The sequence below is a fragment of the Shinella sp. AETb1-6 genome (assembly GCF_009826875.1).
Classification (GTDB): domain Bacteria; phylum Pseudomonadota; class Alphaproteobacteria; order Rhizobiales; family Rhizobiaceae; genus Shinella; species Shinella sumterensis.
Genome location: NZ_WUMM01000001.1, coordinates 615963 through 672191, shown reverse-complemented (window position 1 = coordinate 672191; position 56229 = coordinate 615963). Strand labels below are relative to the sequence as shown.

Here is a 56229-nt window from a genome sequence, read left to right as displayed (position 1 = left end):
TCGAGATCGCGGCCGTGCCGATTCCGGAGATCAAGCCGGAAATCGAGCCCGAGCGCGAGATCAAGCCGGTTCCCGAGGTTAAGAAGGAAAAGCCGGCCAAGAAGGTGGAGCGCAAGAAGCCCAAGCAGAAGGTCGTGCGCAAGGCCGGCGAGGACGGCAAGGCCCGGGAAAATGCGACCCGCGGCGAGGTGGATGGTTCCGCCGATGTGACGGCGGGCGCTGTCGGCGGCCAGAAGAAGGGCAACTCGTCGATGGCCGGCAACGCCGCCGTCAGCAACTACCCCGGCAAGGTGCGCAGCAAGATCAACCGCGCCAAGCGACGCGTGTCGGGCGGCGATCGCGGCAGCGTCGTGGTGAGCTTCACCGTGGGGGCCGGCGGTCAGGCGAGCGGCGTCAGGGTTGCGCGCAGTTCCGGCAGCGGCGCGCTGGACAATGCGGCCGTGGAGGCCGTGATGCGTGCTGCTCCCTTCGCGAAGATTCCCGAGGCGGCCGGGCGTTCGTCCTGGGCGTTTACGGTCCCGATCGTCTTCAACTGACGCTGTTATTCCGCCGTCCTGCGACAGGCGGGATTCTTTTGCCATAAAATATGAGTTTTATGGTCATGTTTATACTTTACTATGAAAATCAAGTTTTGTAGGTTGCGTCCGACTGAGGCTCTGCAGCGGCAGAGTACCAAAGGGGATGTTGCATGAACGGAATGACTGCGGGGCGTATGGAATCGATCCTGAAGGCGAAGATTGCCGAGCGTGACCGGCGTATCGCCGACCTGGAACGCCAGCTGGCCGCGCTCAGGAAGCAGATGGCGGCAGCAGGGGACGCGGTTGCCCCGGCAGTGGTGGATGCCACGGTGCAGGCCGAGGTGAAGGCGCCGCATAGCGTGGAAGTGACCACCATCAAGCGCAGGACGGGTGAAGCGGAGAGGAAAGCCATGCGTGAGAAGAACAGGCAGAAGCATCAGGCCCGCCGGGACGTCGAGACCGACCAGAAGTCCGACGGCAAGGCCGAACTGAAGGGGCGCAGTTTCCTGTATGTCGGCGGCCGCGATTGCCAGGTCGCGCATCTCAGACAGATCGCAAGCTCCTACGGCGCCAACCTCATCCATCATGACGGCGGTCTGCGCGAGGCGGTTTCCCGCATCGACAATGTACTGCCCTCGGTCGACTGCGTGTTCTGCCCCATCGACTGTATCAGCCACGATGCCTGCATCCGCGTGAAGACGGGCTGCAAGAAGTGGGAGAAGGCCTTCGTGCCGCTGCGCAACGGCAGCAAATCCTCCTTCGAGCGCGCCTTGCAGAGCATGAGCCAGGGAGACAACGTGCAGTGAGTGACGAGAGACCCGAGCCCTTCATGATGATCGGCCTTCACAAGCTCGCTGCCCAGAATGGCGACGGCCTCGTGCCGGAACTCTACGAATGGATGGCGAACCGGGCGGAGATGCTTGAGAGCGACAATGTGACGGCGTTCCCCTTCCGGAATGTCCGTCCCGTCCGCGCAGCCGGTTTCGAGGGCCAACCTGGTCTTGATGCGCGCAACGACAATGTCGTAGCTTTCCCCGTGCCGCATCGCCTGCGGCTGGAAAAGCACTGAGAGGTCCCGCATGTTCGTCGCCATGAACCGCTTTCGCATCGCCGTCGGCCACGAGGAGGCTTTCGAGACTATCTGGAAGGGCCGAGAATCCAGCCTTGCCGAAATGCCCGGCTTCAAGACCTTTCACCTGTTGCGCGGCGATACCGATGCGGAGGAAGGTTATACGCTGTTTGCCTCTCATACCGTGTGGGCGAGCAAGGACGACTTTGTTGCCTGGACGAAATCGGAGAATTTCCGGCAGGCCCACAAGAACGCCGGTGACAACAGGGCCATGTATCTCGGCCCGCCGAAATTTGAAGGTTTCACCGCCGTCGTCGGCGCCTGAGGTGACCTTTATCAGCGTCAATTCACGATGGCCCGGTGTTACGACGCCGGGCCTTTCTCCTTGGCGGACGAGTGCTATCAGGCGTTGTTGTGCGGCAGGAAGGCGCCCAGCGCCACGGCGAGCCACCCCGCCATCATGATGACGCCACCGGTGGGCGCGGACATCGGAAACAGCCCGTGGCCTGCGAAATGGCGCATGACGAGATCGCCCGCGAAAAGCGCGGTCCCGACAATCATCAGAAGGGCGGCAACCGGCGCGGTGCGCACGGACCCCCAGGCGCCGTAGAGCGCGATCAGTGCGGGCGCATGCGCGAGACACATGGCCGACGCGCCCGCCATCAGGCGCGGATCGCTGCCATGGGAGGCGGCGGCCGCCGCCACGATGCCGGTGAGGCCCATGAGGCCGGCGATCAGAAGACTCGTCGAGCGAAACGAAAACGACATTGGTTCAATCCCGGGTTCAATCCTGGTTCTGCATGTGGTGGGCGAGGCGCGTTACCGGTTCGAGAATGATTTTCCGCAGGCCCTCGCTCGGCACTGTTTCCTCCAGCGCCTGCACGAAACAGAGCAGCCATTCGTCGCGCTCCGCCGGGCCGATCGCCGCATCGAAATGCCGGCGGCGCAGCATCGGATGCCCGCGCTTTTCGGTATAGAGCGGCGGGCCGCCAAGCCAGCCCGTCAGGTATTCGTAGAGCTTTTCCTCGCTGCCGGTGAGGTCCGCCGGGTGGATGGCCCTGCACCGCGCAGCTTCCGGCAAGGTATCCATCAACTGGTAGAAACGACGCGTCAGCGCGCGCACGCCGCCGTCACCGCCGACCGCCTCGTAAAGGGTGATCGTCTCTCGTCCCTGACCGTCGGGTTCGTCCGTCATGGTGCTCTTCCGTTTGGTCGGTCTTAGCGCCTGCTCGCGGGGCTGACAATGGCGGCGCGATGCCTGCGACGAAGCGCGCGTCAGCGCGACCGTACAGGCTTTATTGACAAAAAACCGTCCAGACGGTATGTTTTCTCATGAGCAAGGCACATCATCGAAAGAAGCATCCCGAGGCCGTCCGCCGGCAGGTGCTGGCGGTGGCGGCGCGTCTGTCGCTGGAAAAGGGGCCGGCGAGCGTGACGCTCGATGCAGTCTCCCAGGCCGCAGGCGTCAGCAAGGGCGGCCTGCTGCATCATTTCCCCAACAAGCTTTCGCTGCTCGATGGCCTGTTCGACGATGTGACACAGAACCTCGATCGGGTCCTGGCCGAGCGGATGAAGGTCGATCCGGAGCCGAAGGGCCGGTTCACGCGCGCCTATATCGCCGCCTTCTTCCAGCCGGAAGGGCTGGAGGATGGCGAGAGGTGGAAGGTGCTGACCGTTGCGCTGATTTCCGAGCCGCATCTGCGCGACCGTTGGCGGGAATGGTTCGACCGGCATCTTGTCGAGAATGTCGGTACGGACTCGTCACTCGATGCCACGCTTGCCCGCTACGCGGTGGACGGCCTGTGGCTCGACGACCTGCTCGGCGTGTCGGTCATAGACACTGCGATGCGGGCGACCCTGTTGAAGCGGCTGCTGGATATGTCCCGCCTCTGATCTTCTGTTGGCGCCTGCGCGCCGGAGCAAAGCCATGAACCCCGCCATCGTCTACGCCGTCCTCGTGGTCGCCATCGTTTTCGAGGTGCTCGGCACCTCCGCCATGCAGGCCGCGCAGCATTTCACCCGCCTCGTTCCCACCATGGCGATGGTCGTCTGCTACGCCATCGCCTTCTTCTTCCTGTCCTGGAGCCTGCGCTATGTGCCCGTGGGTATCGCCTACGCAATCTGGAGCGGTCTCGGCATCGTTCTGATCTCGCTCGTCGGCTATTTTTTCTTCGGCCAGAAGCTCGATCCGGCGGCCCTTGTCGGCCTCAGTCTGATCATTGCCGGCGTTCTTGTGCTGAACCTTTTCTCCAAGTCGACATTCCACTGAAGGATACCGGAATCCGCAGGGCATCCCGCTTGCAAAGAATCGGGACTGGTTCTAACGATTCGGGAAAATTGAAAGCGGTTTCAATTTTGGCTTCAGAGGAACGACACATGGCGATACGCACCATTGTATGGGGTGAAAACATCCACGAGCAGACGAACGAGATCGTACGCTCGATCTATCCCGACGGCATGCACAACACGATCGCCGACGCGCTCAACAGGGATGCCGCCATTGAAGCCACGACGGCCACGCTTCAGGAGTCGGAACACGGCCTCAGCGAACAGCGCCTTGCCGAGACGGACGTGCTTCTTTGGTGGGGCCACAAGGACCACGGTGCCGTCGATGATGCGGTGGTGGAGCGTGTGGCCAGGCGCGTCTGGGAGGGCATGGGGCTGCTCGTCCTTCACTCCGGCCATTTTTCGAAGATCTTCAAGCGGCTGATGGGCACGCCCTGCGCGCTGAAATGGCGCGAGGCGGGCGAGCGCGAGCGCCTGTGGGTGATCAATCCGCGTCACCCTATCGCCGAGGGGCTGGGCGAAAACTTCGTCCTGGAAAACGAGGAGATGTATGGCGAGCAGTTTTCGGTGCCGGAACCGCTCGAAACGGTCTTCATCTCGTGGTTTGCTGGCGGGGAGGTCTTCCGCTCGGGCATGACCTGGCGGCGCGGCGCCGGCAACATCTTCTACTTCCGCCCCGGCCACGAGACCTATCCGACCTATCACGACGCCACCGTGCAGAAGGTGCTCGTCAACGGCGTCAAGTGGGCCTTCAATCCGCAAGGCACCTATGCGGCCATCCACGATGCGCCGAACGTGCCGGTCGAACAGGCGCTGGAGCCGATCGAGGAACGCGGACCCAAACTGCATGAAGCCGGCGAAGCCGGATATCGTTGAGGTTTCCATGCGTCTTCTCATTCTCGGAACCGGCGGCATGGCAAAGGCCCATGCCCAGCATTTCGCCGCAATCCCAGGCGTCACCCTCGTCGGTGCCGTCGATGTGGATCCCTCGCGGGCAAAAGCGTTTGCCGATATGCACGACATTCCCAATGTCTTTACTTCGCTGGACGATGCCATCGCATGGAACGGCTTCGATGCCGCAACCAATGTGACGCCGGACCGGGCGCACCACCCGACCACCCTGGCGCTGCTGGCCGCCGGCAAGCATGTCATGTGCGAAAAGCCGCTGGCCGAGACCTACGCCAAGGCCGACGAGATGGCGCGTGTCGCCGAGGCATCGGGCCTCGTCACCATGGTCAACCTCACCTACCGCAACGTCGCGCCGCTCCAGGTGGCGCGGACGATGGTTCTGGCCGGCGAGATCGGCCATGTCCGCCATGTCGAGGCCTCCTATCTTCAGAGCTGGCTGGTCTCGAAGGCCTGGGGCAACTGGGCCACGGAGAGCCAGTGGCTCTGGCGCCTTTCCACGCGCCACGGTTCCAACGGCGTGCTCGGCGATGTCGGCATCCACATTCTCGACTTCGCGAGCTACGGTGCCGCGAGCGATGTGGAGCATGTGTTTGCCCGGATGAAGGCTTTCGACAAGGCGCCGGACAACCGCATCGGCGAATATGATCTCGATGCCAATGACAGCTTCACCATGACCGTCGATTTCGCGAACGGTGCGCTCGGCGTCATCCATGCCAGCCGCTGGGCGACGGGCCACCTCAACGAGTTGCGCCTGCGCATGCATGGCGACAGGGGCGCGCTCGAGGTGGTGCACTCGACGGAAGGATCAAGGTTGCGCGGCTGCCTGGGCGAGGATGTCGAGAAGGCCATCTGGCGCGATATCGATGCGGGCACCGTCCTCACCAACTATCAGCGCTTTGCCGCCGCGGTTGAAGCGCGCACCATGATCGAGCCGGGTTTCCGCCACGCCGCGGACCTCCAGAAAGTGCTCGATCTTGCCATGGAAACCGAGAGGGAGCGGCGCGAACTCGCGGTGTGATCTCAGGCCGGGGTAGGGCGCGTGGAGTCGCGCACGATAAGCTCGACCGGCCAGACCTCCTGCAACGCCTCCGGTGGTTCACCTTGCAGCAGCCGCAGCGCCATGTCGCCGATACGCTCGCCGGCCGCACGCATCGGCGATTGCGTGGTCGTGACGGCCGGCACGAGGTTATCGGGGCTGAGATAGGGAAAGACGTCGTCATGGGCGATGATCGCGATATCGGTTCCGGGCGAGAGCCCCGCGATGCGTATGGCCCGCATGGCACCGAGCGCCGACATCATGGAGCCCGCAATGACCGCGGTCGGCGGGGCGGACAGGGCGAGAAAGCCCTGCGTGAGGCGGAAGCCGGTTTCGTCGGTGAACTCGCCACGGCTCATCAGCGCGGGGTCGGGCGTCAGGCCATGCTCTTCCAGCGCCGTGCGATAGCCGTCCTCCCGGTCGCGGGCGTAGGTGCTTGCCGTATTGCCGTTGATGAGAGCGATGCGGCGATGGCCAAGCCCGGCAAGATACCGCGTCGCCTCTGCGATAGCCCCGAAATTGTCTATGTCGAGAAAGGCAAAGGGCTTTTCCGCCTCGCTTCTCCCGTGCACGACGAAGGGAAGACCGAGCGCCTGGAGCAGCGCGATGCGCTCGTCTTTGCAGGCCGGCGTATGGAGGATCACCGCGTCGACCCGCTTGCTGGCGGCAAGCCGCCGGTAGGCCGCCATTTCCTCTTCTTCCGTCTCGACGGTCGAGACGAGGATATCGATGCCGTCCCGTTGCAGGCGCGTCGACAGCCCGCCCATGAGTTCGCTTGAATGCGGGCCGAAGCGTCCGCCGCCCTGGAACACGATGCCGATGGCGCCGGCCCGGCCCGTCGCAAGGCGTTGCGCGCTGATGTTCGGCCGGTAGCCCAGCTTCTCGGCGGCCTCCAGCACGCGCGCGCGCGTTTCGGGCCGCACTTCCGGATAGCCGCTCATCGCCCGGCTTATCGTCGTCGCTGACAGTCCGATGCGGCTGGCGAATTCCTTGAGGTTCATGCGGATCTCGGTTGCTTGGGTGAGGGGTCTTTATGGACGCTGCGGCGGCGCGCGACAAGCATGCAACCCGATCCAACGGCGTGCCTTTCCAGGTTGTGGAACGCGCTTGATCTTTGTTAAAAACAGGTTAAAATCTCAGTATTAGCGAGAAAGTTGCATTCCAAGGTGTCTCGCCTTCGGATGAATTGATTTAGACGGCAGGCCGGGGGCGCGGCGTGCCGAGCGGTTTTCGTGTGCGCCGAAAAGCATGCTGCGATACATGCGGGGGACAGGCATGCAGGCTGACGCAGGACAGCCGGCGGCGTCGGGTACGCTTGCGCGGTCGGACAGTATGGGGGCGTGGGGCGCCTGGTTGGGGGGTCGGCAACGGACCGGCGGGAGGGCTGACTGTCCCGCCGGTCCTGTCGTTTACATGCACAGCGAGACGGGGCGACGCCCGGCCTATCTGCACGTGCTGGAACGGCTTTTCGGTGCGCGTCGCGGGCATGTGCGCGATCTCTTCCTGTCACGGGCGGCGGTGATTTTCCTCGCGGTCGAGGAGACATTCCTTCTCTATGTCCTGGTCGCCCTTGTTCGCGCCCTGGCCGGCCGGCGGACCGTTGGGCTGTTGTTGCGGCCCATGCCGATTGCCGTTTCCCCGCGCCTGCGCTGTCGCTTTCGGCGCATGGTGCTGCGCGCGATGAAGCGCTGTCGAACGGTGCGCACGCTCACGATCGTGCCGTTCAATGTCTTTCCGGCCTTCTCGACGATCGCAGACGACTGGATATACGACTTCCAGCTCTGGGATGTGACGGAAGAGGAGCGTGAGGCGGTGGAGCAGCTGCGTCGGGAACGCCGGCCAGGAAACCGCTTCGTGATGACGGCGCTAGGCACACAAAGCCGGGGCAAGGGTTTCGATCTCTTTTCAGACGCCATCGCGCGCTTTTCCGTCCTGCGGAAGCGCTTCACCTTTCTGGCCTGTGGCAAAGTCTCGCCTGATATCGCCGAATACGCCCTGGTGTTGGAAGAGGCCGGCGGTGTCGCGGTGGATCGTGCGCTGTCGCATGCCGAACTGCTGGGCGCCTACGCGGCGAGCGATGCGATCTGGTGCTTCTATCCGCGCGCCGGCGATCATGCCAGCGGCATCCTGGGACGGGCCGTGCAGCTCGGCATACCCGTGGTGGTGCGGCAGGGTTCGCTTGCCCACCGTCTGTGCACGGTGGAAAACCTTCTGCACATCGCCGTCGCGCCGGAACAGATCATCGAACGCCTGACCGGTCCCCTGCCACCGCAAAATATTGCCTGGGGGCGTTACGCGGCGCGACGGTTCGCCCAAAGAAGCGAGGCGACGCTCAGAGAAGCATTCGGCATGGCACCGGAGCCGGCGGCAAAAACTGCCGATGCCAGCCAAGGAGCCTCTCCGGCAATATCTTCGTCACGAGATCCGACGACCACCACCGCCGCGTTTCAAGAGCCGCCCTGACAAACGGCCGGTTGATCAGGGCCGGCCGGCAATCATCCGCTCAAGCAAGGCGTCGTCGCTCAGCATCGGTCGTCGGGTGCGATGTTCGGCATAGGCTGTCCCCTTCTGGCAGATGGTGTTGTGTACTGTCGGTCCGCATCGGCAATCAGCGACCGCGGTCCGCCATCGACGGCGTTCAGGCGAAATAATCGACGATGCTCTATGCCGGCGGCGCGTATCAGCGCAAGTGGGGCAAGGGCCGTGCTACATTTCGCGTTGCGATAGATAATCGCGCTCATCGTTCTCTCCCAACGCTATAAGCACACCACATACTCGGCGCGTGCCGACGGTCAGGCCAAAAGCCCCCTTCGATCTGTGCCGTCTTGCATGTTCAGCCCCCTGTCAGTTGTTTGTCCGATCCTACTGTGACGATCAGCGGGAAGAAAGTCATGCACGCTTTTTTCAAATGGACTGGGATTTCCGTTTCCGTCGTGGTTTCGGCACTGGGTATCTACCTTCTGGCGATCCAGCTGACGGGCAACTTCGCTGTTGTCGTGCCGGGCGAGCTCTATCGGTCGAACCAGCCGACCTCCGCCCGGCTGCAAGACTACGCGATACGTTACGAGATCCGCACGGTTGTTAATCTGCGCGGCCGTGACGATAGGGCAGGGTGGTACAGGGAGGAAGCCGCAGCCGCCCGGCGGCTCGGGATCGAGCTCATCGACTTTCCTATGCAGGCCGACCGCCGCATCGATGCCAAAACAGCCACCGAACTCGCCGCCATCCTGCGCGATGCGCCACGCCCGATCCTCATCCATTGCCGCTCCGGCGCGGACCGGACAGGCCTCGCATCCGTCATCTATCTTTCGCGTGTAGCCCGAGCAGACGAGGAAACCGCCGAACGCCAACTGTCCCTCCGTTACGGCCACATCGCCATCCCCTTCCTGTCGCCGACTTATGCAATGGACGAAAGCTGGGAAGACTTCGAGCGAACGTTCTGACCGGCCCCGGCGGCGCAAACGGCGGCATTTGAGAGCGGAGTTTTCCGCTGAAATCTTTGGAAATATTGGCGCACCCGACAGGATTCGAACCTGTGACCTTTGGAATCGGAATTGGTTATCCATGGTTCTAAGCTGTTGTTTTATATGATGCGGGCTTAAAACTGGACTAGAACTGCGCTACCTTGCGCTCCTCTGCGGTCGCGGGGAAATTAGCTCAGTGGAGAAAATTTTAGCACGGCAAATCCGCGTCATCGGAATTGGTTATCTATGGTTTTAAGTTGTTGTTTTATATGAAGTGCGCTCAAAACTGGACTAGAACTGCGCTACCTTGCGCTCCTCTGCGGCCGAGGGGAAATTAGCTCAGTGCAGAAAATTTTAGCACGGCAAATCCGCGTTATCGGAATTGGGAGACTGGAGTTATAAGCTATCGTAGTAGTAGCAGTGGTAAACGCAATGTGCTGGTATTGTGCTGATCCTGAAATGCCGCTGGTCAATTCAACATTGTTAAAGCCGAAATTTATCCGGATCGTTGGCTGGCGCTTTTGCTCCCGCAAAAAATTATTCTATCGTATTTGCGCTAAAAGCGTTCTTTCTATTGGAAATTTGAATGAAACGTGAGGCCGAGAATTGGGAACACTACGAACGTATGATTGCTCGCCTCATGGCAGATCAGATCGACACGTCGTTGTGCGTTACACCTAATGCCCGAGTTATTGGTAAGATTAGCGGGCGCAGCCGGCAGATCGACGTGTTGATTGATGCTCGGCATGATACGGATGACAGCCGTAGGATCATCGTGGACGCCAAGCGACGAAAGCGCAAAATTGATGTTACTGATGTCGAGGCATTCCGCGGCATGATGGATGACGTAGGCGCGACGCACGGCTATCTAGTCTGCCCCACAGGGTATACCGCCGCCGCGGAAAAGCGGGCGCAAATGGCGGTCACGATCTGCTTAGTTCCACTCGATCATATCAAAAATTTCAATCCGTCCACCTGGCCAGCTTGCCAAAATCCGGCCTGCGAGCGAGGGCGTATTTTTTGGGACGGATATCCCGAGTTATCAATGGTACTCCAGCCCATCACTGCAGAGACAAACTCATCTCCTATCGTTAAGCGGTTTGTGCATCATGTTGGCAAATGCGACCGCTGCGGCAGATTTCACGTACAATGCAACACGTGTGGAGATATATTATCGACTCCAGAAGATGATGAAAACGACATCGGACATCAATGCAGTTGCCGCATGCCTTGGTTTTGGCTGGCTTCGGTAGAGGAGGGCGATGATGGCGCGAAGTCAGCAGAGTTGCATTGGTGCCAACTCAGAGGGGTTGTTACGGTTGATAGAAGGCCGTACCGCCGCTGATGCAAGAGAACCTAAGGGTACCCAGCTCTGTTTACCGCCCTCGCTCAAATTACGTAAGCAGCTTAGAACGGATAATTTCCCTAATATCGCTATATTCGCGATCTTCCCTCTTCATATAGATGTGGACTGCTCGATGACAGTTCGGGCAGAGAAGCGCAAAATCCGCCGCTGTTACGGTCCGTTTTGCGGTAAATGTCGAGATCGGCGTCTTATGGTGAGCCTCGATATAGCTTACGCCGTAGCGAGATGAGAAATCCTCATCGCAAATTTCACAAACAGACGGCGTTTTTCTTTTCAGTGTGCTGACAATCGCCCTGTTTCTTTCTGCCATGAGATGCGTGACGTATCTAAGGCCACCCTCAACAAATTCGCTACGCTCAGCTGCAGCTTCAAGTCTTACGTAAGTGTCTTGTCGTTGCAGCGTGACATGCATCTCATCGATTTCAGTTACCGAAAATTGTCCTTCAAAACGCCATCCCTCCTTTGCCTCTGTGAAAAGCAAAATCGGGTAGGCGAACTCAGGCTGTGATATGAGTACTCTATTCGCCAATTCGAAATGGGAAATAGCCGAGTTTCTGGCCTTAAATGAATAACGATACGTATTCAGATCATCGTCAAGCCAGCCGTCATGCTGATATGATCCAGGTCTTGTCTTAATGATAACGCCTTGAATATGGGGCGCCGCGCCAATCCAATTTATACCTTGCTGCGGCGTGTTGCCTATAGCAAAATTGGCGCCCGCCCAGAAAGGCGAGCCTTCGACTTTCGAATATTGGATAAGGTCGAAAAGGTTGCGCTTTGAGACTGTTTCCCCAACCGAGATTCGGAAAACGTCTTTCGGTTTCTGCAGCAGCATCATGTCTTCGCGCCAATCACCATTCGATGGCATCTAACTGAGATGTTCCGGCTGACGAGCCGACGGCCATCCGTACAATCTGGCCGCTATCTCAAACCGCATAGTCCAGGCCAACCCTAGTGAGATTCGCGCCCAGTTTTTGTATCAGATTTAGGGCGTATTCGTATCTAAGCTGAGAAACGATTTTCGCTTCTTCCGGTTGATGAATTATGCCGTCCTTGCTTGTCTTGAGGCGTGCTATCTGCGCCTTGAAAACATCCCCATCCTTGGTGATCTTACCTTTGTCCATGGAAAGGAAGAATCTCCATGTGGGAGCGACGGTTTTCTCTCCATCTTTGTCATCTCCACTATAAATGCTAAAAGGCGTAACCTTCCCATCTATGTTGATAAACAACAAATTGTTGGAGTTGATCTGCGGTCCAGTGGGATGCCCGTTTCTCTTGTAAAGCTTCATCGCGACAAAGGATCGTACCGCGCGCTCTTCGTCGGATTCTATTCCCACCACGTTGTTGTCTGGGTACATATCGCAAGCGGGTGATGCACAAACCCAATAATCACCGTCAAGCTGCAAGACATGCCCGCAGGTCAGATGCCAGCCGCCCGTCTTCTTCGTTGAAACGTACCCGTTATAGTGCCTTATCGCCAATTCGTTCTCGGCCTTATTATTAAGATCGATACCGTAGTGCTTTAAATAGGTCCCATCATCAGAATCCACTATCGAAATCCCAAATGCTCGGATTTCGTCTTTAATCTCCGTCGTCAATTGCTCAATGTGCCTATCAACGTGCTCGTCGATAAGGCTCATTCTCTCTTCCTGTGTGCCCTTGGAGATTCTTTCGTAAAACTTCGCATAGACATGGCGATTTGAGAGCGCTCTATCCTCAACAATGACACCGTGCTCATCGATTTGGCTTCGGAACTTGGCGGAGAGGAGGCGAGAAGGCGAAGGCTGCCAGGCCACAAGCGCCTGCTTCAATACGCCAATAAGGTCCGGCTCGTCTTTCTTCGCAAATGACATAAAGCCGCTATCAGTTCGCACCCACAAGCAGTTGTGGTCACTCGACCAGGAAAGCTCGCGATGTTGTTGTTCCGCAAGTTGTCCCGCGTGGCGCGTCTCAAAATTTCTCATAGCCCATAGCAAAAGCTTAGGAATATCGCCTTTATTGCAACCAAGCTTGTCTAAGGCTTCTTTGAACCCAACGAACGGAGCGGTGCCATTCATAACGAGGCCGAGCGCCTTCATGCCGGTCTTGGCGTGCCGCGTATAGAAATACTGTTCTATTCCGAATGCATCCTCTAGTGCCTTAAGGATATTCTCTTCCGGGTTTTCTCCGTCATAAGCTTTGATTCTCGCCGCGGATTCATCAATCTGGGGCTGTTTGTCTTTGAGGTGAGCGCATGGCGCGAGTAATGACAGAACCATCTCATTGAATGGCACTGCGAGATCATCTGCCTTTGTATGTATTACTACGAGATTAAAGTGGCGATTTTCAAGTAAAGCATGAGCTATCGACCGAGATTTCTTTCCGTCTCCCTTGTCGCCATTCAGCTGGTAATCCAGGATAAGCATATCCGATTGGTGAAGATGCGATGCTAGAACGTCCTCATCCGTGTCAGATGCTTTCGCCCCATCATATATGTCGATCATAAGCCCAGGCTTTTTCTGCCTGAACTTTTTGATAAGCTCCAAAACAGGACCTGGCTCCTTAAGCCAAGACTTTGATTCCGGGTTGGGCGTTGCTACAGTCTCACAAATTCCTACCAAGCTCTTGCGATCAAGGATTTCTTCCCAAGTAGGGTAGTCGTCATCAATGATTAGAACTGACCTGATCGGATCGATGAAAGCTTCTTGAACGAGCGCGGTATACGCAGCTTCAGTTGTCATATTCCGCACCTTTGAAGTCGATCACAAAATTTGCCCCACTCTGAAGCTGATACCGTTTCTCGTCGGCATACTGGATTTGGTGCCCTCCAGCCGCCAAATTCATTCTGCAGAGATATAAGCCGATTCCATTCCCGCCGCCCAAACGCCTTGTGAAAAATAACCGGAAAAGTTGCGCAGAATCTACCGAGTCAACGCCAGGACCATTATCCGAAACGACAACCCGCTTATTTTCTACGCCGAGCTGAACGCGACCGGCCGAAGTTCTGGCAGATGCAACCCAATAGAGACTGTTGTTCACGAGGTTGATAAAGACCGGAAGAATTCGTGAGGGCTGCTCAAATATTTTAAATTTTCGAAAGGCGTCAGTTGCTTCTAACGTAATTGAATCACGACTAAGTGTCTTCCGGAAAAACTCTATCAGATAGTCTTCTATCTCGGCCCCGCTGATGAACCGCTGCGTCTTTTTCCCCGAAACTTTCAAAGGGGAAAGAAAGTCTAAATGCCTAGCGAGCCCTTCAAGTCCTGTGCGCATGCCTTGAGTGACTTGAGGTTCGATTTTGTGCGCCTCGAGAAAATTTATCCCTTGCCGAATCATTTGATCGTAGGATTTCAGCTCGTGACCAAGGATCTCTACCGTGATGCCAAGTTGGGCCAACTGATTGACTCTGTTCAACTCTTCTCTCAAGTCATAGTTGTCATTTATTCCCTGAGTGGCAATTAGGTGCAAATCCACGTTGTCACGCAGAAGCTCCAGCGCCGCAATGTATCCCTCAAATATATCCGAATTTTCATCCGCGATCTGCTGCCGCCAAGTCTCCAGTAGGTTGCTAGAGTAGTTTAAATCTACTTCTCCGCTTTTCAGTCTCTCCACGAGAGGCATTGCCATAGAGTGAAATTGTTTGCTTCGTTCCGCGAAAATAGCATCAATTCTCTCTTTCTCGCCACTCTGCAGCTTCTCTATTTCTGCCTTCCATCGACGGAGAGCGGCCTGCAACTGTCCTGCATTTCGCTGCATCTGCTGCGTAAGGATTTCTTCCGGACGGGGAGGTTTGATCGTAGTTATTGCTTCAGCGATGCGATTGTTCATTTCCGACAACCGGCTTTGGCTTCGCTCCATATAAGATCGGAAAAGCCGATAGTCTTCTTCCAAAGTCCCAAGAGGGCTTGGTGCTCCAGGCAAACGAAAGCTAGTCAAGGTTTCCCTGAGGCTCTCCAGCCTTTTTTGAGCGGAGACAAGTTCTTCGCCATTTCTGATACTTAGGTTTCCTAACTCCGATGCAACCTCGCTTTCGAATTCGGGGATTGATTTAAGATGACGCTCCAGCAGCCCGCCAAATTTCTTGCGGTTTAGCTTGCTTAGATTTTTACGCTCTTGCTCAGCTCGAGTTTTAAGGTTTTTGCTTTTTATCTCTTCTAGCTCTTGAGCGCGGATATCCGACGCCTGACCAAAGAACTGGTATGCACTGGTTCGCAGCACGTTAATGATGATCGTTTTTACGGCTTTGGCGGCGCGATTATCGATGAAGCCTTCTCGGCCTGCTTTGTCTTTTAAGTTCGGATTATTTTCGCGAGTAATAGCGATCCGACCGAACATGCGTCGCGCGTTCCAAAACTCGCGGCCCGCGCTGATGCTGCGCCTTTGCTCGATTTCGAAGAAATCATTATCGACGCGGCCGTATGGTAGAACGCGCAAGCCGTTCCTAAACACCATAAAGCCTCCATAGCGATCTGCCAGACTTTCGTAATGCGCCCATTGATCATCAGTATGGGTGCTGTTTAATCTGGTCCTCTCATATGTCGCTACATAAATGTCGACGGGGCCGATGCGGGTATTCGGCCCGTTCGGAACTGTAAAATCCTTAGGCGGCGGAACGACGTAGTCCTGACCGATTTTGCGCCATTCTCCGAACGCCTTGATCTGACCTCTGAAGAAGCCATCGTCATCGACCGTGCCTTCGATGACGTGTTCCATCACATCCGTATCTGCACGGCTGTAAATTTCGTTTCCGTTGACAATACTTCTGACGCCCGTCTCGTCCCAAACTTTCACGGCATATGTGAAGTCAGGGGCTACAGCATTCACCTCATGGCCACTCGAATCTGCCAGAGGGTCTACAAATGCCGAAAGTGTCCGAAAGAATTGGTTGCGTATCCCCGGTATTGCGCCGTCTGAAGGGACACTGGGAAGCTGCGCTTTCAAATCGAAATTTATATTCGACATGAACATTGCGGTCCCGTGATCAGATGTCCCCGACCAAACCTGCCACTGCCTGAAATGTTCGGTGCTGAACCTAGTGTTTATAATCGTTTCTGCAATTGTTTTGGATGGAGCTACCGCATCCTTATCTTCTGAGATGACAAGGTCATCATAGGCAGCCCAAGCTTGCTCAAGGCGCAGTCTCCGACGATCATCGCTTCCGCCCCAAACATTTTCAACAAGCCTGTCGAAAAGTGCCGGCAGCAAGTCGACAAGATCTTCCTTTGCCACGAAAGAAGTGACCGGGACCTCAATATCATTTAGAACTAAGAAGGGATTTTCGAAAATTCGCCAATCGATTAGAGCGGCAACAAAATCTTGGTCTTTTCGTTTAGAGACAAGCAGAAGTAGCGGGCCGAGATTGGCCGACGACAATCTGCCAATACCTTTCTGCCCCTGTTTCGTTCGTTCCGGAAGTCCATCCCTATCTGCTTCTACGTTCCGGCGGGGATCGTATTTCGACTCGGTTCCGACCACTAACCAACGGTCTAGAAATTCATCGTAATTCATGCCGTGACCATCGTCATAGATGGCGGCAACCGGTTCACTGGAATCGAAAATATGTAATTCTACCGAACGAGCATATGCATCATAAGCGTTTTTCCATAGCTCAGAGACTGCTGTGGGGCAGTCGGCAATTTGCTCACGTCCAAGATGGTCGACAGTACGAGCTTGAGTGCGGAACGCGACAGCTTCAATCATGCAGGTATCAATTCGGCTTTTCGCTGATCCACCGGACGTTCTTCGTCAGTTGGGCTGAGCAGTTTTGAAATATGTCTTAGAAGCGTTTCGCCCATTTTCACCGGCACGGCGTTGCCTATTTGCTTTCCCGCAGCCATCAGTCCACCGACAAAAATAAAACTATCCGGAAACGTTTGAATTCTCGCCGCTTGTCTCGCAGTTATGCCGTGATCTTGATTCGGATGTACGAAGCGCCCCTTCGACGGATTGATGCAAGCAGTTGTCATCGTAGGAGCTGGGAATGCCGGATCAATTCGCCCATAAACATCGCGGTGACCGTTATGCTCCATATGGCATGGTAAGATCCGTCCCGAATCCTTGCGGCTGCCGCCGTTGTGAGGGGTCTTCGCAAAGACATCTACCATCGCTTGCGAATGTTGCATGTGCACATCATTGATGTCACCCGGTTCGGCTGGTAGGAAAACGCTCGCACAGGAAACCCAAGGCCTAAGCGTTGGGTTCACAAGGCGTTCTTTTTCCGACCCATGAGAGGGTGCGGGCGGCCATTGGAAATTCGAGCGATCCACGTTTTTGTCGACACCGAGTACAAACACACGCCTACGTCTCTGTGGCAATCCGTAGTCCCTTGCGTCCAATACAATCGGATCAAACAGATGATAGCCTGCATCTCGGCCTTCCTGGTAAAATTGTTCCAGGTATTCCCGATGTCTGTCCCATAGAATTCCTGGGACATTCTCCATTAGAAATACACGCGGTCGAAATTCTCGGACGTAGTCGAAATAACGGTGTATTAGCTTATTTCGCGGATCATTTACCCCGGCGTCGTTTATGCGATGAGCAGAAAAGCCCTGGCAAGGTGGACCTCCAAGCAACACATCACAACCACTCTGCCCCGAGAAATGCTTTTCACGAAGTTCCTTTGGGCACAGGTGCGATATGTCTTTTTCGTATAGCGTTGGTGGATTTATAGCTTCCGCTTTACAGAAGTTCGTGCGATAGGTTTCGGCCGCCCACTTGTCGAATTCCACGGCAACGATTACGGACATTTCTGCCTGCTGAGCGGCGAGGGAAAGCCCTCCTGCTCCCGCGAAGAGATCTGCGACTCGATGGCGTTTGGCTATGTTATTGTTCATAAATGATTTTCGCTGTTGACAGCCTACCTTATCGTTCACCCGTTGACTATACGTAAAATGACCCTTGGTTGAATACAGAAACCGATTTGTCTACAAAAAAGAACGCTACTTTGCCGGTTTTTGTGACTGTAGCGACATTATGAGATTTTCAGTGGCGGACTTGAGTTCGCATTGCCAAACAACGAAAACCGTCCAACCTCTCTCTCTAAGCAAATTGATGTTCCTCGCGTCGCGATCGACATTGTTTTGCAATTTTGCATCCCAAAATTGTTGATTACTTGTCGGCGGTCTTCCACGCGAGCAGTCGTGCCCGTGCCAGAAACACCCATGCACGAAAACGACGGTTTGAAATTTCCTTAGGACGATGTCGGGTTTGCCCGGCAGTTCTCGGCTATGTAAACGAAAGCGAAAACCGCACCGATGGAGTGACGAGCGGACATAGAGCTCGGGTGCAGTGTTTTTGCTATCGATCCGAGACATGACGTCCGAACGCTTTTCTTTGGAAAACTTATCCGCCATTCAAGTGCCTCCGAGGTTATGAAATGCCGACGGAACATCGGATATTCAAGAAGGCGGACGAGGAACGGCGCATAGTTGTTGCGATTCCAGCATTGGAATCGCCGGACGCCATGCGAGCCTCATTCCTAAGAAAACACACATTCTCTTAGGTTCACGGCTCCACACGCCGTAATGCTTTGCGCCCGTTGAGCAAGCGCCCGCCCTTTTTGACCGCCTGCACCGCTATATGGAGACACTCTAGAATGTCGGCGCGGGAATTGAACAGGCGCCTCATGTTTTTAAAGGGCAGAACCGAAATTAGTGGGGTTTAGCTTGACATGCGTCGGATAAACAATATCTGGGCGGATATTATTCTCGCTCTGCATGTCTACTTCTGAACCGAATACCATCGATGACCGAGAGAAGTTTGATACCAATAGTGTTTCCGTCGTCGGTGGTTACGATTTCACCGTAGCCGATCAGGCGGTCCCCGACTCTGATTTCGAGACTTTCGCCAAAACTCTTATCAAGTTTGATGACCTCGCCAGGCGGAAACTTCAGCATCCTTGCGACGGGAACGTGCGCTCTTCCAAGTAAAACTTCAATTGGAATTGGTATGTCGGCAACTCGTTCATGCCACTCGCTTTCCGTAAATTCCGATGAATCAATATTATTCATTTTTCTTCCCGCAGCATGCGTTATTTTCCAAAGGCTATAATATATTTGAATCTATATTATCTTGTTGCGTTTGAGTCCGATACACATTTCCATTTGGAAGCATATCTCCGCTTGTTATGTAGTAGATATATTGATCGTATATCATCAAGCCACGCCCATGTTTCTCAAAAACAATCCGGAAATCGGTCGTGTCCGATTCCCTAGGCGCTCATCGGTAACATAAAGAACGGCACGGAAACGCTGCCTTTCGTGAGGTTCTGATGAAGCAAGCTCGGGTTTTGACGCACGCCGAATTCAAGCGGCTGCTGGCTGTGGTCGCGCAGACGAAGCATGCAGGCAGGAACAGGCTGGCGCTCATGCTGTCGCATCTGGCAGGCCTGCGCGTTGGCGAGATCGCCGCGCTGACCGTGCGCGATGTCATCGATAATGAAGGCAAGGCACGCGAGCAGCTACGCTTGAGTGCGGAAGTAACCAAGGGCGGGCATGCGCGTGTCGTATTCCTGAACGACAAGCTGCGCCGGGAAATCGAAAGGCATCGGGGCGAATGGCCGGAGGAACGGCATGCCGATACACCGTTGCTGCTGACACAGAAGCGAACGGCGTTTTCCGCGAACACACTCTGCCAATTGATGGGACAGCTTTACAGGAGCGCTGGCCTCGACGGAGCGACCTCCCATAGCGGTCGCCGCTGGTTCATCACCCGGCTCGCCCATTCCGGCGTCAGCCCGAAGGTCATCATGACGCTGGCCGGTCATCGCAACCTGACGACCACCCAACGCTATATCGACGTGCGCGACGAGATGATGAAAGCTGCCGTCGAGCTGTTGTAGCCGAGTTGTCGTGAAACACGACAAGTCAATAATTACGGCATTGCCACGCGGCGGCGTGACAGCCAGCCGGCGAGCTTCTGCCGGATTGTGGGACCGGACGCGGACCTTTCCGGCTGCGCAAGTATCTTGATCGTGTCATCCATCGACAATGCCCGGTGGTGTGCAATCCAGTCGACGAGATCATTGCGGTGATCCTGATCGCGTCGGCGCTGGTCGCATTGTTCGGATAGAATGAAGATTGCGACAATGTCGGCCTCGATATCTGCCGTCAGTTGGCCGCTAAGAAACGACATGACCTCCTCCGGCACCTGCCGGTCTCGGGCGCTCATTGATGTGAGATAGCTTGGCCCCTTGCCGAGCATCCGCGTGGAGAATTCGGCTTTGCTCTGCACAAGCCCGACCTGCTGCATCCGCTCACAGACTGCTTCTAGAAACTCGATATCGCTGACCATCGTTGCCCTCTTTCAAAACCTGCGGTTCCAACCCGTTTGATGCGGGGTTCTGCTGCTGACCGCTAAATAGCTGAGATATTTATAAGAATGGCGCTGCTGATGGAGCAGCGAGGAGGACGGCATGGAACATAACAATAAAGAACAACGTCTGCGTCTCCGGGACGCATACCTGAAACTCGGACTGCAAATGCAGCCGAATGCCTTTGTGACCCTGACGACGAACGACACCGCGAAGACCGATCCCCGCGAGAAGAAGGATCAGGAGAAGGGGCCGCCCAAGGTGCTGACGTGGAGATATCAGGGCGAACCGAAGATTTCGGAGATGTCGAAGACATTGGATATGACGCGCCTGATCGGCGAATACCTTGCCATGATGGACAGGGCGTTGCTCGGCCGGAAGTGGAGCCAGGTTTCACCTGATCAGCGCACGGACGGTCTTTTCATTATCGAGCATACGAAGACGAATATTCACGCTCACGGGCTTCTGCGCTTTCCGGCTGCGAAGAGCCACGATCTTGAAGTCCTGACGTTGCTGAAGTGGAACCGATTGACGCGATCCGGTGACACGAATTTTCAATCGATCTACGATTTGGATCGTGTGGCCGAGTACTGCACGAAAGAAATGAACAGCGTGCAGTTCAGCCCGGATCAGGTCGTGCTCGCCCGGCAGTTCATGGCTGCCTGACAAATACGGTCGCAATGACATCACCCTGGCCTCGCCGGTGATCACTCGTGCGCACGGATTGACATAGCGATTGCTGCTCTCCCAGAGAGCGGCAGTTGAAAACCATGAGTACACGACAAGGTTCAAGAGAACCAAGAACGTCTTCGCAATGACTGTGCAGAGCCTGATACGATCGAAGACGACAACAGATGCTCAGACATCGACACCATCAAACATCCCACCGAATGATCCGTCCGGATCGAAACTCTCCCCGAACATCGCATATGGCTTTGCCAATGACGCAGAGCGAAACTATCGACTACAATGGATTAGCAAGAAATTCATCGCAATCTCGGCCATGACCAGCATTTCCCCTCACAACGGCAACTCTCTTTTCCCCGCTCATACACAGGTTCCCGCCGTTCAGCGCCTACGCGCCGTTTTTCGCGACGATGTCGTTCCGCTGAGCACCGTCGCGGCCATCGATCTGTTCGAGCGGTTATGGGCGCTGCACGAAACCGCCCGCCTCGATCATTTTCTGCGTCAGAAAGCCCCGATGCGCCGGTATGGAAAGGGACGCGGGCCTTTCCGCAAGGTGCTGCCTGCGCATATACCGTTGTGCGGCTTCAGCTTGCAGCAATTGGCCCTTATCAAGCTCTATTGGCCCGAACCCTGGCCGATCCCTGACCGGATCGAACGATCTCCTGCGCGGTTGGTCAGAGGCGCCGCCATCATCCGCAAAGCCCTCTATGATTTCCTCGACGATGGAATGTTTCCACGCGAGCGCGCCATCAAACAGGAACTGGAACGACGGTTCGGTGCGCCAGTTGCCAGCCCGGTGGAGCCGGATGCGTTCGCGTTGATGATGCGCGGGTCGGCACAGGAGCGGTTTGAGGGGATCAACCACTATTATGAGCAGAAGCGCAAGAAGGGGCCCGCATTTGCTGCGGGGCCGTTTCAGCAACGGTTCAAGGAGTGGCGTGCGACACCGTCTTACGATGCCTGCGCCGTCCTGAGAAACGTCGAACGCGAATTGGCGAACCCACGATACTTTTCGCCTGTCGATATTCAGAAGCTCGAACAGCGGTATAGCGTGGCATCTTTGCCAGCTTTTTCCACCTTGAAGGCAATCCAGTCACGCACCGCCAGACTGGCCGTTTGCATCGAGGCCGCCGTGCAGATTGGGACGAACAGTAAGCACCTTCGCCTGGATCTGAATTTGGCGCAGCAGGTTGCGCGCAAATACAACGCGTTTCTCATGTCCGAAACCGGGCCTCAAAAATCCACATCATCTAAGGAGTTGAAAATAAAGACATATCTCCGATACCTCCCAAAATAATACTCGATGATGATTTTGCGGGTCCAGGCGATCTTCTGGCTGTCAATCAAGACATACAGGAGAAACAAATGTCTGAAACTACACAGGAAAACATTGCGGCTGAAACCTCGGCGGCTCCGTGCAGCCTGGCCGAACAGATGCGGGCTGAAACGAGCCTGAAGTCCAAGGTCACCACGCTTCGCACCGCCCGTCAGGCGTGGGAGGCTGGCGAGGTTGCAGCGAGCAACCGCCGCAAATACGAAATCCTTGCCGAGACCTACCGGCTGTTGCTGTCCTCGACGCCAGATGAGCTGCGCGAGGTTGCGACCCTTTTCGACATCAGCATGAATGCGGCCACGCCCGCCGCCTCGATTGCCGTCAAGATCGTTTTCGGTGATACGGATCGCCGCCGCGCAAGTTCGCTCGGCAAGGTTCTCGAAGCTGCGCAGGCGAAGAAGAAGACGCCCGAAGACCTGGTCCAGTGGATCAAGGATGAAGGCGGCGTCGAGAACATCCGTCTCCAGAAGGCGAAGTCGTCGGACAAGAAGCCGGCCGAAATCGGCAAGGCGAAACTGCGCAAGCAGCTTAAGCCGGCTTTCGTCATCCCGGCTGCTCAGGCTGCCGAAATGAAGGATGGCGCCGATGGCTTCCTCGTCCATATCAGCCGGCGCAACCCGGATAGCGGCCACGATGTTCTGTTCACGCTGAACACGGATGCGGTTCTCAACGCTGTTTTCGCTGCCATCGCGAAGACCAGCGAGAGCGAAGACGCCGAGGCACCGGAAAGCGAGAGCAAGACGCGATCCATCGAGGTCAGCGGCGTTACGGCGACCGGCCTCAAGGCTGCGATGGAAGACGCCGTCCAGGCGTGACCTTACGGGGGTGGCTCAGGGCCACCCCACAATTCCCGAACATGGAGATTACGATGAATTATGCCGATACCTACGGACCGAAAGTGCTGTCCGACTTCCACCACTACGATCAGAAGCTTGCTGCCATGAACTATGTCGGCGGTAACAACACGCGACCCCTGCTGCTCTACGGTCCGGCTGGAACGGGCAAGACCGCTTTTGCGCGGGCGCTCGCCGAAAACCTCTGCGCAGATGTGTCGCAGCACGATATCCTGTTCATCAACGGCAGCATGGAGAATTCCATCGATACCGTACGCGAGAAAATTGCGACCTTCGCCTCGGTGACGAAGTTCAACGAGAAGCAGTTGAGCATCATCATCATCGATGAGGCGGATGGGTTTTCCGGTTCGGCGCAAAATGCACTCAAGGCCGAAATCGACAGGCTGATGCCCTATACGCTGTTCATCCTGACGACGAACCATCTTGAGAAACTGGCCGCGCCTATTCGCGACCGTTGCAAGGTCGCCCATTGTCCTTGGCCGATGCCTGGTGAGCTTCTGCCGCTGGCGCAGACGATTTTGACTGCGGAAGGCGAGGCGATTTCCGACGAGAAGCTTTTGCATGTGCTGGGTGCAGACTATGCCTATATCCGAGGGCTGAGCTATCGGCAGATGTTCCAGCGCCTTGAAGACCTAGTCGGCCTTCGCAGGATGCGCGGTATCAGCAAGGCCACCGCAGGGGCCTAATTGTCGTGGAACACGACAAATCCGGGGTGAGCCGGCCCCGGATTTGTCCTCATCAACGTCCATCCAGCGAATTCCAGTCGTAGTCGTCGTAGATCGTCCTGCCTCGCAGGTCCACCATTGCTGGGTTCTCCCGGCAGGCCTGATCGAAGACACTGGCAACCGCCTTCGATGACGGCGATATCGCGAGCCGGGGCACATGGCCGGTCAGCGGCAATTCGGCAAGCTCCGGCTCCTCGACAATCCGGGCCGTCATCGCGGCGGCTTCCAGATACGCGCTTATCGGCATAGTGGCTGAAAACGCCTCGTCGCGGACAAGCTCGGTGCCGAGCATCGGACGCAACGCCATGATGTCGGAAATCCACAAAGGCTGAAACACCGGGCCAGCATCGGTGAGATTGTGCAGGGCATCGACGGCGTGACCACAAACGCGGCTCCGGGTCAGCAGCATGACGGTCTTACCAAGTGGATCGTAGAGCCGAGCGACCGGCGGAAAATTCGCATCGGGCCGCGCATGCCATTGAAGACGGCGCAGCAGCGTATGTGGGAACAGCCGCCGATATCGGCAGGGCTGATCCATCTCGTGGATGGTTACGGATTTCCCTTCGGTCAGCGCAAACAGCAGGATTGCCCGCCATGACAACGCCGACAGATAACTGCGCTGGTGTAGTTCGCCATCGACCTCGTATCGCAGGTTCAGCGACGTGCCTTTGCGCTTGATCCTGTAGAGACGTTCGGACCCCACATGCAGGTCGGTCGAAAACAACATGGCGAGGTCGATTTGCGCTTGCTCGATCCATCCGCGATTGTCGGCGTCTCCGTCATATTGCTGGCTGTGCATTCTGTCCTCGCTTCGGTCTCGGCGGGAACAAAGTTCCAGATGATGCAAAGGTCGAGCGAAGAGTGCTGTCGGCGGGGTATTGGCCGGACACGCGCTGATCGACGCTGCTCCCAGCGGCAACGCGCATCGCGCAGATGCACAGGAGCGTCAAGGAACGCGGCGAAGAACAAATATGTATGCGACAGCGCGGAGACCCATACACGCGTCCGTGGCGCTCTTTGACAGCGTTCCGGCCCTGCCGGCACGCACGAAGGCCATGGGATCATATGATCCCATGGCCTTCGGATGCTTGTCCCGCGAAAACTGCGCGGTTTACTTCGACTTGCGCAGCGCCTGGCCGCGTTCGGCGGCAGCAGCGGTCAGTTGCGTGTCGAGTTCGCCAGCCCGGACAGCTTCGACCAGCGTGTCGATGACCTTCGGCAGTGCTGAAAGCTCGCCGGCCTCGATGGCGTTCTTGTCCTTTGCGAATTCGATAGCCTTGCCCGCATAGCGCAGTGCGAAAAACACCTTGCCGTTGCCATCGGTGAACCAGCCCTGACGCACGCGCTTAGGCGCTTCGACCTCGACGCGAACACCTTCCGCGTTCTTCCTGCGCACGACATGCGTCGGCGTGAACGCCTGACCGCCGATCTTCGCCTCGGCCATCTGCTTCTGCTCGATCAGCGCCGCGATCATCTTTTCCCGCGAACGCTGTACCGGATCGACGGCGGCGCGAACAGGAACTGCGGAGGTGAGCTTGAGAGCCTTGAGGTGGGACATGCTGTGATCCTTTCCGAAACCGTTGAACGTGTTTCCCGGATACAGCCGTCTGCCAAAAGGGCGAGTATTGATTTCTACCGACCCGAAACTGAATGCGTCACTCTAACGGTTCCCGGCCGAGCACGTCGGTACAACGGCATTAGCGCTTCAGGTTGACCAGCACTTCCATAAGCTCCGAACCTGTCTGAAACACCTTGGAGTTGGCCGTATAGTTCCGCTGCGCTTCGATCATGCTCGTCAGTTCCTCGGCGATATCGACGTTCGAATCCTCCAGCGCGCCGGAAAGGATCGCGCCGAAACCGCCGTTGCCGGCATAACCCATGACGACGACGCCCGACGCGTTGCTCTGGGTGTAGATGTTGCCGGGTAGCGTATTCAGCTTGTCGGGGCTTTGAACCGATGCCATGGCGATGCGGTACTTTGCCGAGAGCTCGCCATTGTCGTATTTGAGGAAAATAACGCCTTCATCGCTGATCTCGTAGCCGACGACCTTGCTGGCTCCATTCCCGTCGATCCTGCCGTTGGAAACGCCGAAATCAGCGGCAAGCTGCGTGGAACCGGATATGTCGATGTCGAGCGGATTGAGCACCGCGCCGTTATCCGTCAGCCCCAGGAGCGATAACGATGCGGGTGTGACGAGCTTGCCGCTTGCATCGAACTGCAACTCGATCCCACCCGGCATCGCCGGACTGCCGTTGAACGTCTGGCTGATGGTGGACGGTGCGGGAAGCGATGTCAGGCCGACCTGTGAAATCGTTATCGGGCCGAACAAGACGCCGCCGCCGAGGTCCATTTGAGGCAGCACGATATCCTCCGGATCGAGGTAGTCGCCGGCGGCGTCGAATTCGTCCGCATGCAGTTGATCCGAAAATAACACGTCTCCGGCATAGCTGACCGTGAACTCCCAGCCATCGGTGGTCATCACATAGTCGCAGTCGAGCACCTGCAACGCGCCATTCTGGTCGTAGAAGGTCGAAGGGGCCGAATAGGTCGTTCCGACGGGTGCGGAGGCATCCAGATTGCCGGAAACCACGGCAGTGCTCGATGGGACGACCGGTACGCCGCTGAGCGGGACGCCGGCATAGTAGACATCGACCGACCATGTGTTGTCGGCAATCTTCGTGTACGTGAAATCCAGCAGGCGCGTGTTACCCAAACTGTCGAAGGCCGTTAGCGACGTCGATTTCGAATAGCCGATTTCGGCATTCGCAGGCAGGTTCGCATCCAAGACGCCGCTTGTGGAGCCCGTTGCACTCAACGCCTGTTGCGCAAGGTTGATCTCCGACAGACCGGCAAAACCGTTGATGACGATGGTCGGGTCCTCGGTGGAGGAATATTCGTAGCCCATCAATGTGAACCCGGCGGAGTTCCGCAGCGTACCATCATCCATCGCGGTGAAGGCGCCGGCACGGGTCATGTATTCCATACCGTCGGTTCCCCTGACGATGAAAAAGCCTTGCCCGTTGATGGCGAGATCCGTTGCCGACGTCGTGTACGTGAAGGTGCCTTGCGCGGAAATCGAATAGCGTACGTCTGTTGTTACGCCACCGGAATTGTAGGCGCCGCCGGTCGTAGGCAGGATCAGCGAGGAAAACTGGGTAGAGGCCTTCTTGTAGCCTGTCGTGTTTGCGTTGGCGATGTTGTCGGCGACAGTGCTCAGGCGGTTCGCCTGTGCGTTCATGCCGGAAACGCCGGTGCGCATGGTTCCGTATAAGCTCATTCTGGTAGCCCCGCCAAGTCTTGCTTGCTTCCATCCGATAGTCCGCAAGCCACGCCTGTGTGCGTATGGCAGCCTTTGCGCTCGTGGAATTTAGCGGTTCTTTAATCGCTGGGGTTGCGCTAGTATTCGCTCGAATCGATGGCGATTTCTGCCATTTTTCCATGCAAGCCGCAGCCTTACACCGGTGCAGCCATTTGCACCCGGCACTCCCTCATGCTCGCCCGCCCGACAACCCCATGTTAGCGGATCGCAACACGAGGAGGCCGTCATGAGCACCGAAGATAGTAACAGCACCTTTCCGATCCGTGCTTATTCCTATGTCCGTATGAGCACCCGCAAGCAGCTTCGCGGGGACAGCCTGCGCCGACAGCTTGAGCGGTCGAAGGCGTTTGCGGACGAACACTCTCTGCTTCTGGACGACAGCTTGCAGGACTTGGGCGTCAGCGCATGGAAGGGCAGGAACTTCAAGACCGGCGCGCTCGGCCGGTTCCTTGCGATGGTCGAGAGCGGGCAGATCCCCAAGGGCAGCTATCTGCTGATCGAAAGCCTCGACCGGCTGTCGCGCGAAGCCGTGCCGGATGCGTTGACGCTGTTCATGGCGATCATCAATGCCGGCATCGTCATCGTGACATTGGGCGAGGATCGGCAGATTTACAGCCGTGACCGGCTCAACGGCGACTGGACCAAGCTCATCATTGGGCTTGCGGTGATGTCGCGGGGGCATGAGGAGAGCCAGACGAAGAGCGAACGCATCAGCGCGGTCGCGAAACGCAAGCGGGAACAGGCACGCGAAGGCAAAGGGCATATCACCAGCATCACGCCCGCCTGGATCGACGCCAAGCGGATCGATGCGAACCGCTACGAGTTCACGTTGAACCACCACGCGGAGACGGTAAAGGCCATTTACGAGATGGCGACGCGTGGGCTTGGCGCGACGGTGATCGCGCGCAAGCTCAATGCTGCCGGGGTGCCAGCGTTCAAGAGCAAGGATGGATGGTATCAGAGCGTCATCAAGGCGTTGCTCACCCGCCAAGATGTCATCGGCATGTTCCAGCCGCATCGGATAGCTGATGGCAAGCGCGTGCCGGATGGCGATCCGATTGCCGACTATTTCCCCGCTGCCATCGACAAGGATTTGTTTCTTCGCGTGCAGGCCCTACGGAGCAATCCGGGCAAGTCCGGCCGCAAGGGGAATACCTTCGCCAATCTCTTCACCGGGCTTTGCCACTGCGCGCATTGCGGCGGACCGATGACGATGAAGATAAGCCGGGTCAAAGGCAATGAAAACAGTCGCTATCTCGTCTGCGCGAACTATGTGCGGGGGCATCGCTGCGCCGATGGCAACCGGCATTTCCGGTATGAACCGCTTGAGGCCGCGATCCTCGACCACGTCAGGGAAATCAATCTGGCGGAGACCCTGCAAGCGGCAAGGTTTGACGGTGCTCGCCGGGAGCTTGATGAGACGGTTGCCGTGTTGACGCTGCAACTGGAGGAGCTTCGCAGAAAGGAGCAACGGCTTGCACAGGCCATCGAGGGCGACGGCCAGCCACTGGACGCGATCCTCGGGTTGCTCAAGACCCGGCAAGCGGAACGGCAAGCCATTGAGGCCGAGCTACGGCACCAGCAGGCAGAACGTCTGCGCCGGTCAATTCGGCACAATAGTCCCACGGCAACATGCGACCGCATCGGCAGGCTGCGTGCCGCGTGGGAGAAAGCCGACGACGCTGCCCGCTATGATCTTCGCTCGGAGGCACATGCTGCGATAAGGGAAATCATCACGGAAATCAGCTTTGACAGCGGCGATTGCTCAACCACGCTGATCGTAGAAAACGGCATCGTCGTGCATCGACTTTCCGGTGGTCGAGTCTCCTGCCGACATCAAATGTGGTCCGCAATGCCGGTCACGAAGACGCAAGCCGCCTGAAGCGCGTTAGATTATGCACGCCGCGCACCGTATCTTTGCGAAAGCTTGTCAGCGGTGCGCTCCGTTGTCGATCCGGCCTTCAACTCGGCCAATCGCTTCTCCAGGAGAGCGATTTCGTCGTAGGTCTCGTCATCGAGTAGCTTCGGTTCCTTCATCAAGTCTTCCTCGCCAGGACGGAGGAAGTCCTTGATCTGTTCGGTATTGACCTGAGCGTAGTGCTTGTCGATCATCGCGATCGAGGTGCGGGTATTACGGGCGACATGATGGATCGAGACATTGTTCGCGAGCATCTGTGAGATATAGAAATGCCGAAATGAATAGGCGGTTCGCTTGACGCCCCGCTGATCGCGTTCCAAGTCTGCCGCCTTGAGCAAAGCGTTCAAGCTACGCTGGAACGAAAGAATAGGCTTGCCGCTTGCATCCGCAAAGACAGGGTCGTCATCGGTGGGTTCTCGGCCGACTTCGCTGACGAAGACGTTCCACAACATATGAAGCGCCTGGATCGCGCCATGCAGTGGCACGGCGTCGCCATGTTTGCTCTTTCCGTGAACCTGCAGCCGTGCATCCTGTTGGAAGAGGGGCAAATCTTTCGTATCGCGATATCGGAGAATGTTGCTCCATTTGAGGTTCTTCGCCTCGGTGGGACGTAGACCCGAACTGGCCATGAATTCGATATAGGCATGCAGGCGAACACGATCCGAGCGTACGCGGCCAGTGAGAGTGCTTTGCGTCCAGACACGCCCGTCTTTCGCTTTGATGAGCCTGACCGACTGTTGAGGCTCGCTGATTCGTTCCAAGCTCTTGCCGAGCAGACGTTCGTATTCCTCCGGCGAGAACCCCGGACGGCGCGTGTCTGGTTTCTTCCGCGCTTTGACGGCCGGGATGATGATCGGCTTACAATAGCCCCATTTCGCCGCCTGTTCGAATATCTCGCGGATGATGACCATCTCGCCCTTGACGGTGCTCAAGGCCGCAACCTTGCGCGGTGCAGGGCGAATGAAAATCCGGCCATCTTCGCGCTCACATCGTATTTTTTGAATGTGAATGCCTGGGCCGTTCGTCCAATAGGTCTTACGCCATTCCAGATAGCGTTCGATGTCGGCAGTGGTGATCGTCTCGATGGCCCGATCCCCGAAGTAGCCGACCGGGAAACGGCGAATGATCGGCGGCCAATAGATCGGGTGGTATTTGCTGCGTTCGTCGCGCTCGGCCTCAGCCACTACCTTCTCAATGAACTCTTCCGCCACCTCGACAAAGGTTCGGCTGTCTAGCGACAGACCCTGTTTGTTGCGGAAGCTCTGTTCGTGCCAGATTTCGTAGGCCCGTTGCAGCGCCTCTTCCTCGTTCGCGGTTCCGAGGGTCTTTTTGTATTGCTTGCCGCCGAGCGAATATCGCATCGACCAGTTCCGCGTGCCTTCCCGCTGGAAGAGCGCGAACGGGGTGTTCTTCGTTGAGGCCGGGCTTTGCAGCATAACGTGGGGCACCTTTCGAGTTGCTATGGTCGGTGCGCTGCGCTGAAACTGCGCTAGCGACGTGTCCAAGCCCCGGAAAGCTACCTTGAAATCATTGAAGAATTCCCAAGCGCATGCGCTACTGGGCTAGGACTGAGCTAGCTTATTTCCAGCGCATGCGAGGACAAGAAAAAACTGATAAATCAATGAAATCAAGTAGTTAAATGGCGCACCCGGCAGGATTCGAACCTGCGACCTTTGGAATCGGAATCCAACACTCTATCCAGCTGAGCTACGGGTGCATCCAGGGCGATGAATCGCCTGTCCGATGAAGGGTTCTTAGCCCAGGTGGGGGCGGGCTTCAATCGGGAAATTGGAGAAAAGGTGAACTGATGGCTGGCTGTGGCGGCGAGGCGGAAGCCGCCGGGGGGCGGCTTCCGTTGTCGGGTGGATCAGGTGGTCTGCATGGCGCCGGGGCCGGGGATGGCCTTTTCGGGCACCTTGCCGAGGATGATCATGCCGAGCACCTCGTCCTTGGTGACGTCCTCGGTGCGGGCGTGTCCCACGACCTGGCCGTTCTTCATCACCGAGACGCGATCGGCGAGGTCGAAGACGTCGTGGATGTCGTGGCTGATCAGGAAGATGCCGATACCCTCCTTCTTCAGCTGCTTGATGAGTTCGCCGACCTGCGCGGTCTCCTGTGGGCCAAGCGCTGCCGTCGGCTCGTCCATGATGAGGATGCGGGCGTTGAACAGAATGGCGCGGGCGATCGCCACCGACTGGCGCTGGCCGCCGGAAAGCGCCTTTACCGGCTCCTTGAAGCGCTGGAAGTTCGGGTTGAGCCTTCCCATCACCTCGCGCGTCTTGGCCTCCATCGCCACATCGTCGAGCGTGCCCCAGGGGGTGCGCAGCTCGCGGCCGAGATAGAGGTTGGCGGCGGCGTCAACATTGTCGGCGACGGCGAGCGTCTGGTAGATCGTCTCGATGCCGTATTTCTTGGCGTCGCGCGGGTTGTTGATGTCGGCGGGTTCGCCGTTGATCAGGATGTCGCCGCTGTCGCGCTTGTAGGCGCCGGAGAGGATCTTGATCAGCGTCGACTTGCCCGCGCCGTTGTGGCCGAGCAGCGCCACGACCTCGCCGGGATAAAGGTCGACGGAGGCGTTGTCGACGGCGTGGATGCCGCCGAAGGAAATGGAGATGTTCCTCATCTCCACGAGGGGCGTACGAGTGTCCGTCATTGGTGCGGCTCCTTACTTGGCGCGGGCGCGGTAGACCGTGTCGAGCCAGACGGCGACGACGAGGACCATACCGACCACGATGCGCTGGAACGGGGTATCGATGCCAACCAGCACCATGCCCGATTGCAGCGATTGCATGACGAGGGCGCCGAGCATGGCGCCGGCGATTGTGCCCATGCCGCCGGCAAGCGACGTGCCGCCGATCACGGCAGCCGCGATCGTGTAGAGCTCGTCGAGCTCGCCCTGCGCGTTGGTCGCGGCATTCAGGCGGGCGGTGGAGATGGCGGCGGCGATGGCGCAGAGCATGCCCATCAGCGCAAAGATCTTGACCGTCACCCAGCGTGTCTTGATGCCGGCGAGCTCGGCCGCTTCCGGGTTGCCGCCGAGCGCGAAGACGTAGCGGCCGAAGCGCAGGCGCGTGGCGATGAAGGTCATGACGATGCCGACGATGATGGCGATCAGCACGGGAATGGCGATGCCGTGCGGAATGAAGAGCCCGCCGTCAGGCCAGGCGATGCCGTTGGCATCGGCATACTTGCGGGCGATGGCGACCGGCCAGGGATAGCTGTTGACGACGGCGATGGCGCCGAGCACCAGCGCGCAACCGACGGCGGTGAGGAAATATTCCGCCCACATCGGCCGTTGCGGGAAGCCGAAGCGCTGGCGCTGCTTGCGCGAATTGATGATGGTGGCGACGATCGCGATGCAGGCCAGCGCGCCGACGATCCAGCTTGCCGTGGCGCCGATCGAGCCTTCGGTGCCGCCGCCCATCAGGCGGAACGTGGCATCCATGGGCGCGACCGTGCGGCCGCTGGTGACGAACCAGGTGGCGCCGCGCCAGACGAGAAGGCCGCCGAGCGTGACGATGAAGGAGGGAACGTTGAGGAAGGCGATGATCGCGCCGTGCAGCGCACCGATGGCCGCGCCGAGCAACAGGCCCGCGAGAAGGGCGAGGATCCAGGTTGCCGGGTGGTTGAAGCCCAGCACCTGCGGCAGGATTTCGGCCTGCAGCACGCCCATGATCATGCCGACGAAGCCGAGGATGGAGCCGACCGAGAGATCGATGTTGCGCGTGACGATGACCAGCACCATGCCGGTCGCCATGACGGCGACGGACGCGGTCTGAACGGAGAGGTTCCACAGGTTGCGCGGTGTCAGGAACAGGCCGCCCGACAGGATGTTGAAGCCGATCCAGATGATCAGCAGGGCACCGACCATGCCGAGCAGGCGCGTGTCGATTTCGGTGGCGCGAAAGAAGCGCTTCACCGGGTTCTCGCTTGCCGATCGCGCGCGATTGGCGGCGGTAGTGGTGATGTCGGCCATGGCTTTGCCGTTCCCCTCATGTCTGTTGAACGTATCCGTCCGGGCGGTTTTTCAAGGATCGATTGCCGTCTCGTCCCGCGCCCGCTGCCGATCTCGCACAGGCGCCGCAACGTGTGGGTCGCGGCGCCTGGTCAATGGTCAGCTTGTTGCCCGGATGCGGGCGGTCAGTTGCAGGCCGCGACGGAGCCGGCGGCAACGCCCTGGCAGGCTGCTTCCTTGGAGATCCAGCCCGCGTCGATGACGACGTTCAGGTTGTCCTTGGTGATGGGCAGCGGTGCGAGGAAGACAGACTTCATCTCGACGCCCTTCGGGCCGCCGTTGAAGGTGGTGACGCCTTCGATTTCGTCCATGGTCTTGCCGCCGGCGAGCTGGGCTGCGATTTCCGCGGCGCGCTTGCCGAGTTCACGCGAGTCCTTCCAGACGGAGACCGTCTGCGTGCCGAGCGCGACGCGGTTGAGCGCGGCGTGGTCGGCATCCTGGCCGGAAACCGGAACGGAACCGGCAAGGCCCTGGGCTGCGAGTGCGGCAATCGCACCGCCGGCCGTGCCGTCATTCGAGGCGACGACCGCGTCGACCTTGTTGTCGTTCGCCGTCAGGAACTGCTCCATGTTCTTCTGGGCATTTTCCGGCTTCCAGCCATCGGTGTAGGCTTCGCCGACATTCTTGATCTTGCCGGCATCGATCGCTTCCTTCAGCACTTCCTGCTGACCGGCGAAGAGGAAGTCGGCGTTCGGATCGGCCGAGTTGCCCTTGATGAAGACGTAGTTGCCTTCCGGCTTCACCTTGAACACTTCGCGGGCCTGCATGCGGCCGACTTCCTTGTTGTCGAAGGTGATGTAGAAGGCCGAGGGGTTCTCGATCAGGCGGTCGTAACCGACGACCGGGATGCCTTCTGCCGCGGCCTTCTCGATGGCCGGGCCGATGGCGTCGCTGTCCTGGGCAAGCACGATGATGGCGTTGGCGCCCTGGGCGATCAGCGACTCGACGTCGGTCAGCTGCTTGGCTGCCGACGACTGGGCGTCAGCGGAAATGTACTTGTCGCCGGTTGCCTCGAGAGCGGCCTTGATGGCGGCTTCGTCGGTTTTCCAGCGCTCTTCCTGGAAGTTGGACCAGGAAACGCCGACCACGAGGTCCTTGGCGTGAACAGCGGAATGCATGGAAACGATGATGGCAGCCCCTGCCATCAGCTTCAAAACGGACTTCATAATATCCTCCCAAGTGAACGCCGGCCGCCGGGCGAACCTCCCGCCCCATCAACGACCGGTCACGAAAATACTGCCTCGATGCCCCTCCCGACAATGCCGGGACTTTTTTCTCGACAGTCGAGAAAATAAATGTCAGAAGTTTTCCAGGCTGTCAACCAGGGCGTGAAGGCCTTGAACGACAGCGTGACAGATGCTTTGGGAGGAGCATGTGTTGCCGCCTGAAAGAGCGAATGGAATCGAAAGATGCTGACAAAATCGAGCACGGAGCTTGTGCGTCAGCAAAACAGCGCGCTCGTTCTGGCATCGCTTCGCCGGCATGGCCCGCTCGCCCACACCGACATTTCCCAGCATACCGGCCTGGCATCCGCCACCGTCTCCGCCATCACCGCGGATCTGGAGAGGGCGGAGGTTCTGGAGCGCCGCGAACAGCAGGCGGCGGCCTCGCGCGGACGTCCCCGCGTCATCTTCGGGCAGCGACGCGAAGCCGGTTATCTCATCGCCGTGCGCATCTCGTCCGATATGGTGCAATATTCGTTGGCCGACTATGGCGGCACGCTGCTCGACCGTTTCGAGGAGCCGCGCAATCATGCGGATGTCTCGACCGGGCCGTTCGCGGCCTCCTTTGTGGCGGCGCTTGAAAGGCTGGTGGAGCGGTCGCAGATCCGGCGCGACGATGTGCTCGTCGTCTCCATCAGCAGCAAGGGGCTCGTGGATCCGGCATCGGCGCGGCTGGTCTGGTCGCCGGTCTTCGGGGCGCAGCAGGTCGATTTCGCCGCTCTGCTCCAGCCGGCCTGGCGGGCGAAGATCCTGCTCAGCAACGAAACGCTGCTGGTGGCCCATGCCATGGCCTCGCGCATGGAAAAGGCGCGCGTGAACGATCTGCATGCCGTGGCGGCCCTGTCGCTCGGGCACAGTATCGGACTTGGCATCGCCCGTTTCGATCACATGGGCGAACTGAGCGTCACGGCGCCGAATTTCGGCCATATGCTCAATTCGGCGGATGGCAAGCTCTGCCGGTGCGGCGCGCAGGGCTGCATCGAGGCCTCCGCGGGCTTTTACGGCATCCTGCGCACCGCGTTCGAAGTGCCGCCGGATACCATCCCGGCCAAGTTCGTGCCGCTCGCGGAAATGGACAAGATCGCGCTCAGGGCCCGCCAGGGCCACCGCATGTCCGAATACGCTTTCCGCCAGGCGGGCCTTGCGCTGGGGCAGGGGCTGTCGCGCATGGTGAGCCTCTACGAGACCATGCCGATCGCCATCACCGGGCCTGGCACGCGTTACTTCGATCTCATGCAGCGCGGCGTGGAGGAGGGGCTCGCGCAATCGCAGCAGGTCCGCCTTTTCGGCGCGCCGCCGATCTCCATCGTGCCGGAGGAGGCAACGCTGGCGCTGGAAGGGCATCTCGCCCGCGCGCTTGCGGAGATGGATCACGACATCATCGCGGCCAAGGCCGCGGAATGACGCCCGACAAAAAAGGCCGGACGACGAAGCGCCCGGCCAGTTGCTTGGGAGGAGACGGCCGTCAGGCGACGGCGATCTGCCGTTTCTCTTCCACGGATTTCACGGCGGCATCGGCGAGCAGCAGGGCCGCAAGGCCATCGGCGCCGGACGGCGTGATCGTGGCGCCCTTCTCGATTGCAGCAATGAAGCTCGCGATCTCGTTGGCATAGGCTTCCGTGTAGCGGGTCATGAAGAAGTCGTGCAGCGGCGGGCGCGTATAGCCGTCGCCATTGGCGATCTCGATGGAGACCGGGCGCTGGTTTTCGGCCGAGACGACGCCCTTGGAGCCGTGCACCTCGATGCGCTGGTCGTAGCCGTAGGTGGCGCGGCGCGAGTTGGAAATGATGGCCTGCCTGCCGGACTTCGTCTGGAGGATGACGGAGACGCTGTCATAGTCGCCGGCCTTGCCGATTTCCGGATCGACCAGCACGGCGGCAGTTGCCGAAACCGTTGCCACCTCTTCGCCGAGCAGGAAGCGCGCCATGTCGAAGTCATGGATCGTCATGTCGCGGAAGATGCCGCCCGACCGCTTGATATAGTCCACCGGCGGGGCGCCCGGGTCGCGCGAGGTGATCGTCACCATCTCGACGTCGCCGATGCGGCCGTCGTCGATAGCCTTGCGCACGGCCATGAAATGCGGATCGAAGCGGCGGTTGAAGCCGACCATCAGCTTGCCCTTGGTCTCCTCGACCACCTTCATGCAAGCCCTGACGCGCTCGACCGAGAGATCGATCGGCTTTTCGCAGAAGATGGCCTTGCCGGCGCGCGAGAAGCGCTCGATCAGATCGGCATGGGTGTCCGTCGGCGTGCAGATCACGACGGCATCGATGTCGCTTGCTGCCTCGATGGCCTCGATCGTGCGCACGTCGCAGCCATATTGCTGGGCGATGGCCTCGGCCGCCGCCGGGAAGGCATCGGCGACCGCGACCAGCCTGGCGTCCGGATTGCCGGTCACGGCCTTGGCATGGACCTTGCCGATACGGCCGGCGCCGAGAAGACCAAATCTTACAGTCATGTTGTCCTCATGTGAGTGAGTAGCGAGTGGGGAATAGCGAATAGTTTTTGAAAAGGCATAGCTATTCGCTACTCCCTATTCGCTCTTTTAAATCACGTCTTGCGCTTCTTCTGTCTGTAGACGTCGACGACCACGGCGGCCACGATGATCACGCCCTTGACGATTTCCTGATAGTAGGCGTCGACGCGCAGGAAGGTAAAGCCCGAGGTCATGACGCCGAGGATGACGGTGCCGATGACCGTGCCGGTGATGCGGCCGACGCCGCCGGCAAGCGAGGTGCCGCCGATGACGGTGGCCGCGATGGCGTCGAGTTCGTACATCACGCCCATGCCGGCCTGGGCCGTCTGGGCGCGCGCCGCCGTGACGACGCCGGCGAGGCCGGCCAGCGCGCCGGCGATGGCATAGACCTTCACGAGATGCGATTCGACATTGATGCCGGAGACGCGCGCTGCCTGCACATTGGCGCCGATGGCATAGGTGAACTTACCATAGCGCGTGTAGCGCAGCGCGATGTGGAAGATTACGGCGACGACCAGGAAGATGACGACGGGCCAGATGCCGGTGCCGATGAAGGTGAACTGCTCGGTGAGGCCCGAGACCGGCTGGCCTTTCGTGTACCACTTGGACATACCGCGCGCCGACACCATCATGCCGAGTGTCGCGATGAAGGGCGGGATCTTGGTCCTGGCGATCAGCTGCCCGTTGATGATGCCGGCGAGCAGGCCGACGCCGATGCCGACGGCGAGCGGCACGATGACCGGCAGGTCGGTCAGCGAGGGATAGAGCGCGCGCGGCCAGGTGGAGGCCTGGGCGAGGGAGGCGCTGAACATCGCCGTCATGCCGACGACCGAGCCCGACGACAGATCGATGCCGCCGGTGATGATGACCTGCGTCACGCCCACCGCGATGATTCCGATGACCGCGACCTGGAGGATGATGATCGTCAGGCGCTGGGTGTTCATCAGGAAGCTCTGGCCGACGAAGATCCAGCCGAGGACTTCATAGACCAGCGCGATGCCGATGAGGACGAGAAAGATGTTGAGTTCCGGCGGGAGCCGGCGGGCAGATTTCTGCGCTGCGGCCTGTGCCTGCGCTGCGGAATTCGTGCTCATGATTACCTCCCTGGTGGCCGTTGGGCCTGAATTTACTGGGCTGCCAGTTCCATGACCTTGATCTGCGTCGCCTCGGCGCGGTCGAGGAAGCCCGTGACGCGCCCCTCATGCATGACCATGACGCGGTCGCTCATGCCGAGAACCTCGGGCATTTCCGACGAGATCATGATCACGGCCACGCCATCGCGCGCGAGCTCGGTCACGAAACGGTGGATTTCGGCCTTGGCGCCGACGTCGATGCCGCGCGTCGGCTCGTCGAGGATGAGAATGCGCGGATTGGTCAGAAGCCAGCGGCCGATCAGCACCTTCTGCTGGTTGCCGCCCGACAGGTTCTCGATGCGCTCCGACAGGTTCGGCGTCTTGACGCGCAGCTTGCGGCTCATCTCCTCGCAGACCTTCGCCAGCTCTCCCTCGGAAACGAAGCCGCCCTTGACGAACCGGTCCTGGAGAACGGCGATCTGCATGTTCTCGAGGATGTCGAGGATCAGCAGGCAGCCGGTCTCCTTGCGGTCTTCGGTCAGGAACGCCATGCGGTGCCTGATCGCCGTGTTCGGGCTGTCGATGTCGACTTCCTTGCCATTGATCGAGATCGTGCCCGACGTGGCCGGCACCACCCCGAAGATCGCCTCGGCGACATTCGAGCGGCCCGAGCCGACGAGCCCGGCGATACCGAGGATTTCGCCGGCGCGCACATCGAAGGACACGTCGTGGAAAACACCCTTGAGGCTCAAGTCCTTCACCGACAGGACGACATCGCCGATCGGTACGTCTTCCTTGGGGAACATCTGCGTGATTTCGCGGCCCACCATCATGCGGATGATGTCGTCGCGGGTCACGTCGCTGGAGGCGTGCGTGCCGATATACTTGCCGTCGCGGAACACCGAGAATTCGTCGGCGATCTCGAACAGCTCGTTCATCTTGTGGGTGATGTAGACGATGCCGATGCCCTGCGAACGCAGGTCGCGGATGATCGTGAAGAGGTGGGCCACCTCGCGCTCGGTCAGCGCGGAGGTCGGCTCGTCCATGATGAGGACGTCGCTTTCATAGGAGACGGCCTTGGCTATCTCCACCATCTGGCGGTTGGCGACGGAGAGGTCGCGGACCTGCGTTTCCGGGTCCATGGTAATGTTGAGACGCTTGAACAGCGCGGCCGTCTTGCGGTTCATCTCGCCGTGGTCGACGAAGCCGAAGCGGTTCTTCGGCTCGCGACGGATCCAGATGTTTTCAGCGACCGTCATGAAGGGCATCAGGTTCAGTTCCTGATGGATCATGGCGATGCCGTTTTCCAAGGCGTCGAGCGGTGATTGCAGGCGGATCTTCTGGCCCTTCAGCAGCACCTCGCCCTGGTCGGGCGTGTAGATGCCGGCAAGGATCTTCATCAGCGTGGACTTGCCCGCGCCGTTTTCGCCCATCAGCGCATGCACCGAGCCACGCTTGAGCTTGAATTCCACGTCGTCGAGCGCGACGACACCTGGAAATTCCTTGCGGATGCCCTCTGCGGACAGCAGGTATTCGGCATTCGGAATGGCGCCGCTTGCGCGAACCGCGGCCATGGTGGTCGGACTGACCATCGTCCTCTCCCTCCCGGATCGACCTGAAACCGGAGGACCGCGCGCGAAGGCGCGGCCCTCCCTGTCATGGGCTTTCGATGCCCTGTTCGATCAGTTCTTCTGCTGGTAGTCGGCGATGTTGGCGGGGGTCACGAGCTGGAAGGGGATGTAGACCTTCGCCTCGACCTTCTCGCCCTTGGCAAGCTTGATCGCCGCGTCGAGCGCGCCCTTGCCCTGGCCGGCCGCGTCCTGGAAGACGGTGACGTCGAGATCGCCGGCTGCCATTGCGGCGAGCGCGTCCTGGGTGGCGTCGACGCCTGCGATGACGACGCTGTCCATCGAGCGGCCGGCGGCCTTGAGCGCCTGGACCGCGCCGATCGCCATCTCGTCGTTGTTGGCGATCACGGCGTCGAATTCGACGCCGGCAGCCAGCCAGTTGGTGACGAGGTCCTGGCCCTGCGTGCGCTGCCAGTTGGCGGTCTGTTCCTCGACGATTTCGATGCCCTTGCATGCGTCGGTGGCGAGAACGTCATGGACGGCCTTGGTGCGCATACGGGCACCCTGGTTGGAAAGCTCGCCCATCATGACGACGGCCTTGCCCTTGCCGTTGAGCAGGCGGCAGACTTCCTGCGTTTCCAGCGTGCCGGCGACGGTTTCTTCCGAAGCGACGAACGCCTGCTTTTCGGGAAGCTGGTCGACATTGACCGGCTCGCGGTTGACGTAGACGAGCGGAATGCCCGCATCGGCCGCGGCCTTCGACATGGCGGCGGTCGCATCGGTGTCGACCGCGGTCACGATGATGGCATCGACGCCGGAGGCGATGAAGTTCTGGATCTGGCTCTGCTGCTTGGCGACGTCGTTCTGCGCGTCCTCGATCTGCAGCTGCACGCCGTCCATCGTCTTGGCGTAATCGGACATGCCGTTGCGCAGAACGGTCAGGAAGTTGTCGTCGAACTGCGCCATCGTCACGCCGATCGTCTCGGCATGGGCGGCGGTGGACATCATGACGGCAAGCGCCGAGCCAAGGATGAATCTTTTCATGTCGTATCCTCCTCAAGGTGGTGTCCGGCGCACCACAGACATATCCGGATGGTCGGCCCTTGCGGGCCCATGACCTTCGCTCCTCCCAGGATGCAAGGATCAAAACAGAATAAACAAACCGCAAATTTCAAACTTCGGAATGTTTATTCCATTTTGTGCGCATGGCGTCAAGTCTGTTCCATTGCAGTCCGGGTTCGACATGAGGGGCAGGGATAAGCAGCGGCGGGACGTGTGGTCCGCTTCGTGCGCTCAGACGGTTTCGCGAAGGAAAGCCATGCTCCGGGCGATGGCGGCCTGCGGGTCGGGCAGGTCATGGACGGCGGATGCGAAGGGTTCGAAGGAGAGCGGCCCAGCATAGCCGGCGGCAACCAGCGCCTTGATCTGCTCGATATTGCCCAGCCTGTCGCCGGGGCCGACCAGCACCCGGTGGCCGTCACGCATATCGCCGATGGAAATGCCGCTGTCCTCGACGCCCGAGATGTGGACGAGGCCCGTCAGGTCCGCAAAGAGCGCGGGTTCACCGGCAAGGTGATGATGGAACGTGTCGTGCACGAGGCGGAACGTACCGGCACCGCCAACGGATCGGATCGCCTCAGCGGCTTCCCGCTTCGAGCGAAGCGAGCAGGTTTCGAACCCGAGCGGTTCGACGAGCCCGATGATGCCGGCCTCATCCAGCAGCGGTTTGAGTGCCGTCAGGGCCGCGCGCAGATGGGTCTGTCGTTCGCCGTCGGCTTGTCCGGTGCCGTCGTTCGTCGGCACGAGCACCAGCGCCTGCGGGCCGCAGGCGGCGGCGTAGTCGATGAGCGAACGCGCTTCGGCCTCACGGTCGGGCGACCATTCGTTGAAGCGTTGCAGGGCGTTGATGGAGACGATGGTGAGGCCGTGACGCCGCGCCGCTGCCTTCACGTCGGCGGGCGTCGTGCCGTCGAGAATGGCGTTGCCTGGCAGGTCGTTGCGGATTTCGATCGCCGCGATCCCAAGGTCGGCCGCCAGGGCGAAAAAGCTTTCGAGCGGCAGGGTTGGAGCGGTCATGTGGTTGAGGGCAAAGGTCAGCTGCGGCATGAATGGTTTTCCTCCGGTCCGTGGCACCGCCGAGCGGCGGTCTCGCATGCACGCACGATGATCGGCAGTTCAGGAGGGGGCGTCAAAGCCGATTGTTGCGACGCTGCCTTTGGGTCGCAGGCGAACGCAAAGCCGGTTTCCTAATGCCGGAAAACCGCCTATGTAGGCGCGAGAGGCCCGAGGAGACGTTCATGAAAATCATCGACACCGACCACCCGTTCTACCGTCCGCTGTGGCGGCGGCTGCTGCTGGTCGCGGTGTGCGCCGCATGGACGGCTGTGGAATTCTACAACAACGAGCAGACCTGGGGCACGATCTTCCTCGTCGTGACCGCCTATGTCTTCGCCAACCTAATCCTCTTCTTCAAGCCGTCCGCCGCCGCCGAAAAATCGGCGGAAGAGACTGGCGAAACAAAGAGCTAGCGCGATAGGCCGAGGCTCTTTTCCACGTTGATCCGCCGGATCGTTTCGTCGATCAGCATGTTGGCGATCTTCATGCGCAGAGTGGCGTTGGCGCGCATGGCCGGCGGGGCCTGGTCGGGATGGTTCTCGCGTGCGAAACGCCGGCGCAGCCCGACGAGATCATCGACGCTTTCCGTTCCATCCAGCGCCAGATCGTCGGCCACCTCCTCGGGCGTGGTGCGCAACAGATGCGGCGGTGGCGCCGGGGGCGGGGGAGACGGTGCGGGCTCGACGGGCTCCGGCGGAGTCGTCTCCTCGTAGAGATCGAGATAGGCGGCGGCCGCCTGCGAGCCGGAAACGAAGGCGTCGTTGCCGCCGGGACCGGTAAAGCCGCTGGTCAGGCCGCGGATCGTCGGAACCGGCGCAATCGGCTCGGCGTCGTCTTCCGGCTCGGCCTGAAGCGCCTCGGCCTTCAGCCTTTCCAGTACCGATTCGAAAACCGTCATGCCGAGCATCGTGTGTCCTTGCTCATTCCGGCGAGAGCGTCTGGCTGCGCTGCCAGATCAGATCGTAGAGCAGTTTGGCGCTGGGTGGCAGCGCCCGCCCTTTGACCGAGATAAGGCTGTAAGGCTTGATGTCAATCTCGAAATCTGTGTTGAGAATGCGGATTTCGCCGGCCTGCGCGCCGACATCGGCGATGAAGGTCGCCATGTCGCGCGCGACGGGGGCAATCGCGTTCGAGCCGTGCACGATGGCGGTCGTGAGCAGGATCGACGAGGTGTTGACGACGGTGGACGGCAACGGCACGCCGGCGGCGATGAACAGCTCCTCGATGCGCCGGCGCAAAAGCGTGCCGGCGGACTGGAAGACCCAGTCGTAATGCGGCAGGTCGGTCAACTGGACGACCGGCTTTTCCGTCAGCGGATGCCCCTTGCGCACGATGAGGCAGGCCTTCTCGATGCCGATCTCGGTGACGTCGAACAGACGCGGATTGAGGTCGTCGGGCACACGGGCGATGATGAAATCCTGTTTCGCGTCAAGCAATTCGCGGGCGAGAACGTTGCTTGTTTCAACGCGCACATTCACCTCGATGCCGGGATAGGCGGCGCTGACCTGCTTGATGGCGGGCACGGCCAGGCTGATGGCCGGTGCCGTCACCGAGCCCAGAAAGACCGAGCCGCCGGTGCCGGATTTCAGCGCCGAAAGCTCGCGGTCGACCTCGCGCAATTCCAGCAGGATGGCGCGGGCGCGCCGCGCGAGCGCCCGGCCCGCGGCGGTGAGCGTGACGCCCCGCGCCGCGCGTTCACAAAGCTGTGCCTTGAGAATGGTCTCCATGTCCGTCAGCATGCGGGAGGCGGCAGGTTGCGAGATGTTGAGGACGTCGGCGGCGGCGCTGACCTGCTTGTGCTCCTCGATGGCGAGGATCATGCGCAGGTGGTTGAGCTTGAGGCCGCTGCGCAGCAGGCCGACATTCTGCAGGGCATCGGCGCCCTCGTCGATGAAGCCTGGATCGTCTCTTGTGTCATCGGAGCGCATTGCGATCGCTTTTCCTAAAAATAATATATATCGGCTTTTATATATCAATTTTGATATCTCTTTAGAAGCTTATTGCATTTGACAGTTATGGCAATTCCGTGGATTTTTTGCGGAATGTGCGCTGGGCTCTGGGGAGGGGAACGGCTGGACGAAGTATCCGCCAGTCTGGACCGCCGTCTGAATGCGGCCCATCGCGCACAGAACAATGCCTGGCTGGAAGTTCGGGCCAGTGCGCAAAAGGGAGAGACCTTTCAATGAAAATGATCACTTCGCTGCTCGCCGCCGCTGCCATGAGCGTCGCGTCGTTCGTGGCGCCGTCCTTTGCCCAGGATAAGGGCATGGTCGGCATCTCCATGCCCACCAAGACGTCCACCCGCTGGATTTCCGACGGCGAGACGATGGAAAAGCTGTTCAAGGAAGCCGGCTATACCCCGGACCTGCAGTTTGCCGACGACGATATCCCGAACCAGCTGGCCCAGATCGAGAACATGGTCACCAAGGGTGCCAAGGTTCTGGTCATCGGCGCCATCGACGGCACGACGCTGTCCGACATTCTCCAGAAGGCTGCCGATGCCGGCGTAAAGGTCATCGCCTATGACCGCCTCATCCGCGACTCGGGCAATGTCAGCTACTACGCCACCTTCGACAACTTCCAGGTCGGCGTGCTCCAGGCCACCAGCCTCGTCGACGGCCTCAAGGCGAAGTTCCCGGACACCAAGCCGTGGAACGTCGAGCTCTTCGGCGGCTCGCCTGATGACAACAACGCCTTCTTCTTCTACGACGGCGCGATGTCGGTTCTCCAGCCGCTGATCGACAAGGGTGACATCGTCATCAAGTCCGGCCAGACCGGCATGGAAACCGTCGGCACGCTGCGTTGGGATGGCGCGGTCGCTCAGGCCCGCATGGAAAACCTGCTGTCCTCGACCTATACCGATGGCCGCGTCGATGGCGTTCTGTCGCCCTATGACGGCCTTTCCATCGGCATCATCTCGGCCCTGAAGGGCGTCGGCTACGGCTCGGGCGACCAGCCGATGGCCATCGTCACCGGTCAGGACGCCGAACTGCCGTCCGTCAAGTCGATCCTCGCCGACGAACAGTATTCGACGGTCTTCAAGGACACGCGCGAACTCGCCAAGGTCACCGTTGGCATGGTCAACGCGATCATGGAAGGCAAGGAGCCGGAAGTGAACGACACCAAGACCTACGACAACGGCGTCAAGGTCGTTCCGTCCTACCTGCTGAAGCCGGTCGCCGTGGACAAGTCCAATGCCGAGAAGATCCTCGTCACGGACTCGCACTACTACACGGAAGACCAGATCAAGAACTGATCGTTCTTTTGTTCCCGGGGGTTCGCGCGTCGCGTGCGGACCCTCTTTTCTCCGGATCGCAGAGCGAATAGGCTCGGTTCCCCCGCCGCCCGGTGGGGATGACCGCTGGAAACTTTATATGAGCAAGACCCTTCTCGAAATGCGTGGCATCACGAAGACGTTCCCGGGCGTGAAAGCGCTCGACAACGTCAACCTGAAGGTCCGCGAAGGCGAGATCCACGCCCTTGTCGGCGAAAACGGCGCCGGCAAATCCACCCTGATGAAAGTGTTGAGCGGGGTCTATCCGGCCGGCTCCTACGAGGGTGAAATCCATTTCGACGGCGAAGTCCGCCGTTTCTCCACGATCTCCGACAGCGAGCATCTGGGCATCATCATCATTCACCAGGAGCTGGCGCTCGTGCCGCTGCTCTCGATTGCCGAAAACATCTTCCTCGGCAACGAGGTCGCGACCAACGGCATCATCGACTGGAAGAAGGCGTTCCGCCGCACACAGGAACTGCTGGACAAGGTCGGCCTCAAGGAATCGCCCGGCACGCTGATCACCGATATCGGCGTGGGCAAGCAGCAGCTCGTCGAGATCGCCAAGGCGCTCTCCAAGAAGGTGCGCCTGCTCATCCTCGACGAGCCGACGGCCTCGCTCAACGAGAAGGACTCCGATGCGCTCCTGAAGCTGCTCGTGGAGTTCCGCGCCCAGGGCATGACCTCGATCATCATTTCGCACAAGCTGAACGAGATCAAGAAGGTCGCCGACCAGATCACCATCCTGCGCGACGGTGGCACGGTCGAGACTCTCGACTGTCATAACGAGGACATCTCTGAGGACCGCATCATCAAGGGCATGGTCGGCCGCGAGATGGAAGACCGCTACCCGCCGCGCGAGCCCAAGGTCGGCGAGACGCTGCTGGAGGTGAAGAACTGGAACGTCTTCCACCAGCATCACCGCGACCGGCAGTTCCTGCACGATGTGAACTTCACCGTGCGCGCCGGCGAAGTCGTCGGCATTGCCGGCCTCATGGGGGCAGGGCGGACGGAAACGGCGATGAGCCTGTTCGGCCGCAGCTGGGGCCACAAGATCACCGGTGAAGTCACCATGCGCGGCAAGCCGGTCGATGTCAGCACGATCCCCAAGGCCATCGACGCCGGCCTCGCCTATGTGACTGAGGACCGCAAGCATCTCGGCCTCGTGCTGATCGACAACATCATGCACAACACGACGCTCGCCAATCTCGGCGGCGTGTCCAAGGGCACTGTCATCGACAACCACGAGGAAGCGAAGGTCGCCTCCGGCTATCGCCAGAAGCTGCGCATCCGCTCGCATTCGATCTATCAGGAAGCGGTCAATCTTTCGGGCGGCAACCAGCAGAAGGTGGTTCTGTCGAAATGGCTGTTCACCAATCCCGAGGTGCTGATCCTCGATGAACCCACGCGCGGCATCGATGTCGGCGCCAAGTTCGAAATCTATACCATCATCAACCAGCTTGCCGCCGAGGGCAAGGGCATCCTGATGATCTCGTCGGAGATGCCGGAACTGCTCGGGACCTGCGATCGCATCTATGTCATGAACGAAGGACGCATCGTGGCCGAGCTTTCCAAGGCGGAAGCAAGCCAGGAATCCATCATGCGCGCCATCATGCGCTCCGGGGAGAAACACTAATGGCCACCGATACAGCGACAAAGACGACCCAGCCTTCGGTGGGGGATTATCTCAGGAAGAACATCCGCGAGTACGGCCTGCTGGTCGCGCTCGTCGTCATCATGATCTTCTTCCAGGTCATCACCAACGGCGTTCTCTTCCGTCCGGTCAACATCACCAACCTCGTCCTGCAGAACTCGTTCATCGTCATCATGGCGCTGGGCATGCTGCTGATCATCGTGGCGGGGCATATCGACCTGTCGGTCGGCTCCATCGTCGCCTTCATCGGCGCGATCTCGGCGATCATGCTGGTGAAATGGGGGCTGCCGGCCATCGTCGTGGTGCCGCTCTGCATCCTGGTCGGTGCCGTCATGGGGGCCGCACAGGGCTACTGGGTCGCCTACCAGAAGATCCCGTCCTTCATCGTGACGCTCGCCGGCATGCTGGTCTTCCGCGGCATGACCTATGTCGTGCTCGGCGGCCGCCCGGTCGGTCCCTTCCCGAAGGACTTCCAGATCCTCTCGACGGGTTTCGTGCCGGATTTCCTGTCCTTTACCGATCCCGCGACGAGCCTGATCAAGAACTACTTCGCGTTGGTCATGGTCGTGCTGCTCGTGGCCTACGCCATCTATGCCGGCCTGCGCGAGCGTCGCCTCAATGCGCTGCATGAGACCGAAAACGAGCCCTTCGCTTTCTTCGCCGTGCAGATGCTCATCATCGGCGCCGTGGCGATCTTCCTCGGCTTCCAGCTCGCGACCTATCGCGGCCTGCCGAACGTTCTCGTCGTCATGGGCGTGCTGATCGCCTTCTACACCTTCGTGACCACGCGCACGACGATCGGCCGTCGCGTCTACGCCATGGGCGGCAACGAGAAGGCGGCGAAGCTTTCGGGCATCAACACCGAGCGGCTGACCTTCTACACCTTCGTCAATATGGGCGCGCTTGCAGCCCTTGCCGGCATGATCATCGCGGCCCGCCTGAACTCGGCCACGCCCAAGGCCGGCGTCGGCTTCGAGCTCGACGTCATCGCGGCCTGCTTCATCGGCGGCGCCTCGGCGTCGGGCGGCGTGGGCAAGATCACGGGCGCGGTCATCGGTGCGTTCATCATGGGCGTCATGAACAACGGCATGTCGATCATGGGCATCGGCATCGACTACCAGCAGCTCATCAAGGGCCTGGTGCTGCTCGCCGCCGTGTTCTTCGACGTCTACAACAAGAACAAGGGCTGACCGGGGAACCGGCCAGGCCACACGGGTTGCAAGCATGTTTGACCGGCCGCGCCTGCGGCCAGTGCGGTGGCGTGTGTCCGCCGCAGGTGCGAAGCCTTGGCTGATGCCGGCTTGAGGAAGGAAACGGAAATGCTGATTTCGCAGGTATCCAACGCGGACGGTTCGATCACTGTCGTGGCGCGTGAAGAGGGCGGCAAGGGCCGCGCGGTCAAGGGTGCTGAAAGCGTCTATGCGCTCGCCATGGAAGCCGCCAATGCGGGCACGTCCCTGAAGGCCGTCATCGACGGCAAGGGCCTCGGCGACGAAGTCGATCTCGAAGCCGCCTATGCCGCGGGCCGCCTGCTGCCGCCGATCACCCATCCGGACGCCGCGCATCTGCATCTCACCGGCACGGGCCTCACCCATCTCGGTTCGGCCGCCACGCGCGATTCCATGCACAAGAAGACGTCGGAAGCCGACGAGGAATCGCTGACGGATTCGATGAAGATGTTCCGCATGGGGCTTGAGAACGGCAAGCCGAAGCCCGGCGAGAAGGGCGTCCAGCCGGAATGGTTCTACAAGGGCAACGGCACGCAGGCCGTCGCGCCCGGTGCCGCGCTCACTTCGCCGTCCTTCGCGCTCGATGGCGGCGAAGAACCAGAAATGGCCGGCATCTACGTCATTGCCGCCGATGGCTCGCCGTTCCGCATCGGCTTTGCCGTGTCGAACGAATTCTCCGATCATGTGACGGAGCGCATCAACTATCTCTATCTCGCGCATTCGAAGCTGCGCCAGGCGAGCTTCGGCCCGGAAATCCGCGTCGGCGCCGCGCCCGATGACATCAGGGGTTTCTCGCGCATCGTCCGCGACGGCAAGGTCCTGTGGGAAAAGCCCTTCGTTTCCGGTGAGGCGAACATGTCCCACACCTTCGCCAATCTCGAATACCACCACTTCAAATACGGCCTGTTCCGCGTGCCGGGCGATATCCATGTCCATATGTTTGGCACGGCGACGCTGTCCTTCGGCGATGGCATCCGCACGCAGGAAGGCGATGTGTTCGAGATCGGCGCTGACGGGTTCGGCCTGCCGCTGCGCAATCCGCTCGCCATCGCCAAGGAAGAAGAGATCGAAATCCGCCAGCTCTGAGGCTGCGGACTGGAGGCTGAGACCATGACGATCCACCAGAACCTGATTGCCGGCGAATGGGTCGGCGCGGACGGGGTCGAGAACATCAACCCGTCGAATACCGGCGACGTCGTCGGCACCTATGCCCGCGCCTCCGCCGAGGACACCAAAACGGCCATCGCGGCGGCCAAGGCGGCGTTTCCGGCCTGGTCGCGCTCGGGCATTCTCGAGCGCCACGCCATCCTGCGCAAGGCCGCCGACGAGATCCTTGCCCGAAAGGAGGAGCTTGGCCGTCTCCTGTCGCGGGAGGAGGGCAAGACGCTGGCGGAAGGCATCGGCGAGACCGTGCGTGCCGGCCAGATCTTCGATTTCTTCGCCGGTGAATGTCTGCGCCTTGCCGGCGAGGTGCTGCCGTCGGTGCGTCCGAATATCGGTGTCGAGATCACCCGCGAGCCAGTCGGCGTCGTCGGCATCATCACGCCCTGGAATTTCCCCATCGCCATTCCCGCCTGGAAGATCGCGCCCGCGCTCTGCTATGGCAACACGGTCGTCTTCAAGCCGGCCGAACTGGTGCCGGGCTGCTCCTGGGCCATCGTCGATATCCTGGTGCGCGCCGGGCTGCCGAAGGGCGTCTTGAACCTTGTCATGGGCAAGGGCTCGGTTGTCGGCCAGACCATGCTCGACAGCCCGGATGTCAACGCCATCACCTTCACCGGGTCTACGGGCACCGGCAAGCGCGTGGCCGTCGCCTCCGTCGAGCATAACCGCAAGTACCAGCTCGAAATGGGCGGCAAGAACCCCTTCGTCGTGCTCGATGATGCCGACCTCGACGTGGCCGTCGAAGCCGCCGTCAACTCGGCCTTCTTCTCGACCGGCCAGCGCTGCACGGCCTCCTCGCGCGTCATCGTGACGGAAGGCATCCATGACCGCTTCGTCGCGGCCGTGGGCGAGCGGCTGAAGAGCGTCGTCGTGGACGATGCGCTCAAGGCCGGCACGCATATCGGCCCGGTCGTGGACGAAACGCAGCTCAAGCAGGACACCGACTATATCGAGATCGGCCAAAAGGAAGGCGCAAAGCTTGCCTTCGGCGGCGAGCTCCTGAAGCGTGACACGCCCGGTTTCTACCTGGCGCCGGCGCTCTTCACCGAGGCGACGAACGAGATGCGCATCTCGCGCGAAGAGATTTTCGGTCCGGTTGCCGCCGTCATCCGCGTCAAGGATTACGAGGAGGCGCTGGCGATTGCCAACGACACGCCGTTCGGCCTCTCTTCGGGCATCGCGACGACCAGCCTCAAGCACGCCACGCATTTCAAGCGCAATGCCGAGGCCGGCATGGTGATGGTCAACCTGCCGACGGCGGGCGTCGATTTCCATGTGCCGTTCGGCGGCCGCAAGGGATCGTCCTTCGGCTCGCGCGAGCAGGGCAAATACGCCAACGAATTCTACACAACCGTCAAGACCGCCTACACCCTGGCGTGAGACAAAGGCCGCTCGGGCTTCCGGGCGGTCCCTTCAAGGACTGGAAAGATGACGAAGAAAGCGGAATGGCCGCGCAGGCTGCGGTCGCAGGAATGGTACGGCGGCACGAGCCGTGACGTGATCTACCATCGCGGCTGGATGAAGAACCAGGGTTATCCGCACGACCTGTTCGACGGGCGCCCGGTGATCGGCATCCTCAACACGTGGTCGGACATGACGCCGTGCAACGGCCATCTGCGCGAGCTTGCCGAAAAGGTGAAGGCCGGCATCTGGGAGGCCGGCGGCTTCCCAATGGAAGTGCCCGTCTTCTCCGCCTCTGAAAACACCTTCCGCCCCACGGCGATGATGTACCGCAACCTTGCGGCGCTTGCCATCGAGGAAACCATTCGCGGCCAGCCGATGGATGGCTGTGTCCTCATGGTCGGCTGCGACAAGACCACGCCGTCGCTGATCATGGCGGCCGCCTCCGTCGACCTGCCCTCGATCGTCGTCACGGGTGGGCCGATGCTGAACGGTTACTTCCGCGGCGAGCGCGTCGGCTCCGGCACGCATCTGTGGAAGTTCTCCGAGATGGTGAAGGCCGGCGAGATGACGCAGGAGGAGTTCCTCGAGGCCGAGGCTTCGATGAGCCGCTCGTCGGGCACCTGCAACACGATGGGCACGGCCTCCACCATGGCCTCCATGGCCGAGGCGCTCGGCATGGCTCTGTCCGGCAACGCCGCCATTCCGGGTGTCGACAGCCGCCGCAAGGTCATGGCGCAGCTTACCGGCCGGCGCATCGTGCAGATGGTCAAGGACGACCTGAAGCCCTCCGATATCATGACCAAGCAGGCCTTCGAGAACGCCATCCGCACCAATGCGGCGATCGGCGGCTCGACCAATGCCGTCATCCACCTGCTGGCCATGGCCGGCCGCGTCGGCATCGATCTGACGCTGGACGATTGGGACCGCTGCGGCCGCGACGTGCCGACGATCGTCAACCTCATGCCGTCGGGCAAGTACCTGATGGAGGAGTTCTTCTATGCCGGCGGCCTGCCGGTCGTGCTGAAGCGCCTCGGCGAAGCGGGCCTCCTGCACAAGGACGCCATCACCGTTTCCGGCGAGACCGTCTGGGACGAGGTGAAGGACGTCGTCAACTGGAACGAGGACGTCATCCTGCCGGCAGAGAAGGCGCTGACGCAATCGGGCGGCATCGTCGTCGTGCGCGGCAATCTCGCGCCGAAGGGTGCGGTGCTGAAGCCTTCGGCAGCCTCGCCGCATCTTTTGACGCATCGCGGCCGCGCCGTGGTGTTCGAGGATATCGACGACTACAAGGCCAAGATCAACGACGACAATCTCGATATCGACGAGACCTGCGTCATGGTCATGAAGAACTGCGGCCCCAAGGGCTATCCGGGCATGGCCGAGGTCGGCAATATGGGCCTTCCGCCGAAGGTGCTGAAGAAGGGTATTACCGACATGGTGCGCATCTCGGACGCGCGCATGTCCGGCACCGCCTACGGCACCGTCGTCCTGCACACCTCGCCGGAAGCCGCCGTCGGCGGTCCGCTGGCCGTGGTCAGAAACGGCGATATGATCGAGCTCGACGTGCCGAACCGTCGCCTGCATCTCGACATTTCCGATGAAGAGCTGGCGCGCCGCCTTGCGGAGTGGACGCCGAACCACGAGTTGCCGACGTCGGGTTATGCCTGGTTGCACCAGCAGCACGTACAGGGCGCCGATACCGGCGCCGACCTTGATTTCCTCAAGGGCTGCCGTGGCAGCGCGGTGGGCAAGGACAGCCACTGAACGTCTGCGGGCGCGGTTCTGTGAATCGCGCCCGTCCTGTGTCATTTCGATACAGTTCGGATGACGCCTCGACCCGCTGGCAACAATTTTTTTCCCTTCGTCAATTTTTTCTACAGTCGCACGGAACCGGCGAGGGCGGGATCTCCTTTCAACTTGCGATATCGGTCCAATTCCGGCCCGGTCGCTGAAGGGAGGTTCCCCATGTTTGAAAGATCACAAGGCGTATCGATCCCCAGAATAACGGGCGTATTGCTGGCCGCGGCGGTTCTTGCCGTTCCAGTTCATGCGCTCGCCCAGCAGAAAAGCCGTAGCGGCGGACTGGGTGTTGGCGTTGGCGTCAGCGTCGGCGGTCTGAATGCCGGTGTCGGTGCGAAAGTTGGAGGCAGCGGGGGGCTTGCAAACGTTGGCGTTAATGCCAGTGTCGGCGGCTCCAACGGTATCAATGCACGCTCGAACACAACGGTTGGCGGCTCGCGCGGACTGGCGGATTCCCGCACGACCGCATCGATCGGCGGCCGTAACGGCGTGAATGCCGGCGTAAATGCGAATGTCGGAGGCTCGCGCGGATTGGTCGATGCCAATGTGAATGCGCGTGTCGGCGGTTCGAACGGCCTGCGTGCCAATGTCGGCGCCAATGTCGGCGGGCGCGGATTGGTCGATGCGAATGTCGATGTCGGCATCGGCGGCGGCACGGGTACCAACCCGGGCACGGGCGTGAACCCCAGCAATCCGGGTGGCGGCGTATCGACCGGCCGGGATCGAGACGTCGTGCGGCAGTTCTCGCAGATGTCGCGCGGCGAACGCATGCAGCTCATCAAGCGCTGCCGCAGCGTCAATAGCAGCGGTTACGATGCGAGCCTCGTGTCGCTCTGTCGTCTGCTGGAAACGGCATCCCGCTGATATGAATGGCGTGGCGGTCTTTTCGGGGCCGCCACGCCTCAACTCTGGCTCTGCGACTGGCTCTGGCCGGCCGTCTCCACGCGGATCGCAACGTTCATCGTCTCGGCAGCGTGCCCAACCACCATCCCGGAAACGGGTGCGGCGTCCTTGTAGTCGAGGCCCGTCGACAGGCGCACATAGCGGTCGTCGGGGCAGATCTTGTTGGCTGCATCGAACCCCACCCAGCCGAGGCCCTGCAGATGCACCTCCGCCCAGGCGTGGCTCGCCGTCTGCGCCGGCTCGTCCATCAGCAGGTAGCCCGAGACATAGCGCGCTGGCAGGCCGAGGTAGCGTGCGGCGGAGAGGAAAATATGGGCATGGTCCTGGCAGACGCCCTGCTTCTTCTCCAGCGCCTGTTCGGCCGTCGTGTCCGGTGCGGTCTCGCCCGGCCGGTAGGCCACCGCCGCGTGCAGCTTCGCCATCAGGTCGTGCATGCGCGAAAGCTCGCTGTCGCCGGAAGACGCCCTGGCCAGTTCACGCACCAGCTTGCCCGGCCTGGTGAGCGGCGTCTCGCGCAGGTAGAGCCAGAGCGGCACGAAGCCCTGATGCGGACCGAATACGCCGGCCCGGTCTTCCGTCTCCACCTCGCCTTCGGCGACGATGCGGATCGTCACCTGCTCGGCCTCGGTGCTCACGAGATCGACATGGTTGCCGAAATGGTCGGTATAGCCCGCCTCCAGATGGGCGCCATGCACGGTTGTCTTCCAATCCCGCACCGTCTGGCCCGGATGGTTCCTGGGCGTCAGCCGCAGCCGTTGCAGCGAATACTGCACTGGGTCGGCGTAATGATACTCGGTCGTGTGGCTGATCTTCAGTCGCATCCTTTGTCCTCGTCCAGCCACTAGCGATAGAAACGGTAGCCTTCGGAGATCTCTTCCCCGAGGCGGTTGTTGTGCACGATGAATTCCTCGATGAATTCGTGCAGGCCCTGTTCCATGATGTCTTCCATGGCGCGGCTGCGCAGCAGCATCATGGTCGACGACGCCGTGTCATGGGCGGCATGGTTCTCGCCGTAGAGCTTGGCGAGGTAGCCGAGATTGGTGACGATCTTGTCGTAGCTATAGGCCAGCGAGCGCGGCATGCGATCGTTGAGGATCAGGAAATCCGCGATATTGGCCGGCGAGTAGTCGCCGTCATAGACCCAGCTGTAGGAGCGGTGCGCCGAGACGGAGCGCAGGATGGATTCCCATTGCTTGTTGTCGAGCGAGGAACCGACCTTGGCGATGGCCGGCAGCAGCACGTAGTACTTGACGTCGAGGATGCGCGCCGTGTTGTCCGCCCGCTCGATGAAGGTGCCGATGCGCGAGAAGTTGTAGATGTCGTCGCGCAGCATGGTGCCGTGGAACGCGCCGCGGATGAGGCCGGTCCGGCGCTTGATGACGTCGATGATCTCGGGCATGTCGGCCGGCTTCGCGCGCCTGGACAGGAGCTGCTTGAGCTCGATCCAGCATTCGTTGGTCGCTTCCCATGTCTCCCGGGTCAGCGCGGTGCGCACCATGCGGGCGTTGTTGCGCGCCGAATCGATGCATGACATCACGCTCGAGGGATTGGCGCGGTCGCGCAGCAGGAAGTCGATCGCATCCGCGCTTGTCAGCGTGGCGTGCACGGCGTCGAAATCCTCTCTCACGCCGGCGCTTTGCAGCACGCCGTCCCAGTCCTCGTCGGAGGAGCCGGAGCGCGTGAGCGCCATGCGCAGGCCCGCGTCGATCAGGCGGGCAATGTTTTCAGCCCGCTCGATATAGCGGAACATCCAGTATAGGCCGTTTGCAGTGCGTCCCAGCATCGGCTCAGTCCTCCAGTACCCAGGTGTCCTTCGTGCCGCCGCCCTGGCTGGAGTTGACCACCAGAGAGCCTTCTTTCAGCGCCACGCGGGTCAGCCCGCCGGGAATGATCTGCACCTTGTCGGACACGAGCACATAGGGTCGAAGGTCGACGTGCCGCGGCGCGATGCCCTTGTTGACCATGATGGGAACGGTGGAAAGCGACAGCGTCGGCTGCGCGATATAGTTGGAGGGCCGGGCCTTCAGCTTTTCGGCGAAGGCCGCGCATTCCTTCTTCGAGGCGGTGGGACCGACCAGCATGCCGTAGCCGCCGGAGCCGTGCACTTCCTTCACGACGAGTTCGCTCAGGTGTTCCAGCACGTATTTCAGGCTGTCCTCTTCCGAGCAGCGCCAGGTCGGCACGTTCTCCAGCATGGCCTTGCGGCCCGTGTAGAACTCCACGATCTCGGGCATGTAGGAATAGATCGCCTTGTCGTCCGAAATGCCGGTGCCGGGCGCGTTGGCGATGGTGATGTTGCCGGCGCGGTAGACGTCCATGATGCCGGGAATGCCGAGGGCGGAATCCGGCCGGAAGGTCAGCGGATCGAGGAAATCGTCGTCGACGCGGCGGTACAGCACGTCGATGGCTTCATAGCCGCGCGTCGTGCGCATCTTCACCTTGCCGTCGACGACGCGCAGGTCCGACCCCTCCACCAGCTCCACGCCCATCATGTCGGCGAGGAAGGCGTGCTCGTAATAGGCGGAGTTGAAGATGCCGGGCGTCAGCACAGCCACGCGCGGCTTGCCCGAGCAGCCGGGAGGGGCGAGCGAGGCAAGGCTCTGGCGCAGGAGTTTGGGATAATCCTCGACGGGCCGCACCTTGTTGATGTGGAACAGCTCCGGGAACATCTGCATCATGGTTTCCCGGTTTTCCAGCATGTAGCTGACGCCGGAAGGGGTGCGGGCATTGTCTTCCAGCACGTAGAACTGGTCTTCACCCGTGCGCACGATGTCGGTGCCGACGATATGGGTATAGACGCCGCCCGGCGGCTTGAAGCCGATCATCTGCGGCAGGAAGGCCTCGTTGCGCTCGATCAGCTCGCGGGGAATGCGGCCGGCCTTGATGATTTCCTGCTTGTGGTAGATGTCGTCGAGAAAGGCGTTGAGGGCGATGACCCGCTGTTCGATGCCCTGGGCGAGCTTGCGCCATTCGCGGCCGGAAATGATGCGGGGAATGATGTCGAAGGGAATGAGCTTTTCGGAGCTGTCTTCGTGCCCGTAGACCGCGAAGGTAATGCCGGTCTTTCGAAAGAGGTTTTCGGCTTCCTTCGATTTGGCGATCAGGCGGGCCCGATCCTGCCCCTCGTACCATTCATGATAGTGTTCGTAAGGCTGGCGCGGGTTTGAAGCCGCATTCATCATTTCGTCAAATGCCAAAGGCGTGTTCCCCTTTTTTCCCATTTGAGTACAACACACGGGGCAATGCAAGAACCATGCTCAATTAGCGATGAAGAATTCGCGTGAGGGTTGGCGCGCCGGCGAAACCGTCCTGCTCGGCCCTTCGCGGCCGCGAAGGAGGCCGGCTTGCGTGGGCGGCGGCGGGGCCGGGCTGAGTGGTTGCTCAAAAAAGCGGCAGTTGCCGCAGGGCTGATCGGCGACATTTTTTGCTGAACCTAAGCTTCAGGGAAATTCCTTTGACCGGCACGCGGGCGGGCCTTATCGCTCGCGCACGATTGTTCTCCTGACGGTACTTCCATGTCGCTCGACCGCCTGGCGCCTGCCATCTTCGTTCTGCTC

At 59.9% G+C, this 56229-nt stretch carries 55 protein-coding genes and 1 tRNA gene (2 of these 56 running past the window's edge); 27 read left to right on the top strand and 29 right to left on the bottom strand.

Features of this window, described 5'->3' with window-relative positions; translation table 11 throughout:
• The 4 genes from GR158_RS03185 to GR158_RS03170 form a co-directional block, all read left to right on the top strand.
• A protein-coding gene (locus GR158_RS03185; RefSeq protein ID WP_160869911.1) for an energy transducer TonB crosses the window boundary here: on the top strand, positions 1–536 show its 3' portion. It extends 358 nt beyond the left edge of the window; 536 of the gene's 894 nt are visible here — the last part of the coding sequence; its start codon lies off the left edge, out of view; its stop codon occupies positions 534–536.
• A gap of 392 nt (positions 537–928) precedes the next feature.
• Positions 929–1324, top strand: coding sequence for a DUF2325 domain-containing protein (locus tag GR158_RS03180; RefSeq protein WP_230640014.1), 396 nt, complete (start codon positions 929–931; stop codon positions 1322–1324).
• A gap of 23 nt (positions 1325–1347) precedes the next feature.
• Positions 1348–1587, top strand: a complete 240-nt coding sequence (locus tag GR158_RS03175; RefSeq protein WP_202402139.1) for a hypothetical protein — start codon at positions 1348–1350, stop codon at positions 1585–1587.
• Positions 1588–1597: 10 nt separating this feature from the next.
• Positions 1598–1912 carry an antibiotic biosynthesis monooxygenase gene (locus GR158_RS03170; RefSeq protein WP_134652397.1) on the top strand — a complete coding sequence of 105 codons (315 nt, stop codon included), beginning with the start codon at positions 1598–1600 and terminating at the stop codon, positions 1910–1912.
• 77 nt (positions 1913–1989) lie between these two features.
• Here GR158_RS03170 and GR158_RS03165 read toward each other — a convergent pair whose 3' ends face one another.
• Both GR158_RS03165 and GR158_RS03160 read right to left on the bottom strand, forming a co-directional pair.
• A complete protein-coding gene (locus GR158_RS03165) occupies positions 1990–2355 on the bottom strand; it encodes a DUF423 domain-containing protein (protein WP_160869907.1) in 366 nt (121 codons plus the stop codon).
• A gap of 16 nt (positions 2356–2371) precedes the next feature.
• On the bottom strand, positions 2372–2782 hold the full coding sequence (locus GR158_RS03160) for a group II truncated hemoglobin (protein ID WP_160869905.1): 411 nt from the start codon (positions 2780–2782) through the stop codon (positions 2372–2374).
• A 137-nt stretch (positions 2783–2919) separates the two neighbouring features.
• On the opposite strand from GR158_RS03160, the gene GR158_RS03155 reads away from it, so the two are divergent.
• From GR158_RS03155 to GR158_RS03140, 4 genes are all read left to right on the top strand, one after another.
• Complete coding sequence (locus GR158_RS03155) at positions 2920–3480, top strand: TetR/AcrR family transcriptional regulator (protein WP_160869903.1); 561 nt, start codon at positions 2920–2922, stop codon at positions 3478–3480.
• Positions 3481–3514: 34 nt separating this feature from the next.
• Positions 3515–3856: a multidrug efflux SMR transporter gene (locus GR158_RS03150; RefSeq protein WP_160869901.1), complete on the top strand. Its 342-nt coding sequence runs from the start codon at positions 3515–3517 to the stop codon at positions 3854–3856.
• Between the two features lie 107 nt (positions 3857–3963).
• Positions 3964–4749: a ThuA domain-containing protein gene (locus GR158_RS03145; RefSeq protein WP_160869899.1), complete on the top strand. Its 786-nt coding sequence runs from the start codon at positions 3964–3966 to the stop codon at positions 4747–4749.
• A gap of 7 nt (positions 4750–4756) precedes the next feature.
• The gene (locus tag GR158_RS03140; RefSeq protein ID WP_160869897.1) at positions 4757–5800 is read left to right on the top strand and encodes a Gfo/Idh/MocA family protein; all 1044 of its coding nucleotides are present in this window, start codon (positions 4757–4759) and stop codon (positions 5798–5800) included.
• A gap of 2 nt (positions 5801–5802) precedes the next feature.
• Here the strand turns inward: GR158_RS03140 and GR158_RS03135 are convergent, their stop codons facing one another.
• Entirely contained in the window at positions 5803–6819 is a 1017-nt protein-coding gene (locus GR158_RS03135; protein WP_160869895.1) for a substrate-binding domain-containing protein, read from the bottom strand.
• 274 nt (positions 6820–7093) lie between these two features.
• On the opposite strand from GR158_RS03135, the gene GR158_RS03130 reads away from it, so the two are divergent.
• The gene (locus tag GR158_RS03130) at positions 7094–8281 is read left to right on the top strand and encodes a glycosyltransferase family 4 protein (RefSeq protein ID WP_160869893.1); all 1188 of its coding nucleotides are present in this window, start codon (positions 7094–7096) and stop codon (positions 8279–8281) included.
• A gap of 59 nt (positions 8282–8340) precedes the next feature.
• Here the strand turns inward: GR158_RS03130 and GR158_RS03125 are convergent, their stop codons facing one another.
• The gene (locus GR158_RS03125; protein ID WP_160869891.1) at positions 8341–8559 is read right to left on the bottom strand and encodes a hypothetical protein; all 219 of its coding nucleotides are present in this window, start codon (positions 8557–8559) and stop codon (positions 8341–8343) included.
• 150 nt (positions 8560–8709) lie between these two features.
• On the opposite strand from GR158_RS03125, the gene GR158_RS03120 reads away from it, so the two are divergent.
• Together GR158_RS03120 and GR158_RS03115 are read left to right on the top strand one after the other, a co-directional pair.
• Complete coding sequence (locus tag GR158_RS03120) at positions 8710–9261, top strand: dual specificity protein phosphatase family protein (RefSeq protein ID WP_160869889.1); 552 nt, start codon at positions 8710–8712, stop codon at positions 9259–9261.
• 607 nt (positions 9262–9868) lie between these two features.
• A complete protein-coding gene (locus GR158_RS03115) occupies positions 9869–10627 on the top strand; it encodes a restriction endonuclease (protein ID WP_160869887.1) in 759 nt (252 codons plus the stop codon).
• 49 nt (positions 10628–10676) lie between these two features.
• Here GR158_RS03115 and GR158_RS03110 read toward each other — a convergent pair whose 3' ends face one another.
• The 6 genes from GR158_RS03110 to GR158_RS03085 form a co-directional block, all read right to left on the bottom strand.
• A complete protein-coding gene (locus GR158_RS03110; RefSeq protein WP_202402123.1) occupies positions 10677–11486 on the bottom strand; it encodes an HNH endonuclease in 810 nt (269 codons plus the stop codon).
• A gap of 88 nt (positions 11487–11574) precedes the next feature.
• Positions 11575–13368: a response regulator receiver domain gene (locus tag GR158_RS03105; RefSeq protein ID WP_160869885.1), complete on the bottom strand. Its 1794-nt coding sequence runs from the start codon at positions 13366–13368 to the stop codon at positions 11575–11577.
• The gene (locus GR158_RS03100) at positions 13358–16327 is read right to left on the bottom strand and encodes an ATP-binding protein (protein ID WP_160869883.1); all 2970 of its coding nucleotides are present in this window, start codon (positions 16325–16327) and stop codon (positions 13358–13360) included. Before GR158_RS03100 ends, GR158_RS03105 begins: the two co-directional genes overlap by 11 nt.
• A complete protein-coding gene (locus GR158_RS03095; RefSeq protein WP_160869881.1) occupies positions 16324–17460 on the bottom strand; it encodes a DNA cytosine methyltransferase in 1137 nt (378 codons plus the stop codon). Before GR158_RS03095 ends, GR158_RS03100 begins: the two co-directional genes overlap by 4 nt.
• A gap of 105 nt (positions 17461–17565) precedes the next feature.
• On the bottom strand, positions 17566–17979 hold the full coding sequence (locus tag GR158_RS03090) for a very short patch repair endonuclease (RefSeq protein WP_160869879.1): 414 nt from the start codon (positions 17977–17979) through the stop codon (positions 17566–17568).
• Between the two features lie 348 nt (positions 17980–18327).
• A complete protein-coding gene (locus GR158_RS03085) occupies positions 18328–18636 on the bottom strand; it encodes a FliM/FliN family flagellar motor switch protein (RefSeq protein WP_160869878.1) in 309 nt (102 codons plus the stop codon).
• A 260-nt stretch (positions 18637–18896) separates the two neighbouring features.
• Between GR158_RS03085 and GR158_RS03080 the strand changes: the two genes are divergently transcribed.
• Complete coding sequence (locus tag GR158_RS03080) at positions 18897–19466, top strand: site-specific integrase (protein ID WP_160869876.1); 570 nt, start codon at positions 18897–18899, stop codon at positions 19464–19466.
• A 32-nt stretch (positions 19467–19498) separates the two neighbouring features.
• Here GR158_RS03080 and GR158_RS03075 read toward each other — a convergent pair whose 3' ends face one another.
• A complete protein-coding gene (locus tag GR158_RS03075; protein ID WP_160869874.1) occupies positions 19499–19918 on the bottom strand; it encodes a DUF6626 family protein in 420 nt (139 codons plus the stop codon).
• Between the two features lie 121 nt (positions 19919–20039).
• On the opposite strand from GR158_RS03075, the gene GR158_RS03070 reads away from it, so the two are divergent.
• The 4 genes from GR158_RS03070 to GR158_RS03055 all read left to right on the top strand — a co-directional run bounded on the left by GR158_RS03070 (position 20040) and on the right by GR158_RS03055 (position 23497).
• Positions 20040–20603, top strand: a complete 564-nt coding sequence (locus GR158_RS03070; RefSeq protein ID WP_160869872.1) for a hypothetical protein — start codon at positions 20040–20042, stop codon at positions 20601–20603.
• Between the two features lie 148 nt (positions 20604–20751).
• A complete protein-coding gene (locus tag GR158_RS03065) occupies positions 20752–21921 on the top strand; it encodes a hypothetical protein (RefSeq protein ID WP_160869870.1) in 1170 nt (389 codons plus the stop codon).
• A 68-nt stretch (positions 21922–21989) separates the two neighbouring features.
• Positions 21990–22772, top strand: coding sequence for a hypothetical protein (locus GR158_RS03060; RefSeq protein ID WP_160869868.1), 783 nt, complete (start codon positions 21990–21992; stop codon positions 22770–22772).
• A gap of 53 nt (positions 22773–22825) precedes the next feature.
• Complete coding sequence (locus tag GR158_RS03055) at positions 22826–23497, top strand: AAA family ATPase (protein WP_160869866.1); 672 nt, start codon at positions 22826–22828, stop codon at positions 23495–23497.
• A 52-nt stretch (positions 23498–23549) separates the two neighbouring features.
• On the opposite strand, the gene GR158_RS03050 is transcribed toward GR158_RS03055, so the two are convergent.
• The 3 genes from GR158_RS03050 to GR158_RS03040 all read right to left on the bottom strand — a co-directional run bounded on the left by GR158_RS03050 (position 23550) and on the right by GR158_RS03040 (position 26814).
• Positions 23550–24335 carry a DUF2958 domain-containing protein gene (locus GR158_RS03050; RefSeq protein WP_160869864.1) on the bottom strand — a complete coding sequence of 262 codons (786 nt, stop codon included), beginning with the start codon at positions 24333–24335 and terminating at the stop codon, positions 23550–23552.
• Positions 24336–24647: 312 nt separating this feature from the next.
• Positions 24648–25094 carry a hypothetical protein gene (locus GR158_RS03045; protein ID WP_160869862.1) on the bottom strand — a complete coding sequence of 149 codons (447 nt, stop codon included), beginning with the start codon at positions 25092–25094 and terminating at the stop codon, positions 24648–24650.
• 139 nt (positions 25095–25233) lie between these two features.
• Positions 25234–26814 (bottom strand): flagellar hook protein FlgE, encoded by a 1581-nt coding sequence (locus tag GR158_RS03040; protein ID WP_160869860.1) that lies wholly within the window; start codon positions 26812–26814, stop codon positions 25234–25236.
• 268 nt (positions 26815–27082) lie between these two features.
• On the opposite strand from GR158_RS03040, the gene GR158_RS03035 reads away from it, so the two are divergent.
• The gene (locus GR158_RS03035; RefSeq protein ID WP_160869858.1) at positions 27083–28738 is read left to right on the top strand and encodes a recombinase family protein; all 1656 of its coding nucleotides are present in this window, start codon (positions 27083–27085) and stop codon (positions 28736–28738) included.
• Positions 28739–28749: 11 nt separating this feature from the next.
• On the opposite strand, the gene GR158_RS03030 is transcribed toward GR158_RS03035, so the two are convergent.
• The 5 genes from GR158_RS03030 to xylF all read right to left on the bottom strand — a co-directional run bounded on the left by GR158_RS03030 (position 28750) and on the right by xylF (position 33955).
• Positions 28750–30210 (bottom strand): site-specific integrase, encoded by a 1461-nt coding sequence (locus GR158_RS03030; RefSeq protein ID WP_160869856.1) that lies wholly within the window; start codon positions 30208–30210, stop codon positions 28750–28752.
• A 204-nt stretch (positions 30211–30414) separates the two neighbouring features.
• A tRNA-Arg gene (locus GR158_RS03025) sits at positions 30415–30491 on the bottom strand.
• A 150-nt stretch (positions 30492–30641) separates the two neighbouring features.
• The gene (locus GR158_RS03020) at positions 30642–31427 is read right to left on the bottom strand and encodes an ATP-binding cassette domain-containing protein (protein WP_134646800.1); all 786 of its coding nucleotides are present in this window, start codon (positions 31425–31427) and stop codon (positions 30642–30644) included.
• Positions 31428–31439: 12 nt separating this feature from the next.
• Positions 31440–32750 (bottom strand): sugar ABC transporter permease, encoded by a 1311-nt coding sequence (locus GR158_RS03015; RefSeq protein ID WP_134646803.1) that lies wholly within the window; start codon positions 32748–32750, stop codon positions 31440–31442.
• Positions 32751–32914: 164 nt separating this feature from the next.
• Positions 32915–33955: a D-xylose ABC transporter substrate-binding protein gene (gene xylF, locus GR158_RS03010; RefSeq protein ID WP_134646805.1), complete on the bottom strand. Its 1041-nt coding sequence runs from the start codon at positions 33953–33955 to the stop codon at positions 32915–32917.
• Positions 33956–34198: 243 nt separating this feature from the next.
• Between xylF and GR158_RS03005 the strand changes: the two genes are divergently transcribed.
• A complete protein-coding gene (locus tag GR158_RS03005) occupies positions 34199–35416 on the top strand; it encodes an ROK family transcriptional regulator (RefSeq protein ID WP_160869854.1) in 1218 nt (405 codons plus the stop codon).
• A 61-nt stretch (positions 35417–35477) separates the two neighbouring features.
• Here GR158_RS03005 and iolG read toward each other — a convergent pair whose 3' ends face one another.
• The 5 genes from iolG to GR158_RS02980 form a co-directional block, all read right to left on the bottom strand.
• Positions 35478–36470 carry an inositol 2-dehydrogenase gene (gene iolG / locus GR158_RS03000; RefSeq protein WP_134646809.1) on the bottom strand — a complete coding sequence of 331 codons (993 nt, stop codon included), beginning with the start codon at positions 36468–36470 and terminating at the stop codon, positions 35478–35480.
• A gap of 92 nt (positions 36471–36562) precedes the next feature.
• Entirely contained in the window at positions 36563–37582 is a 1020-nt protein-coding gene (locus GR158_RS02995) for an ABC transporter permease (RefSeq protein WP_134646811.1), read from the bottom strand.
• A 32-nt stretch (positions 37583–37614) separates the two neighbouring features.
• Positions 37615–39153 (bottom strand): sugar ABC transporter ATP-binding protein, encoded by a 1539-nt coding sequence (locus GR158_RS02990; RefSeq protein ID WP_246665511.1) that lies wholly within the window; start codon positions 39151–39153, stop codon positions 37615–37617.
• 90 nt (positions 39154–39243) lie between these two features.
• Complete coding sequence (locus GR158_RS02985) at positions 39244–40173, bottom strand: sugar ABC transporter substrate-binding protein (RefSeq protein WP_160869852.1); 930 nt, start codon at positions 40171–40173, stop codon at positions 39244–39246.
• A gap of 249 nt (positions 40174–40422) precedes the next feature.
• Entirely contained in the window at positions 40423–41235 is an 813-nt protein-coding gene (locus GR158_RS02980; RefSeq protein WP_160869850.1) for a TIM barrel protein, read from the bottom strand.
• 191 nt (positions 41236–41426) lie between these two features.
• On the opposite strand from GR158_RS02980, the gene GR158_RS02975 reads away from it, so the two are divergent.
• Entirely contained in the window at positions 41427–41657 is a 231-nt protein-coding gene (locus GR158_RS02975; RefSeq protein WP_160869848.1) for a hypothetical protein, read from the top strand.
• On the opposite strand, the gene GR158_RS02970 is transcribed toward GR158_RS02975, so the two are convergent.
• Together GR158_RS02970 and GR158_RS02965 are read right to left on the bottom strand one after the other, a co-directional pair.
• Complete coding sequence (locus GR158_RS02970; protein WP_160869846.1) at positions 41654–42142, bottom strand: hypothetical protein; 489 nt, start codon at positions 42140–42142, stop codon at positions 41654–41656. The genes GR158_RS02975 and GR158_RS02970 overlap by 4 nt on opposite strands.
• Positions 42143–42164: 22 nt before the next feature.
• Entirely contained in the window at positions 42165–43172 is a 1008-nt protein-coding gene (locus tag GR158_RS02965) for a LysR family transcriptional regulator (protein WP_134646824.1), read from the bottom strand.
• Positions 43173–43426: 254 nt separating this feature from the next.
• Here GR158_RS02965 and chvE point away from each other — a divergent pair, with 254 nt between their 5' ends.
• The 7 genes from chvE (at position 43427) to GR158_RS02930 (ending at position 52633) form a co-directional block, all read left to right on the top strand.
• Complete coding sequence (chvE, locus tag GR158_RS02960) at positions 43427–44500, top strand: multiple monosaccharide ABC transporter substrate-binding protein (protein WP_134646826.1); 1074 nt, start codon at positions 43427–43429, stop codon at positions 44498–44500.
• A gap of 118 nt (positions 44501–44618) precedes the next feature.
• Positions 44619–46154 carry a multiple monosaccharide ABC transporter ATP-binding protein gene (mmsA, locus tag GR158_RS02955; protein ID WP_160869844.1) on the top strand — a complete coding sequence of 512 codons (1536 nt, stop codon included), beginning with the start codon at positions 44619–44621 and terminating at the stop codon, positions 46152–46154.
• Positions 46154–47362 carry a multiple monosaccharide ABC transporter permease gene (gene mmsB / locus GR158_RS02950; protein ID WP_134646830.1) on the top strand — a complete coding sequence of 403 codons (1209 nt, stop codon included), beginning with the start codon at positions 46154–46156 and terminating at the stop codon, positions 47360–47362. The genes mmsA and mmsB overlap by 1 nt, the downstream gene beginning before the upstream one ends.
• Before the next feature lie 129 nt (positions 47363–47491).
• Positions 47492–48487, top strand: a complete 996-nt coding sequence (gene araD1 / locus GR158_RS02945) for an AraD1 family protein (protein WP_160869842.1) — start codon at positions 47492–47494, stop codon at positions 48485–48487.
• Positions 48488–48511: 24 nt separating this feature from the next.
• A complete protein-coding gene (locus GR158_RS02940) occupies positions 48512–49945 on the top strand; it encodes an aldehyde dehydrogenase family protein (protein ID WP_160869840.1) in 1434 nt (477 codons plus the stop codon).
• Positions 49946–49993: 48 nt separating this feature from the next.
• The gene (gene araD, locus GR158_RS02935) at positions 49994–51733 is read left to right on the top strand and encodes an L-arabinonate dehydratase (protein ID WP_160869838.1); all 1740 of its coding nucleotides are present in this window, start codon (positions 49994–49996) and stop codon (positions 51731–51733) included.
• Positions 51734–51934: 201 nt separating this feature from the next.
• Positions 51935–52633, top strand: coding sequence for a hypothetical protein (locus GR158_RS02930; RefSeq protein ID WP_202402122.1), 699 nt, complete (start codon positions 51935–51937; stop codon positions 52631–52633).
• A 38-nt stretch (positions 52634–52671) separates the two neighbouring features.
• Here the strand turns inward: GR158_RS02930 and GR158_RS02925 are convergent, their stop codons facing one another.
• Genes GR158_RS02925 through GR158_RS02915 form a run of 3 tightly spaced genes read right to left on the bottom strand, consistent with a single transcriptional unit; the run spans position 52672 to position 55854 of the window.
• Positions 52672–53493, bottom strand: a complete 822-nt coding sequence (locus GR158_RS02925) for a transglutaminase family protein (RefSeq protein WP_160869836.1) — start codon at positions 53491–53493, stop codon at positions 52672–52674.
• A gap of 20 nt (positions 53494–53513) precedes the next feature.
• Positions 53514–54455 carry an alpha-E domain-containing protein gene (locus GR158_RS02920; protein ID WP_134646842.1) on the bottom strand — a complete coding sequence of 314 codons (942 nt, stop codon included), beginning with the start codon at positions 54453–54455 and terminating at the stop codon, positions 53514–53516.
• 4 nt (positions 54456–54459) lie between these two features.
• The gene (locus GR158_RS02915) at positions 54460–55854 is read right to left on the bottom strand and encodes a circularly permuted type 2 ATP-grasp protein (RefSeq protein ID WP_202402138.1); all 1395 of its coding nucleotides are present in this window, start codon (positions 55852–55854) and stop codon (positions 54460–54462) included.
• A gap of 333 nt (positions 55855–56187) precedes the next feature.
• Between GR158_RS02915 and GR158_RS02910 the strand changes: the two genes are divergently transcribed.
• A protein-coding gene (locus GR158_RS02910; protein ID WP_160869831.1) for a DMT family transporter crosses the window boundary here: on the top strand, positions 56188–56229 show its start. It continues 843 nt past the right edge of the window; 42 of the gene's 885 nt are visible here — the first part of the coding sequence; the start codon lies at positions 56188–56190; the stop codon falls past the right edge of the window.

Excerpts from the sequence above, each read along its gene's own strand:
- GR158_RS03180 (WP_230640014.1), top strand. The coding sequence starts at position 929 with ATGCGTGAGAAGAACAGGCAGAAGCATCAGGCCCGCCGGGACGTCGAG.
- GR158_RS03175 (WP_202402139.1), top strand. The coding sequence starts at position 1,348 with ATGATGATCGGCCTTCACAAGCTCGCTGCCCAGAATGGCGACGGCCTC.
- GR158_RS03170 (WP_134652397.1), top strand. The coding sequence starts at position 1,598 with ATGTTCGTCGCCATGAACCGCTTTCGCATCGCCGTCGGCCACGAGGAG.
- GR158_RS03165 (WP_160869907.1), bottom strand. The coding sequence starts at position 2,355 with ATGTCGTTTTCGTTTCGCTCGACGAGTCTTCTGATCGCCGGCCTCATG.
- GR158_RS03160 (WP_160869905.1), bottom strand. The coding sequence starts at position 2,782 with ATGACGGACGAACCCGACGGTCAGGGACGAGAGACGATCACCCTTTAC.
- GR158_RS03155 (WP_160869903.1), top strand. The coding sequence starts at position 2,920 with ATGAGCAAGGCACATCATCGAAAGAAGCATCCCGAGGCCGTCCGCCGG.
- GR158_RS03150 (WP_160869901.1), top strand. The coding sequence starts at position 3,515 with ATGAACCCCGCCATCGTCTACGCCGTCCTCGTGGTCGCCATCGTTTTC.
- GR158_RS03145 (WP_160869899.1), top strand. The coding sequence starts at position 3,964 with ATGGCGATACGCACCATTGTATGGGGTGAAAACATCCACGAGCAGACG.
- GR158_RS03140 (WP_160869897.1), top strand. The coding sequence starts at position 4,757 with ATGCGTCTTCTCATTCTCGGAACCGGCGGCATGGCAAAGGCCCATGCC.
- GR158_RS03135 (WP_160869895.1), bottom strand. The coding sequence starts at position 6,819 with ATGAACCTCAAGGAATTCGCCAGCCGCATCGGACTGTCAGCGACGACG.
- GR158_RS03130 (WP_160869893.1), top strand. The coding sequence starts at position 7,094 with ATGCAGGCTGACGCAGGACAGCCGGCGGCGTCGGGTACGCTTGCGCGG.
- GR158_RS03125 (WP_160869891.1), bottom strand. The coding sequence starts at position 8,559 with ATGAGCGCGATTATCTATCGCAACGCGAAATGTAGCACGGCCCTTGCC.
- GR158_RS03120 (WP_160869889.1), top strand. The coding sequence starts at position 8,710 with ATGCACGCTTTTTTCAAATGGACTGGGATTTCCGTTTCCGTCGTGGTT.
- GR158_RS03115 (WP_160869887.1), top strand. The coding sequence starts at position 9,869 with ATGAAACGTGAGGCCGAGAATTGGGAACACTACGAACGTATGATTGCT.
- GR158_RS03110 (WP_202402123.1), bottom strand. The coding sequence starts at position 11,486 with ATGATGCTGCTGCAGAAACCGAAAGACGTTTTCCGAATCTCGGTTGGG.
- GR158_RS03105 (WP_160869885.1), bottom strand. The coding sequence starts at position 13,368 with ATGACAACTGAAGCTGCGTATACCGCGCTCGTTCAAGAAGCTTTCATC.
- GR158_RS03100 (WP_160869883.1), bottom strand. The coding sequence starts at position 16,327 with ATGATTGAAGCTGTCGCGTTCCGCACTCAAGCTCGTACTGTCGACCAT.
- GR158_RS03095 (WP_160869881.1), bottom strand. The coding sequence starts at position 17,460 with ATGAACAATAACATAGCCAAACGCCATCGAGTCGCAGATCTCTTCGCG.
- GR158_RS03090 (WP_160869879.1), bottom strand. The coding sequence starts at position 17,979 with ATGGCGGATAAGTTTTCCAAAGAAAAGCGTTCGGACGTCATGTCTCGG.
- GR158_RS03085 (WP_160869878.1), bottom strand. The coding sequence starts at position 18,636 with ATGAATAATATTGATTCATCGGAATTTACGGAAAGCGAGTGGCATGAA.
- GR158_RS03080 (WP_160869876.1), top strand. The coding sequence starts at position 18,897 with ATGAAGCAAGCTCGGGTTTTGACGCACGCCGAATTCAAGCGGCTGCTG.
- GR158_RS03075 (WP_160869874.1), bottom strand. The coding sequence starts at position 19,918 with ATGGTCAGCGATATCGAGTTTCTAGAAGCAGTCTGTGAGCGGATGCAG.
- GR158_RS03070 (WP_160869872.1), top strand. The coding sequence starts at position 20,040 with ATGGAACATAACAATAAAGAACAACGTCTGCGTCTCCGGGACGCATAC.
- GR158_RS03065 (WP_160869870.1), top strand. The coding sequence starts at position 20,752 with ATGACTGTGCAGAGCCTGATACGATCGAAGACGACAACAGATGCTCAG.
- GR158_RS03060 (WP_160869868.1), top strand. The coding sequence starts at position 21,990 with ATGTCTGAAACTACACAGGAAAACATTGCGGCTGAAACCTCGGCGGCT.
- GR158_RS03055 (WP_160869866.1), top strand. The coding sequence starts at position 22,826 with ATGAATTATGCCGATACCTACGGACCGAAAGTGCTGTCCGACTTCCAC.
- GR158_RS03050 (WP_160869864.1), bottom strand. The coding sequence starts at position 24,335 with ATGCACAGCCAGCAATATGACGGAGACGCCGACAATCGCGGATGGATC.
- GR158_RS03045 (WP_160869862.1), bottom strand. The coding sequence starts at position 25,094 with ATGTCCCACCTCAAGGCTCTCAAGCTCACCTCCGCAGTTCCTGTTCGC.
- GR158_RS03040 (WP_160869860.1), bottom strand. The coding sequence starts at position 26,814 with ATGAGCTTATACGGAACCATGCGCACCGGCGTTTCCGGCATGAACGCA.
- GR158_RS03035 (WP_160869858.1), top strand. The coding sequence starts at position 27,083 with ATGAGCACCGAAGATAGTAACAGCACCTTTCCGATCCGTGCTTATTCC.
- GR158_RS03030 (WP_160869856.1), bottom strand. The coding sequence starts at position 30,210 with ATGCTGCAAAGCCCGGCCTCAACGAAGAACACCCCGTTCGCGCTCTTC.
- GR158_RS03020 (WP_134646800.1), bottom strand. The coding sequence starts at position 31,427 with ATGACGGACACTCGTACGCCCCTCGTGGAGATGAGGAACATCTCCATT.
- GR158_RS03015 (WP_134646803.1), bottom strand. The coding sequence starts at position 32,750 with ATGGCCGACATCACCACTACCGCCGCCAATCGCGCGCGATCGGCAAGC.
- xylF (WP_134646805.1), bottom strand. The coding sequence starts at position 33,955 with ATGAAGTCCGTTTTGAAGCTGATGGCAGGGGCTGCCATCATCGTTTCC.
- GR158_RS03005 (WP_160869854.1), top strand. The coding sequence starts at position 34,199 with ATGCTGACAAAATCGAGCACGGAGCTTGTGCGTCAGCAAAACAGCGCG.
- iolG (WP_134646809.1), bottom strand. The coding sequence starts at position 36,470 with ATGACTGTAAGATTTGGTCTTCTCGGCGCCGGCCGTATCGGCAAGGTC.
- GR158_RS02995 (WP_134646811.1), bottom strand. The coding sequence starts at position 37,582 with ATGAGCACGAATTCCGCAGCGCAGGCACAGGCCGCAGCGCAGAAATCT.
- GR158_RS02990 (WP_246665511.1), bottom strand. The coding sequence starts at position 39,153 with ATGGTCAGTCCGACCACCATGGCCGCGGTTCGCGCAAGCGGCGCCATT.
- GR158_RS02985 (WP_160869852.1), bottom strand. The coding sequence starts at position 40,173 with ATGAAAAGATTCATCCTTGGCTCGGCGCTTGCCGTCATGATGTCCACC.
- GR158_RS02980 (WP_160869850.1), bottom strand. The coding sequence starts at position 41,235 with ATGCCGCAGCTGACCTTTGCCCTCAACCACATGACCGCTCCAACCCTG.
- GR158_RS02975 (WP_160869848.1), top strand. The coding sequence starts at position 41,427 with ATGAAAATCATCGACACCGACCACCCGTTCTACCGTCCGCTGTGGCGG.
- GR158_RS02970 (WP_160869846.1), bottom strand. The coding sequence starts at position 42,142 with ATGACGGTTTTCGAATCGGTACTGGAAAGGCTGAAGGCCGAGGCGCTT.
- GR158_RS02965 (WP_134646824.1), bottom strand. The coding sequence starts at position 43,172 with ATGCGCTCCGATGACACAAGAGACGATCCAGGCTTCATCGACGAGGGC.
- chvE (WP_134646826.1), top strand. The coding sequence starts at position 43,427 with ATGAAAATGATCACTTCGCTGCTCGCCGCCGCTGCCATGAGCGTCGCG.
- mmsA (WP_160869844.1), top strand. The coding sequence starts at position 44,619 with ATGAGCAAGACCCTTCTCGAAATGCGTGGCATCACGAAGACGTTCCCG.
- mmsB (WP_134646830.1), top strand. The coding sequence starts at position 46,154 with ATGGCCACCGATACAGCGACAAAGACGACCCAGCCTTCGGTGGGGGAT.
- araD1 (WP_160869842.1), top strand. The coding sequence starts at position 47,492 with ATGCTGATTTCGCAGGTATCCAACGCGGACGGTTCGATCACTGTCGTG.
- GR158_RS02940 (WP_160869840.1), top strand. The coding sequence starts at position 48,512 with ATGACGATCCACCAGAACCTGATTGCCGGCGAATGGGTCGGCGCGGAC.
- araD (WP_160869838.1), top strand. The coding sequence starts at position 49,994 with ATGACGAAGAAAGCGGAATGGCCGCGCAGGCTGCGGTCGCAGGAATGG.
- GR158_RS02930 (WP_202402122.1), top strand. The coding sequence starts at position 51,935 with ATGTTTGAAAGATCACAAGGCGTATCGATCCCCAGAATAACGGGCGTA.
- GR158_RS02925 (WP_160869836.1), bottom strand. The coding sequence starts at position 53,493 with ATGCGACTGAAGATCAGCCACACGACCGAGTATCATTACGCCGACCCA.
- GR158_RS02920 (WP_134646842.1), bottom strand. The coding sequence starts at position 54,455 with ATGCTGGGACGCACTGCAAACGGCCTATACTGGATGTTCCGCTATATC.
- GR158_RS02915 (WP_202402138.1), bottom strand. The coding sequence starts at position 55,854 with ATGATGAATGCGGCTTCAAACCCGCGCCAGCCTTACGAACACTATCAT.